Here is a 57,207-nt window from a genome sequence, read left to right on the forward strand (position 1 = left end):
AGCGCATGAGTTGCATAAATAGTGGACCAAATGACGTGTTTGTTCTGATATCGCATACTGGCCGCACCAAAAATATGATAGAACTGGCTCGCCTGGCGCGTGTAAACGCTTCCACCGTGCTGGCTATCACCTCGCCCGGATCGCCGCTGGCAGATGAAGCCACGCTGCCGCTGACGCTGGATGTACCGGAAGATACCGACATCTATCTGCCGATGGTTTCCCGCCTGGCGCAGCTCACCGTGGTTGACGTGCTGGCAACCGGTTTTACCCTGGAGCGCGGTACAGCTTTCCGCGAGAATCTCAAACGGGTAAAAGAGGCACTAAAAGCATCGCGCCTCGAAAAGCCGGCACCGGAATCACGTGCACAGCAAAATAATTAACATCACATTCACAATGTGAGTCGAATCACAGCCCCTCGATCATATAGAATGAGTGACCATTGCGTGTCACTTGTGATCGACACGATACTTTGTCAACGGAGTCCTTCATGTCCAGACGTCTCAGAAGAACCAAGATCGTTACAACCCTCGGCCCCGCCACCGATCGCGACAACAACCTCGAAAAAATCATCGCGGCGGGCGCTAACGTTGTGCGACTCAATTTCTCCCACGGCACCCCGGAAGATCATCAACTGCGCGCCGATAAAGTGCGGCAGATTGCGGCCAAACTCGGTCGCCACGTCGCCATTCTTGGCGATCTGCAAGGCCCTAAAATTCGCGTATCAACCTTCAAAGAAGGCAAAGTTTTCCTCAATGTCGGTGACCGCTTCCTGCTGGATGCCAATCTGAGCAAAGGCGAAGGCGACAAAGAGAAAGTCGGTATCGACTATAAAGGCCTGCCGGAAGATGTGGTGCCGGGCGACATCCTGCTGCTGGACGACGGCCGTGTGCAGCTGAAGGTGCTGGAAGTTCAGGGGGTGAAAGTCTTCACCGAAGTGACTGTCGGCGGCCCGCTCTCCAACAACAAAGGCATCAACAAGCTCGGCGGCGGCCTGTCGGCTGAAGCGCTGACCGAAAAAGATAAGCTGGATATCATTACCGCGGCGAAAATTGGCGTCGACTATCTGGCGGTCTCCTTCCCGCGTAACGGCGAAGACATGAACTACGCGCGCCGTCTGGCACGCGATGCCGGCTGCGACGCCAAACTGGTGGCGAAAGTGGAGCGCGCTGAAGCGGTGGCAACGCAGGAAGCGATGGACGACATCATTCTCGCCTCCGACGTGGTGATGGTGGCGCGTGGCGATCTCGGCGTGGAAATTGGCGATCCGGAGCTGGTGGGCATTCAGAAAGCATTAATTCGGCGTGCGCGTCAGCTGAACCGCACCATCATTACTGCTACCCAGATGATGGAGTCGATGATCACCAATCCGATGCCGACCCGCGCGGAAGTGATGGATGTGGCAAACGCCGTGCTGGACGGCACCGATGCGGTGATGCTGTCGGCAGAAACGGCGGCCGGTCAGTATCCGGCGGAAACCGTGTCGGCGATGGCTAAGGTGTGCCTCGGTGCGGAAAAAATTCCAAGCGTGAACGTATCCAAACACCGCCTGGACGTGCAGTTCGACAACATCGAAGAAGCGATTGCCATGTCGGCGATGTACGCCGCTAACCATTTGCAGGGCGTGTCGGCCATCATTACCATGACCGAATCTGGCCGTACCGCACTGATGACGTCGCGCATCACTTCCGGTCTGCCGATCTTCGCAATGTCACGTCATGAACGTACCCTGAACCTGACCGCGCTGTACCGTGGCGTGACGCCGGTGTTCTTTGACAGCAACAACGATGGTGTCGCCGCCGCGCACGATGCGGTTAATCTGCTGCGCGACAAAGGGTTCCTCGTCTCTGGCGACCTGGTGATTGTCACCCAGGGCGACGTGATGGCGACCACCGGCACCACCAACACCAGCCGTGTCCTGCGCGTAGACTGAGTTTTACGCACCTCCTGACAGCGGCTGTAACAACATGGACAAACGCGACTGCCTGGCAGTCGCGTTTTATTTTTCACTGACAAGGAGGCCAGATGGCCCGCTATCAACCCATCAGTCAACTCACCGGGCGCGTGCTGCTGTTTCCGCTCGCGCTGGTGTTGTTTGAGTTCGCGACTTACATCGCCCACGACATGATTCAGCCCGGCATGCTGCTGGTCACCGCCGAGTTTAACGTCGGCCCGGAATGGGTATCCACCTCACTCACTGCCTATCTGATGGGCGGCGTGGTGCTGCAGTGGCTGCTCGGTCCGCTGTCGGATAAATATGGCCGGCGTCCGGTGTTGCTGTTCGGCATTCTGTTCTTTGCCGCCGCCTGTGTTCTCACCACCTGGGTGAGCAACATCGAGCAGTTCGTTACGCTGCGTTTTATCCAGGGCATCAGCCTGTGCTTCATTGGCGCAGTGAGCTATGCCGCAGTGCAGGAGGCGTTTGACGAGGCGTTAGCTGTGCGCATGATGGCACTGATGGCTAACGTGGCGCTGCTGGCACCGCTGGCGGGTCCGCTGGCCGGTGCCGCCTGGCTCACGGTGGCCGAATGGCGCAGCATGTTCTGGCTGTTTGCGGTTTGCAGCCTGCTGGCGTTTGTGGTGCTGTGGCGCATCATGCCGGAAACCGCCGGCGATCGCAGCCACTCCATTGCGTTACCAAACCTGGCGCGCGGCTACGGACGGCTGGCACGCGATAAGCAGGTGATGTACGGCTCCTTCGCTATCGGCCTGGTGTTCATCCCGATTCTTACCTGGGTGGCGCTGTCGCCGGTGATTCTGATGCATGAAGAGGGCTTATCCCGCCTGCAGTATGCATTACTGCAATTACCGGTGTTTCTGGCGATGATTGCCGGTAACCTGACGCTGGGTAAACTGGCGGGACGCGTGGCCATCGAGCAACCGGTAAAATTTGCCGCCTGGCCGATTCTGCTAGGCCTGAGCATTGCGCTGGTGGCGAACCTGCTCAACAGCCACAGTTACCTGCTGCTCACCGCCGGCCTTAGCCTGTATGCGTTTGGTGCCGGGATGGTCAACGCCGGGCTGTACCGGTTGACGCTCTATTCCAGCAGCGAAGGCAAAGGCAGCATCGCCGCGATGCTGGGGATGATCAGCATTCTGACGCTGGCGGCAGGGATTGAAGTGGCAAAAAGCGGTTATTTCAGCGGCGGTACGCCGTGGTTCAGCGCAATCAACTTCGTCGCCGGCGTGTTGTGGTTTGGCCTGGTGACGCTGTTCCTGCGCGAGCGCAAGCGGCGCAGTTGCCTGACAAGCGTCGAATGAGTGATGATGAACCGTGCCGGGCGGCACGGTTCAGCACGCGTTAGCTATTTACGCGGGTACAAATCCTTACGCGCGTAAGGCTCAATATCCCCTTCTTTACGCGTCTTCAGCAGTTTGAGAATCCATGTGTACTGCTCCGGATGCGGGCGCACGAAGATTTCCACCTCTTCGTTCATGCGCCGCGCCAGCGTAGTGTCATCGGCATCCAGCAAATCGTCCATCGGCGGGCGCACATAAATCTCCAGCTTGTGCGTCGCGCTGTTATACACCGGGAACAGCGGCACTACGCGCGCGCGGCACACTTTCATCAGACGGCCGACCGCCGGCAATGTCGCTTTATAGGTAGCAAAGAAATCGACAAACTCGCTGTGCTCAGCACCGTGGTCCTGGTCCGGCAGATAGTAGCCGTAATAGCCCTGACGCACCGAGGCGATAAACGGTTTGATGCCGTCGTTGCGCGCGTGCATGCGGCCGCCGAAACGGCGACGGACGGTGTTCCAGATATAATCCATCAGCGGATCGCTTTGATTGTGGAACATCGCCGCCATCATCTGGCCTTCCGAGGCCAGCAGCATCGCCGGAATATCCACGCCCCAGCCGTGCGGCACGAGGAAAATCACGTTCTCATGATTCTCCTGAAGCGCCGTGATGATCTCGCGGCCGTGCCACTCAACGCGCTGGCGAACGCGTTCAGGATTACGCATCCCCAGCTCAGCCATCATCACCATCGCCTGCGGCGCGGTGGCAAACATACGATCAGCAATCTCTTCGCGCTGCGCTTCGCTGAGCTCCGGCAGGCAATAGTAGAGATTGATCAGCGCACGGCGGCGCGCACTTTTCGCCAGCTTGCCGGCAAACTTACCCAGCCCGCCCAGCACCGGATCGCGCACCTTTGCCGGCAGCATCGCCATACCGGCCAGCGCACCAATCGCCAGCCAGCTGCCCCAGTATTTCGGCTTTAAGAAAGAACGTTGAAAAACGGGAATAAATTCACTGTTATTTTTTTTTCGGGTTTCCATGCACTCGCCTCTGACAATGACGGCTCAATAATAGTGACGGCAGGTAATTTTGCAATCTTCACAGGCCAGATAGCAAAAAACCGACGAAGAATCCGTCGGTTTTTGCGCGTTTGCCCGGAATTAACGTTATTTCAGCGTCAGCTGTGGCAGATAACTCTTCACCTGCGCCAGATAGGTGCTGCGATCTTTACCAGTCAGCCCTTCCATGCGCGGCAGCTTCGCCGTCAGCGGGTTGACCGCCTGGTTGTTGATCCACACTTCATAATGCAGATGCGGTCCGGTAGAGCGGCCGGTGTTACCGGAAAGCGCGATGCGATCGCCGCGTTTCACTTTCTGTCCCGGTTTCACCAGCGCTTTGCTCAGATGCATGTAGCGGGTCATGTACTGGCGACCGTGACGGATCGCGACGTAGTTACCGGCGGCTCCGCCGTTCTTCGCGATCACCACTTCGCCATCGCCGACGGCCAGCACCGGCGTACCAATCGGCAGCGCAAAATCGACGCCTTTATGCGGCGCGATGCGGCCGGTTACCGGATTGAGACGGCGCGGATTGAAGTTTGACGAGACGCGGTACTGTTTCACCGTCGGGAAGCGCATGAAGCCCCGCGCAAGACCGGAGCCGTTGCGGTCGTAGAACTTGCCGTCTTCCGCGCGGAACGCGTAGTAATCTTTACCGCCGGTGCGCAGCCGCACGCCGAGCAGCTGGCTCTGCGCACTTTTACCGTCCAGCATCTCACGCGACATCAGTACGCTGAAATCATCACCGGCGCGCAGTTTGCGGAAATCCATCTGCCACTGCATGGCTTTAATCACGCTGCTGGTTTCGGCGCTGGTCAGGCCGGCGCGCTGGGCGCTGGCGGCGAAACTGCCGCGCACTTCGCCTTTCAGGACGCTGTTCTGCCATTCACCTTTCTGCATCTCCTGCTGCATCTTAAAGCTGCCGTTCGGCTGACGCGCATAGGTGCGGGTTTCACGCCGATCGATCTCCCAGGTGAAATCCTGCAGCGCGCCATCGGCATCCAGCGTCCAGCTCAGTTGCTGCCCCACGCGCAGATTACGCAAACTCTTGTCGCTGCTGACCAGCGCGTTGATGTCACCGAGATCGATACCGTACTGATTAAGCGCGCTGCTCAGCGTATCGCCTGAGGAAACGGTGTAGTCATGCTGATCGGGATTGACCGGTACGTCTTTGTCGATGTCATCCGACGGTATCTCGTCTTCCGGTTCCGCCGTGGTTTGATCGATCGGTTCACTGGCTTCCGGCAGCAGCGTGCGCAGCTCGTTTTTGTCCAGCGTGATGTCTTTCACGATGGGCGCAACATCGCGGGGATGATAGACGTAAGGCCGCCAGACAGCGACGGCCAGTGTAACAACGGTGAGTGACCCCAGCATAACGCGGTGGGGGCGCGGCAAATTATTAAATGCGAGGGCGACAGAGCGGGCTATCTGCTGCACTTTTACCTATTCCTCTATGCTCCATTCAGGCAGCTCGCATACTGGCTTGACAGCTGTGAGAGGAATTTCACGTAGCTGTCTTTGGTTAAGCTGATTCCCATGCCTAACGGGTCGAGGGTGCCTTTACGCACGCTGGTTCCGCGAGACACGGCATCGATGACCGCCGGCCTGAATTGTGGTTCAGCAAAAACGCAGACTGCTTTCTGCTCAACCAACTGTGTTCGTATTTGATGTAAACGCTGGGCGCCCGGCTGGATCTCAGGATTGACGGTAAAATGACCTAATGGTGATAAACCGTAATGTTTCTCAAAGTAGCTGTAAGCGTCGTGAAAAACGAAATAACCCTTGTTCCGTACCGGCGCGAGTTGTGCGCCAATCCGTTTGTCTGTGTCCGCCAATTGTGCCTCAAACTGCTGCAGGTTGGCGTCAAGTTTGGCTTTGCTTTGCGGCATAAGTTCCAATAATTTTCCGTGGATTGCAACAGCAGATTGTTTCGCAATCTCCGGCGACATCCACAGGTGCATATTAAACTCGCCGTGGTGGTGATGAGTATGAGACGGGTCTTGCTTCTCAGAATTGTCTGAGTCATGGTCGTGATCGTGACCGTGCTCATGTTCGTCCTCATCTTCACCGCCGCTAATCAATAGCGGTTTTACGCTAGGCAAGGCGGCAATTTCGAGGTTTTTACTGGCCGGTAACTCCCCGGCGGACTTCGTCAGAAAGGCTTCCATCTCCGGACCGGTCCATACCACTAAGTCAGCGTTTTTTATACGTTTTACATCGGATGGCCGTAAGGCATAATCGTGCTCTGAGGCACCGTCCGGCAGCAATACTTCAACCGGCGTAATGCCATCGGCAATGGCGGCTGCGATAAATCCGAGAGGCTTGATTGAAGCCACCACCGCAGACTGCGCGGAAAACGTGGTGGCGAGGCTTAACGTCGCCGCAGAAAGGGTAAAAGCCAGGCGCTTTTTATTGTGTAACATAATGCGTCATTCCATCGTGACCAGGTGATGGAATGTGATATTATAACATTCGAAATTCAATGCAACCCGTAAATATCATGTCGTCACTTGTTACACTCGAAAACATTTCGGTGAAGTTTGGCCAGCGCGCGGTGCTGGCAGGCATCAGCCTGTCGCTGCAGCCGGGCAAAATTCTCACCCTGCTGGGTCCCAACGGAGCCGGCAAGTCCACGCTGGTGCGCACGGTACTCGGCCTGCTCACGCCAGACAGCGGCAGCGTCCGCCGCGCGCCGGGGCTGCGTATTGGCTATGTGCCGCAAAAGCTGCACATCGATCCGACGCTGCCGATCAGCGTTGAGCGCTTTATGCGTCTCACGCGCGGCAGTCGCCGTGACGATATTCTGCCGGCGCTGAAGCGGGTGCAGGCCGGCCATCTGCTGCAGTCGCCGCTGCAAAAACTGTCTGGTGGCGAAACGCAGCGCGTGCTGCTGGCGCGCGCCCTGCTCAACCAGCCGCAGCTGCTGGTGCTGGACGAACCGACGCAGGGCGTGGATGTTAACGGCCAGGTGGCGCTCTACGATTTGATCGATCAACTGCGACGCGAGCTCAACTGCGGCGTGCTGATGGTGTCGCACGACCTGCATCTGGTGATGGCAAAGACCGACGAAGTGCTGTGCCTCAACCATCACATCTGCTGTTCCGGCACGCCGGAAGCCGTCTCGCAGCACCCGGAATTCATCGCCATGTTTGGCCCGCGCGGCGCACAGCAGCTGGCGATTTACCGTCATCACCATAATCACCGTCACGATTTACAGGGACGCATTGTTCTGCGCAAAGGAAACGGCCCGTCATGATTGAACTGTTATTACCTGGCTGGCTGGGCGGCGTATTGCTGGCCCTGGCGGCCGGTCCGCTCGGCTCTTTTGTCGTCTGGCGCCGCATGTCCTATTTCGGTGATACCCTCGCCCACGCCTCTCTGCTCGGCGTGGCGTTTGGTCTGCTGCTCAACGTGAACCCCTATTATGCGGTGATTCTGGTGACAGTGTGCCTGGCGCTCGGGCTGGTGTGGCTGGAGCGACGCCCGCATCTGGCGATCGATACGCTGTTAGGGATTATGGCGCACAGCGCGCTGTCGCTGGGTCTGGTGGTGGTCAGTCTGATGCAGGGCGTGCGCGTTGATTTGATGGCCTATCTGTTTGGCGATTTGCTGGCGATCACCCCGGACGATTTGTCGCTGATGGCGGGCGGCGTGGCAATCGTGCTGGTGGTGATGGCGTGGCAATGGCGTTCGCTGCTGTCGATGACCATCAGTCCGGAGCTGGCACAGGTAGACGGCGTAAACATTCAGCGTACCCGCCTGATGCTGATGCTGGTAACCGCGCTGACCATTGGTGTGGCGATGAAATTTGTTGGCGCGCTGATCATTACTTCACTGCTGATCATTCCGGCCGCCACGGCGCGACGCTTCTCGCGTTCGCCAGAACAGATGGCCGGCTTTGCGGTGCTCATCGGCATCATTGCCGTCACTGGTGGCCTGACTTTCTCTGCCAGCTACGACACCCCGGCCGGTCCGTCGGTGGTGCTGTGTGCTGCGGTACTGTTTATTATCAGCATGGCAAAAAAACCGGCGGCGTGACGCCGGTTACTCTTCGCGGCTGATGCCGAAATGCTTATAGGCGTGCTGCGTGGCCATCCGGCCGCGCGGCGTGCGCTGAATAAAGCCCTGCTGGATCAGGAAGGGTTCGATAACGTCCTCGATGGTTTCACGCTCCTCACCAATCGCCGCCGCCAGGTTATCCAGCCCCACCGGACCGCCCATGAACTTGTCGATGATCGCCAGCAGCAGCTTGCGGTCCATATAGTCGAAGCCCTGATTGTCCACATTGAGCATATCCAGCGCGCTGGCGGCCACTTCGCCACTCATGTTGCCGCTGGCGCGCACTTCGGCGAAGTCACGTACACGGCGCAGCAGGCGGTTGGCGATACGCGGCGTACCGCGCGCGCGGCGCGCCACTTCCAGCGCGCCCTCTTCGCTCAGCGTCAGCCCCAGGCAGGCGGCGCTGCGTCCGACGATGTGCTGCAGATCCGGCACATTGTAGAACTCCAGGCGCTGCACAATCCCAAAGCGATCGCGCAGCGGTGAGGTGAGCGAGCCTGCGCGGGTGGTAGCGCCAATCAGGGTGAACGGCGGCAAATCCAGTTTGATCGAGCGCGCTGCAGGTCCGTCACCGATCATGATATCCAGCTGATAATCTTCCATCGCTGGATACAGCACCTCTTCCACTACCGGCGACAGGCGATGAATTTCATCGATAAACAAGACGTCGTGCGGTTCAAGGTTGGTGAGCATCGCCGCCAGGTCACCGGCCTTTTCCAGCACCGGACCGGACGTGGTGCGCAGATTGACGCCCATCTCATTAGCCACGATGTTGGCCAGCGTGGTTTTACCCAGCCCGGGCGGACCAAAGATCAGCAGGTGGTCCAGCGCATCGCCGCGCAGTTTGGCGGCCTGGATGAAAATCTCCATCTGCTCGCGCACCTGCGGCTGCCCGACATATTCCGTCAGCAGTTTGGGGCGAATAGCGCGGTCGAGGCTCTCTTCCTCAGTGAAAGAACTGCCCGAGACCAGGCGGTCGGCTTCAATCATGCATTACCTCAAATAGCAGCGCGCAGGGCTTCGCGAATCAGGGTTTCACAATCCGCATCTGGTTTGCCAACCTTGCTGACCATACGGCTGGCTTCCTGCGGTTTATAACCCAGCGCTACCAGCGCCGCAACTGCTTCAGCCTCGGCGTCATTGTTATCCTGCTGTGCCGACGGTGTGGTCAGGGTAAACGCCGAGTCGCCGCCAAACAGGTCGCCGTGCATACCTTTGAAGCGATCTTTCATCTCAACCACCAGACGCTCAGCGGTTTTCTTGCCCACGCCCGGCAGCTTCACCAGCGAGGCGATCTCTTCGCGCTCCACCGCCGTGACAAACTGCTGCGCTGACATGCCGGAAAGAATCGCCAGTGCCAGTTTGGGCCCGACGCCGTTGACTTTGATCAGCTCACGGAACAGCGCCCGCTCCTGCTTACTGTTAAACCCGAACAGCAGCTGCGCATCTTCCCGCACCACAAACTGGGTGAAGATAATCGCTTCCTGGTTGATGTCCGGCAGCTCGTAAAAGCAGGTCATTGGCAGGTGCACTTCGTAACCCACACCGTGCGCCTCAATCAGCACCAGCGGCGGCTGTTTTTCCAGAATAATGCCTCGTAAACGACCAATCACCTGAGCAATTCCTTAGTGTATGTATAAGCGTCTGAATCATCGGCCTCCTGCCACACCGCGCTCAACCGCGCGCCTGCTGGAGGTAAAATGTCGGCTATGTATATCATAAAAAAGGCTGGATGCATATCCAGCCTATTGAATGGCCACGCTTTTGCTAACCGGATCGCAAACGTCCGCGCGTCAGCACCAGTTTGCTGTCGCTCATGCGCGCCGCATTCTGGCTGACGTGGCAATGGGTGATGGCGATGGCCAGCGCATCGGCGGCATCCGCCTGCGGATTGGCCGGCAGTTTGAGCAGCGTGCGCACCATGTGCTGCACCTGGCTTTTTTCCGCACTGCCGATGCCGGTTACCGTCTGCTTCACCTGACGGGCCGCATACTCAAACACCGGCAGATCAAGATTGACTGCTGCGACAATTGCCGCGCCACGCGCCTGCCCCAGCTTGAGCGCCGAATCCGCATTCTTCGCCATAAACACCTGCTCAATGGCGAAGTAATCCGGCGCGAACTGGGTGATGATTTCGCTGACGCCTGCGTAAATCAGTTTGAGGCGGGAAGGCAGATCGGTGACGTTAGTGCGGATACAGCCGCTGCCCAGATAGCTGAGCTGGCGGCCGGTCTGGCGGATGACACCGTAGCCGGTGACGCGCGAGCCGGGGTCAATCCCGAGTATTATCGCCATAGCGCGTCTCCGTATTGCAGGGGTTTGCGTAACGCCATTACAGCGTTTCCGCTACCTCATCAGAAATTTCACCGTTATGGTAAACTTCCTGCACATCATCACAATCTTCCAGCATGTCGATCAGACGCAGCAGTTTAGGTGCCGTCTCGGCATCCAGTTCCGCTTTGGTTGATGGAATCATCGACACTTCAGCACTGTCGGCTTTCAGACCAGTGGCTTCCAGTGCATCGCGCACGCTGCCCAGCTCTTCCCACGCGGTAAAGACGTCAATCGCGCCATCGTCATAGCTCACGACGTCTTCTGCACCGGCTTCCAGCGCCGCTTCCATCACGGCATCTTCGTCCTGGCCTGGCGCGAAGGAGATCACACCTTTCTTGCTGAACAGGTAAGATACCGAACCGTCGGTGCCGAGGTTACCGCCGGTTTTGCTGAAGGCGTGACGCACTTCGCCCACGGTACGGTTACGGTTATCACTCAAACACTCCACCATGACCGCAGAGCCGCCCGGACCGTAACCTTCATAGATGATGGTTTCCATGTTGCTGTCATCTTCACCGCCGACGCCGCGCGCGATAGCACGGTTCATGGTGTCACGCGTCATGTTGTTGGACAGTGCTTTGTCCATCGCTGCGCGCAGACGCGGGTTGGAGCCGGCATCGCCACCGCCCAGCTTGGCCGCTGTCACCAGCTCGCGAATGATTTTGGTGAAGATTTTACCGCGCTTGGCGTCCTGAGCCGCTTTGCGGTGCTTCGTATTCGCCCATTTACTATGTCCAGCCATCTTACATATTCTCCGATCTTTAACAGGGTGCAGGCTATCTTGCTGGCAATCTTGTTCCCCGGCAGTGCGCGCAATCCTCACGTACTCATGTACGCTCCGGTTGCTGTGCGCTGGCGGTGAACAACCTTGCTGCGCCGATGACGCCTGACTGTTCTATTTTAGCGGTGCAAATCTTTCGACTTACACCGTATGTCTGTAATTTAACGATAAAACCACCGGAAAAACGCGCGGTGGCGGGCATTCAGATAAATTCGTCGATTGCCTGACGATTACTCCACGAGCGGGTTAGTGCGGCGGCGGCGGCCGGTGTCAGCCACTGTGCGGCGAGGTGCTCGCTCAGCACTGGCTGGCGTTCGGCGGGCAGCGCCAGCCGGAACCAGTGTTCCCGGTTATGCGTGATGCCCGGCGCATAACGATGGCGATAGTGCGGAAAGATCTCAAACTCAATCTGTTTGTGGCAATCTTCCAGCACCAGCCCCTCTGCGGCGATATCAATCGCCAGCTCTTCAGCCACTTCGCGCTGCGCCGTTTGCGCCGGCGTTTCGCCCGGCTCCAGGCTGCCGGTAACCGACTGCCAGAAGCTGGGGTCATCGCGCCGCTGCAGCATTAACACCCGGCCGGTATCTTGCGCAAAAATCACCACCAGCACCGATACCGGGTGTTTATAGCCCATTATTTCGTCTCTGGAGTGACTTTCTTCGGCGCGATCTGGATACCGAGGTCAGCCAGCGCCGCCGGGTTGGCTTCGCTTGGCGCTTCAGTCATCAGACAGGCCGCCGCGGTGGTTTTCGGGAACGCAATCACATCGCGGATATTGTCGGTGCCGGTCAGCAGCATGGTCAGACGGTCAAGACCGAATGCCAGACCTGCGTGCGGCGGGGTACCGAACTTCAGCGCATCCAGCAGGAAGCCAAACTTCTCACGCTGCTCTTCTTCGCTGATGCCCAGAATGCTAAACACCGTCTGCTGCATATTGCCGCTGTGGATACGCACCGAACCGCCGCCCACTTCATAACCGTTGATCACCATATCGTAGGCGTTAGCCACCGCCTGCGTTGGATCGGCCGCCAGCTGTTCCGCCGTCAGCGCTTTTGGCGAGGTGAACGGATGGTGCATCGCCGCCAGGCCGCCCTCGTCGTCCTCTTCGAACATCGGGAAGTCGACCACCCACAGCGGGGCCCAGGCTTTATCATTGGTGATTTGCAGATCACGGCCCACTTTCAGGCGCAGTGCACCCAGCGCATCCGCCACCACTTTGGCACGGTCGGCGCCGAAGAAGATCAGGTCGCCGTCCTGCGCGTCGGTACGCTGCAGAATAGCTTCAACGATCTCCGGCGTCAGGAATTTGGCCACCGGGCTCTGCACACCGTCGAAACCGCTGGCGCGCGCATTGATCTTCATCCACGCCAGACCTTTGGCACCGTAAATGCCGACAAAGCTGCCGTATTCGTCGATTTGCTTACGCGACAGGGCGGCACCGCCCGGCACGCGCAGCGCCGCGACGCGACCTTTCGGGTCGTTTGCCGGGCCGGCGAACACCTGGAATTCAACGCTTTTCAGCAGGTCAGCAACGTCTACCAGCTCCATCGGGTTACGCAGGTCTGGCTTATCGGAGCCGTAACGATTCATCGCTTCGGCGAAGGTCATCTGCGGGAAGTCACCGAGGTCGACGCCTTTGATGTCCAGCCACAGTTCACGGATCATCTGCTCCATCACGCTGCGTACCTGCTCAGCGCTCATGAACGAGGTTTCCACGTCGATCTGGGTGAACTCCGGCTGACGGTCTGCGCGCAGGTCTTCATCACGGAAGCATTTGACGATCTGATAGTAGCGGTCAAAACCAGACATCATCAGCAGCTGTTTGAACAGCTGCGGTGACTGCGGCAGCGCGTAGAATTTACCTTTGTGCACCCGGCTCGGCACCAGGTAGTCACGCGCGCCTTCCGGCGTGGCTTTGGTCAGCATCGGGGTTTCGATGTCGAGGAAACCTTCACCGTCCATAAAGCGGCGCACGAAGCTGGTAATTCTGGCACGGGTTTTCAGACGCTGTGCCATTTCCGGACGACGCAGGTCGAGGTAGCGATAGGTCAGACGCGCTTCTTCGCTGTTGGTCTGGTTAGAGTCCAGCGGCAGCGGTTCTGCGCGGTTGATAATATTCAGCTCATGGGCAAACACTTCGATGTCACCGGTGGCCATGTCGCTGTTGCGGTTTTTCTCTTCACGCGCACGCACGGTACCGGTGATCTGGATACAGAATTCATTACGCAGTTCAGACGCCAGCTGGAAAGCCTGCTGATGATCGGCATCGAAAAACACCTGCGCGATGCCTTCGCGGTCACGCATATCGATAAAAATCAGGCTGCCGAGATCGCGACGGCGATTGACCCAGCCGCAGAGAGTAACTTGCTGACCCACATGAGACAGATTGAGCTGTCCGCAATATTCTGTACGCATAACGTATCCTTTTAACTTCGCCGCTGCTGCCAGACAGCATCAGGCCGCGTAACCTTCTGAGATGCTGCCGCAAAAAAGGCGGCTATTATAATGGAAAATGGCAGGCAGGATAAGCAGATCCCGCGCAAAGCGGACAAATCGTCAGCGTTTGCCGCGCGATCGGTTCCTGCCCGTGGCAAAACCGGGTAACGTACGGCGCATTTTCTGCGCCACAGCAGGCAGGAGCAGTTTTGACACTTCGTATTGGATTACCGCAGTGGCAGCACGCCAACTGGAGAGTATTGGGTATCGAAACCCTGGCGGATTACGCCCGGCTGTTCGGCTGCGTCGAAGGCAACACCACGCTTTACGCGCTGCCCAAACCGGAAGTGGTGCAGCGCTGGTATGACATGACTGACGACGCCTTTCGCTTCTGCTTTAAATTTCCTGACACCATCAGCCACAAAGCGGCGCTGAAGAACTGCGATGAGCTGGTGAATGAATTTCTGCGCCTGCTGGATCCGCTCAGCCAGCGCATCGGCCAGTACTGGCTGCAGCTGCCCGCCGCTTTTTCACCGGCGCAGCTGACAGATTTATGGGCGTTTCTTGATCGCCTGCCGCGCAGCTTTCACTATGGCGTGGAAGTGCGCCATGCGGCCTTTTTTGCTAAAGGCGAAGCCGAGCGCGCGCTGAATCGCGGCCTGCATCAGCGCGGGGTAAATCGGGTGATTCTCGACAGCCGTCCGGTGCACGCCTCTGCCTCGCTCAGCCCGGCCGCCGTGCATGCGCGCGCGCAAAAGCCGCGCGTGCCGACGCACGCGGTGCGCACTGCCGGACAGCCGATGGTGCGCTTTATCGGCAGCGACAGCGTGGAGGAGAGCCTGCCGCTGTTTGATGTCTGGCAGCAAAAACTAGCGGACTGGCAGCACGACAGCGACCCGCTGCTGTTTATCCACACGCCGGATATGGGCGCGGTGTTTCCGCTGCTACAGGCGCTGTGGCCGCAGCTGCAACAGCTGGAGCCGACGCTGCGCCCGCTGCCCGCCTGGCCACAGCAATCCAGCCTGTTCTAAACGCAGGGAAACGGGTGCAGCCTGCGGCAGTTTCTGCCAGAATAGCGCCCTTTCCGTTTTCTCTCCGGATAATTCATTATGTCTGACCGCGATACGCTATTCTCCGCGCCCATCGATAAACTGGGCGACTGGACCTTTGACGAGCGCGTGGCTGAAGTCTTTCCCGATATGATTCAGCGCTCGGTGCCGGGTTACTCCAACATCATTTCGATGATTGGCATGCTGGCAGAACGCTTTGTGCAGCCCAATAGCCAGGTTTACGATCTCGGCTGCTCGCTGGGCGCGGCCACGCTGGCGGTGCGCCGCAATATTAAGGCACCGGGTTGCCAGATTATTGCCGTCGATAATTCACCGGCGATGGTGGAACGCTGCCGCCGACACATCGACGCCTTCCGCGCCGCTACGCCGGTGCAGGTGCTGGAAGCGGATATCCGCGATATCCACATCGAGAACGCCTCACTGGTGGTGCTCAACTTTACCCTGCAGTTCCTTGAGCCGGACGCGCGCCTGACGCTGCTGCAGAAAATCGCTGCCGGCCTTAATCCGGGCGGTGCGCTGGTGCTGTCGGAAAAGTTCAGCTTTGAAGATGCCGACGTCGGCGAACTGCTGTTCAATATGCACCACGACTTTAAGCGCGCCAACGGCTACAGCGAGCTGGAGATCAGCCAGAAGCGCAGCATGCTGGAGAACGTAATGCTTACGGACAGCGTGGAAACGCATAAAGCCCGCCTGAAAAGCGCTGGCTTTGCCCACGCCGAGCTGTGGTTCCAGTGCTTTAACTTTGGCTCACTGGTGGCGTTGAAATGATTGATTTTGGCCGTTTTTATCAGCAAATCGCCACCGGCCCGCTCGCCAGCTGGCTGGAAGTGTTGCCGGCGCAGGTCGCCGCCTGGCAACGTGAAAACCTGCACGGACATTTTCGCAACTGGGAGAAGTCGGTCGACAATCTGCCGCTGCTGGTGCCGCAGCAGCTCGATCTGCTGCACAGCGTCAGCGCGCAGCATGACGCGTTAACCGATCGCCAGCGCGCCGGCATCGAAAAGCTGCTGCGTAACCTGATGCCGTGGCGCAAAGGACCGTTTTCGCTCTACGGCTGCGACATCGACACCGAATGGCGCTCCGACTGGAAGTGGGACCGCGTGCTGCCGCATATCTCTTCGCTGGCCGGTCGAACCGTGCTGGATGTGGGCTGCGGCAGCGGTTATCACATGTGGCGTATGATTGGTGCCGGCGCGCAGCTGGTGGTCGGTATCGATCCGATGCAGCTGTTCCTGTGCCAGTTCGAAGCGGTGCGTAAGCTGCTGGGTGATGATCGCCGTGCGCATCTGCTGCCGCTGGGCATTGAACAGCTACCGGCGCTGCAGGCGTTCGATACCGTGTTCTCCATGGGCGTGCTCTATCACCGGCGTTCGCCGCTCGACCATCTGCTGCAGCTGAAAAATCAACTGGTCAGCGACGGTGAACTGGTGCTGGAGACGCTGGTGATTGAAGGCGATGAAAACGCGGTGCTGGTGCCGGGTGAACGCTATGCGCAGATGCGCAACGTTTACTTTATTCCGTCTGCGGCGGCGCTGAAAAACTGGCTGGAGAAGTGCGGTTTTGTCGATGTGCGCATCGCCGATTACGCCATCACCTCGGTGGAAGAGCAGCGTCGCACCGACTGGATGACCAGCGAATCGCTGGCGGAGTTCCTCGATCCGCACGACAGCAGCAAAACGATTGAAGGCTATCCCGCCCCGCTGCGTGCCGTGCTGGTGGCGCGCAAACCGTAACGCTTAACGCCGCGACAGCGCCAGCTTCGCGGCGAAACCAATAAACACGCAGCCTGACAGGCGATCCATCACTTTTAACACTGCCGGACGGCGCAGATGACCAGCAAAGTACTGGCTGCCGCTAATCAATACCGCGTTCCACACTAAGCCAATCACCATGTGGGTGAGCGCCATCAGCGTGCACCACAGCGCCACCGATCCGCCGGCCGGGATAAACTGCGGCAGGAAAGTGACGTAAAAGACCCCGACTTTGGGATTGAGCAGGTTACCGGTCAGGCCACGCGCAAAGCAGGTCAGATAGCGCTCTTCCCGCTTTTGCCCCTGCTGCCCGCTGGCCACCGTGCTGCGCGGGTTAAGCAGCAGTCTGACGCCGAGATACAGCAGGTACACGGCACCGATGCCTTTCAGCAGGTTATAAGCCATTTCCGAAGCCAGCAGCAGCGCGCCTAAGCCCAGCCCGACCGCCACGCCCCACACCAGACAGCCGAGCGTAACGCCCAATGCCGTCGCCGAGGCACGCTGCCAGCCCTGCGCAGCCGCCGAACGCAGCACCAGCGCGGTATCGAAGCCGGGCGTCAGCGTAAGCAGGGTAATGGCGAAAAGGAATGAAATAATCAGTGTCATGATGGGCTCCCGGGTTGTGCACAGAACAGCATACGCGACGGCGCATCAATTGTCCGTCGCCGGACGATCCCAATACTGATATTTGTAGGCCGAACTCAGATGCCGCTCAATGGTGCCTTTGGCAAACACTTCCGTCTCATGCAAATAGCTCAGCGTGCAATTGCCCACCTCGTCCCACAACTGGCACTCATCCACCGACCGCAGAGTGCTGACCGGCGTGGTCGAGGTGCCGTGCAGCCGCAGTTCGCGCAATTGATTATCGTAGCTGTAGGTATCTTTACTGCGCGCGCTGGTGGATGCCACCACCAGCCCCTGCGGATTCCAGCGCCAGGTATTCTCGCCGTTGGTCAGTTCATCGCTGCCACGCGCGATACTTTTTTCCAGCCGGAAGTGTTTATCGTAGCGGTAAGTGGTATCGGTAAAGCCCTCTTTCCCCATGCTGGTAAATTTGTCCGAGGCGCTGATGATGTTGCCGTGTTGCCCCATCTGCCAGCTGATGGTGCCCTGTCGGCTATCCACCACTTCCTCTTTGCCCGCACGGGTCACTTTAACCAGATAAGCATAGTCAGCCACCCAGCCGCGCTGCACGCGCGCGATGTGCTGCTCCATGCTCAGCACCACGTTGCCTTCGCTTTTGTCATAGGTGATGTCAGCCACCATCAGATCGCCGCACTGGTCAAACTGCCCGAGCACGCGCTTCTGCGAGTTGACGTCTTTACCAAACTCCCCGGCCACCACCTGGCGCACCGCGCCTTTGGCGTCGCCGCCCAGCATAATCCAGTTGTTGCTGCTGGTGATGTTTTTGCTCAGCGGCGGGCAGGTGCTGCTGGCGGCCAGCGCCGCGCCGGCAACGGGGAACAGCAGAATCACAACAGCATAAGGGAGGGATTTCATCAGCGTTATCCGCGCGTTAAGCCATAGAGTAATCAAAGCATCTTTTTCACCAATGCGCTATTCATGGCGAAGCGGCAGACAAAAAGAACCCCAGCAAGGAACTGGGGTTTGGTACTTGCAAACATCACGTCAGGTTTTCGGCGTGCTGCGCGGCAAAATTGGTTCGGGTCAGGCGACCCGGTCAACGCTTATCTGCATCATGCTCTTCATGGCTTCGACGACATCGCCATCGACACAGGAGCGGCTGAATTCATCGGTTTCCGCTTCAGAACACATCGAGACACCGGCTTTACGGTAGCGCATCGGTGACGCGACGGCACGGCTGGCGGAGCTGTGGACTTCCTGCAATCCGCTGTCGAGGAACTTTTGCAGATTGCTGAGGCGCACGCCTGCCCCTGCCATAATGATTGGACCGGTGCTGTATTCATTTAGTTCCCGTAATAATGCAATTCCGGTTTCAGCGCTCTGCTGCTGACCGGAAGTCAGAACGCGGGCGATCCCTAAATCAGTCAGCACCTCCAGCGAACGCTTCGGGCTGTGGCACAAATCAAAGGCGCGATGGAAGGTCACAGCCATGCCGTCGCACAGCGCCATAATCTGCTGCATGCGTACCGTGTCGACGTGCGCATCTTCGTCCAGCATGCCAATCACCAGGCCAGGAAAACCCAGCTCGCGAATGCGCGCCACGTCCGATTTCATCACCTCAAATTCGCGTGCGGTGTAACAAAAATCGCCGCCGCGCGGCCGCACGATCGGGTGGACCGGAATGGTCAGTTCACGTTGTGCGGCTTCCAGCATACCCGCCGAAGGTGTCAGTCCGCCTTCACGCGGAGCACTGCACAGCTCCACGCGATCGGCACCGGACGCCTGCGCAGTCATTGCGCAGTCGATGCCATAGCAACAAATTTCCAGTTTCGTCATACCTTGCTCCTTTTCATGACTGCTGGCTCGGGAGGAGTGCATCAGTTAGTCTGCTCATTCAGACAGTTTACGTGGAAAGCGCACTATGGCATTCGATTTTGATCAAGGGATAGACCGTCGTCACAGCGATAGTTTGAAATGGCACAAATATGGTGATCGCGATGTGCTGCCTTTGTGGGTTGCCGACACCGATTTTCGCTCGCCGCCGTGCATCATTGAGGCCATTAAACAGCGTGCCGACCACGGTGTTTTCGGCTATGGCGCGACGCCGCACGGTTTGATTGATATCACTATTTCCCGCTTAGCGCAGCGCTATGGCTGGCAGATTGAGCCGGAATGGATTGTGTTGCTGCCGGGCGTGGTGAGCGGACTGAATTTATCGGTCCGGGCATTTACCGAGTCGTCGCAGAGCACCGTGGCACCGACGCCGATTTATCCGCCGTTTCGCGCGGCGGCGCGGCTGGCGCAGCGCGCTCAGATCAATCTGCCATTGCAGTTACAGCAGGATCGCTGGGTGATGCAGCTGGATGAGAGCCAGATGCAGGGTAACGAGCGCCTGCTCATGCTGTGCAATCCGCAGAATCCGGGCGGCACCGTCTACCGCCGTGATGAGCTGGAGGCGCAGCTGGCCTTTGCCCAACGCCACGATTTGCTGGTGTGCTCCGATGAAATCCATTGTGACCTGCTGTTAACGCCCGGCGTACAGCACATTCCGTTTGCCTCGCTGAGCGAAGACGCCGCCCAGCGCAGCATTACCCTGATTTCGCCGTCTAAAACCTTCAACATCGCCGGGCTGGGTGCGTCCATGGCCATTATCCCTCATCCCGAACTGCGGAAACGCTTTAAGCAGGTGCGTGAAGGCATCGTACCTGGCGTGGATATTCTGGCGCTGGTGGCGGCGGAAGCCGCATGGCGCGGCGGTGATGCATGGCTGGCGGACCAGCTGGCTTACCTGCGCGCCAATCGCGACTGGCTGGTGCAGCAGGTGAATGCGCTGCCGGAACTCAGCATGGTCGCGCCTGAGGCCAGCTACCTCGGCTGGATTGACGCCAGCCAGCTGGATGTCGCCAGCCCGGCGCTGTATTTCGAAAAACACGGCCTCGGTTTCTCGCCGGGCCGTGATTTCGGCGACGATCGCTTCGTGCGCTTCAACTTTGGCTGCACGCACGCCACCCTGCAGCAGGCGGTATCGCGCCTGCAGCAGGCAGTGGCAGCGCGGCGCTAAGCCTGTTCGCTGGCAACGATCTCCTCCAGCCGCCACGGGTGAAACTTGATGGTAGTTTGCCCGTCCGTCACCGCTAAGGTCGGATTGGGCAGACGTTCATTTTCGCCCTGCGGCGTGCTGGTTTTAAACGCAATGCCCGGCTGCGTCAGCGCCTCGTCTGCCAGCAACGCCATCGCACGCATGCCCAGCGTTTCCGGCTCGCCGCGCAACACAATTTCCACATGCTCCCAGCCTTCATGGCGATACAGCTTCTCACCAGGCCACGGCAGCTCGATCACATCCACCTGCCAGCCCGCTATCCGCAGCGGCTGATGCAGCTTAAACAGGCAGATCGGCCGTCCGTTGATCATCGCTTCGGAAAACTGATCGCCGATTTGCAGTAACCCGGCTTTCCAGCGTTCTGCCGTGGCGAACTGGTGACAGCGCACCGCCACGTGGTCCGCCTCATGCTGCGTGAGGTCAAGGCCGAGGCGTGCCGCAAAATGTTGCAAAGCCTGTTCAAATCGGGACAGGTCTTGTTTTAAGTCACTCAGTTCTGAAGGAAAATCCAGATTCATACGTTAAATACCTCAAACTCAGTTCAGATCTTTTAATCAATAAAAAAACAGGGCTGCCGCAGCTTTCGCTTGACAAAATGCTCGGATTCATCCGATTTCACGCCAAAAACCTTCAAAAACCGCATAAATCGCCCCTCTCTTTCGGATTAATCGCGTAATCAGGTCCACACGTTACTTTATAAAAGTGCCTTAACCAACTGTTATTATTAACAATAGTTAATACAATGAGATAACTCTTATTTACCCGTCAATCAATTGCAGTAGCTGACCCTTTCTTATAAATTTGGGTTTCACAACTACAAGGAATGGCCCTATGTCTATGCTCATTGTTGTCGCGGTCCTGATAGCCTTGATGGGATTTGCAATTTCCCGCCACTGGAAGGTGCGTGAAGACAAAAGCGTTAAAAATCCCCGTCGCCACCCGCGCCGCCGTTAACCGGCGCGCGGGTCTGCGTCCACCGGCAGCCATAACCGATTGCTGACGCATCCCAACATTTCACGTATACTTCCCCTCTTATTTTTTCCGTCCCGACACGCACGCGGGATGACGACATCGGCTCGCCCTCAGCTGGCGGGCCTTTTCAGCATATGAAGGTAACGCGGTGAATATTCAGGCTCTTCTTTCCGATAAAGTCAGTCAGGCGATGGTGGCGGCAGGCGCACCGGCCGATTGCGAACCGCAGGTTCGTCAGTCTGCAAAAGTGCAGTTCGGCGATTACCAGGCGAACGGTATCATGGCCGTGGCGAAAAAGCTCGGTCAGGTGCCGCGCCAGCTGGCTGAGCAGGTAGTTCAGCATCTGGATCTGGCTGGCATCGCCAGCAAAGTCGACATCGCCGGTCCCGGCTTTATCAACATCTTCCTCGACCGCCAGTGGCTGGCACAGCAGGCCGCGCAGGCGCTGCAGCTGCCACGCCTGGGCGTCAGCGAAGTGACACCTCAGACTATCGTGATTGACTACTCGGCGCCCAACGTGGCGAAAGAGATGCATGTCGGTCACGTGCGATCCACCATCATCGGTGATGCCGCGGTGCGCACCCAGGAGTTCCTCGGCCATCACGTCATCCGCGCTAACCACGTCGGTGACTGGGGCACACAGTTTGGCATGCTGATCGCCTATCTGGAGAAGCAGCAGAACGAGCACCATGAAGAGATCGCGCTGGCCGACCTTGAAGCCTTCTACCGCGAAGCGAAACGCACCTATGACGAAGACGAAGCCTTCGCCGAGCGCGCCCGCGGTTACGTGGTGAAACTGCAGGGTGGCGACGAATATTGCCGCGCCATGTGGAAGAAGCTGGTGGATATCACCATGAGTCAGAACCAGCAGGTGTATGACCGCCTTAACGTCACCCTGACGCGTAAGGATGTGATGGGTGAAAGCCTGTATAACGACATGCTGCCGGGCATCGTCGCCGATCTGCGCGAAAAAGGGCTGGCGGTGACCAGCGAAGGCGCCACCGTGGTTTTCCTTGATGAGTTCAAAAACAAGGAAGGTGAACCGATGGGCGTGATCATCCAGAAGAAGGATGGCGGCTATCTCTACACCACCACCGATATCGCCTGCGCCAAATATCGCTACGAAACGCTGCATGCCGATCGCGTGCTGTACTACATCGATTCCCGCCAGCATCAGCATCTGCAGCAGGCGTGGACCATCGTGCGCAAAGCGGGCTATGTGCCGGAGTCAGTGCCGCTGGAGCACCATGCGTTCGGCATGATGCTGGGCAAAGATGGCCGTCCGTTCAAGACGCGCAGCGGTGGCACCATCAAACTCTCCGATCTGCTGGATGAAGCCGTTGAGCGCGCCCATGCGCTGGTCAGCGAGAAAAATCCGGAGATGAGCGCGGCAGAGCTGAAAGAGCTGGCGGAAGTGGTCGGCATCGGCGCGGTGAAATACGCCGACCTGTCGAAAAGCCGCACCACCGATTACATCTTCGACTGGGACAACATGCTGGCGTTTGAAGGCAACACCGCGCCGTACATGCAGTACGCCTACACGCGTGTGCTCTCGGTGTTCCGTAAAGCGGGCATTGAGGCAGACAGCCTGCACGGTGATATCATCCTGACTGACGAGCGCGAAGCGCTGCTGGCGACCCGTCTGCTGCAGTTTGAAGAGACCATCACCCAGGTCGCGCGCGACGGCACGCCGCACGTGATGTGTGCTTATCTGTACGATCTGGCCGGTCTGTTCTCGGGCTTCTATGAGCACTGCCCGATTCTCTCCGCCGAAGAGGAAAACGTACGCAACAGCCGTCTGCAACTGGCTGCGCTGACGGCGAAAACCCTGAAGCAGGGGCTGGATACGCTGGGCATCAAAACCGTCGAGCGAATGTAAGCCTAAAAAAACCCGCTGCGGCGGGTTTTTTATTGGCTATTGGCTATTGGTAATTGACCATCACTTCACTGCTCACCACCCGCAGGCCGGGCGGCAACGCGCCCTGCCCCTGAAATCCGAAAGCCAGATGTAACGTTTCATCGGCTGCCACGTTGGCGAGGCCGCGCGTGCTGCCGCTGGCGCCGTCCAGCTCCACGCAGCGCTGGCTGGCGCACAGCCGCACCACCAGACCGGATGGTGCCGGGCGGCTCAGCGTGTAGCGCCAGTTCACCAGCGAAATAGTCCCTGGAGCCGCCGAGGGCGCTTTAAGCGCCGGCGACAGCAGCCAGTTGCCGCGCACGCCGAGGCTCGGGCCGCTGGCGCTGGCCTGCCATGCACCGCTGGCGGCCTGGCCCGTTAGCGGCAGCGCCAGCAGCGCCGCCAGCAGCCATGAGAGCGTCACGCCGCGCATTATTTGCCGCCTATGGTTGCAGTCATGCGGATTTGCCGGTTATCGGTCAGCTCCATATTAGACAGCACCACCAGCTGCGGCAGGTTACGGCGCAGGAAGCGCGCCAGCAGCGCCCGCAGCGGATGGTTAACCAGCAGCACCGGCGGCGCACCGGTCATCTCCTGCTGCTGCAGCGCGGCCTGCGCCTGCATCAGCAGTCGATCGGCAAGACCCGGTTCCAGACCGCCACCGCCCTGCAGCGCCTGCAATAGCAGACGTTCCAGTGTGGCATCCAGTCCAATCACCTGCACTTCGCCGTTGCCCGGGAACCACTGCTGGGTAATCGCGCGGCCCAGCGCGACGCGCACCACGCTGGTCAGTTCCTGCGGATCGTTCTGCACCGGCGCATGTTCGGCCAGCGTTTCGATAATGGTGCGCATGTCGCGGATCGAAACGCGCTCGGTCAGCAGATTTTGCAGCACTTTGTGCAGCGTGGTCAGGGTGATCACGCCCGGCACCAGATCTTCCGTCAGCTTTGGCATCTCCTGGGTGACGCGGTCCAGCAGCTGCTGCGCTTCCTGACGCCCAAACAGCTCGCTGGCGTACTGGCCGATCAGGTGATTAAGGTGGGTCGCCACCACGGTACTGGCTTCCACCACGGTGTAGCCCTGAATCTGTGCCTGTTCTTTCAGCGCGCTGTCGATCCAGATGGCCGCGAGGCCAAACGCCGGGTCAACCGTCGCTTCACCCGGCAGCGTGCCCGCCGCCGTGCCCGGGTTAATCGCCATCCAGCGTCCCGGATAAGCATCGCCGCTGCCAATCTCCACGCCCTTCATCAGGATGCGATAGCGCGCCGGCGGCAGCTCCATGTTGTCACGAATGTGCACCACCGGTGGCAGGAAGCCAACCTCCTGCGCCACCTTTTTACGGATACTGCGGATACGCCCGAGCAGCTCGCCGTTTTGCAGATGATCGACCATCGGAATCAGACGATAGCCCACTTCCATGCCGAGCGAATCTTCCAGCTGGACGTCGGTCCACGAGGCTTCGACCGTGGCCGGCGTCTCCTGCGTTTTCACCACGCTGGAGGCTTCACTTTGCTTCTTCGGCTGCATTTCGCGGCCGCGCAGCCACCAGGCCAGGCCGAGCAGCGCCGCGGTGAACAGCAGGAACACAAAGTTCGGCATGCCGGGCACCAGGCCCAGCAGGCCAATCACGCCGGCGCTCAGCATCAGCACGCGCGGATTGTTAAACAGCTGGCCCACCATCTGTTCGCCGACATCCTGATCGGTGCTGACGCGGGTAACGATGACACCGGCAGCGGTAGAGATCACCAGCGCCGGGATCTGCGCTACCAGGCCGTCACCGATGGTCAGCAGCGTATAGGTTTCCCCGGCGTGGCCGAGATCCATACCGTGCTGCACCACGCCCACCAGCAGGCCGCCGATCACGTTGATCACCATGATCAGGATGCCGGCGATGGCGTCGCCGCGCACAAACTTACTGGCACCGTCCATAGAGCCGTAGAAGTCCGCTTCCTGGGTCACTTCGGTGCGCCGGCGTTTGGCTTCGTCTTCACCAATCAGGCCGGCGTTCAAATCGGCATCGATCGCCATCTGCTTGCCGGGCATACCATCCAGCACGAAACGCGCGCCCACTTCGGCGATACGTCCGGCACCTTTGGTGATGACCATGAAGTTGATGATTACGAGGATGATGAACACCACGATACCAATGGCGAAATTACCGCCCACGAGGAAGTGACCAAAGGCTTCAACCACACGCCCGGCGGCATCAGCACCCGTATGCCCTTCCAGCAGGATGATACGCGTTGAGGCGACGTTCAGCGCCAGACGCAGCAGCGTTGAGAACAGCAAAATGGTCGGGAAGGCAGCGAATTCCAGCGTGCGCTGGGTGAACATCGCCACCAGCAGCACCATGATGGACAGCGCAATGTTGAAGGTAAACAGCAGGTCAAGGATGAACGCCGGCAGCGGCAATACCATCATCGACAGGATCAGCATGATCAGCACCGGACCAGCCAGCACCTGCCATTGCGTGTCTTTAAAATTGCCCGGTAAACGCAGCTTTTCGGCCAGATTAGCCATGGTTGGTGTTCTCTCCTGCAAAGTCCATCTCTGCCGGGACCGGCAGATGTTTTGGTTTGTTTGGAATCAGGCCGCCTTCACGCTTCCAGCGTCGCAGCTGCCAGACCCACGCCAGCACTTCTGCCACGGCGGCATAGAGCGCGCCGGGAATAAACTGGCCAATTTCCGTATGACGATAGAGCGCACGCGCCAGCGGCGGCGCTTCCAGAATCGGTACGCGGTGCTCTTTAGCGATTTCACGAATGCGCAGGGCAATGTCACCGGCGCCTTTGGCAATCACTTTCGGCGCACTCATCTTGCCTTCCTGATACTGCAGCGCCACCGAGTAGTGCGTCGGGTTAGTCACGATGACGTCCGCCTTCGGTACGTCGGCCATCATGCGGCGGCGGGCGGCGGCACGCATCGCCTGGCGGATACGCCCTTTAACGTGCGGGTCGCCCTCGTTCTGCTTGTGTTCATCGCGAATTTCCTGGCGCGTCATGCGCAGCTTTTTGAAGTAGCTGTAGAGCTGCCAGAACACATCAAAGCCAACCATCGGGATCAGACCCAGCATCACCAGCGCGCAGCTGATGGCGGTCATCGACAGGCCATGCTGCAGCGCATTCACTGGCGATTCGCTCATCAGGCGCAGCATCTCCTGCCAGTGACTCCACAGATACCAGCCAGCCACCAGCGCCACCAGCACCGCTTTGAGGATCGCCTTCACCAGTTCCGCCCACGTCTGACCGGAGAACATGCGCGCAATGCCCGGTAACGGGTTGAGCTTTTTGAAATCGAATTTGATGGATTTTCCGCTGATGTTGATTCCGCCCAGAATCATCGGCGCGGCGATGGCAACGATCACCAGCCCGGCCATCAGCGGCAGCAGCGCGATCACCGCCTGCATCACCAGGTTGCCGATGTGCGAGACGATAATTTTATCGTCGTTGACCATGCCGTGGTCAAAGCGGAAGCCGGTGGCCACCATGCTGGCCAGCCGTTGCGCCATATTGTGGCCGCCCAGCCAGATGATCAGCAGCCCGGCCAGCAGCATCAGTACCGAAGTCAGCTCGCGCGAACGCGGAATCTGCCCCTCCTGCCGTGCTTTCTCAAGTCGGTGGGGGGTGGGCGATTCTGTTTTGTCCTCGTTGCTCTCTTCAGCCACGACATACCTCAGCTGGCAGGAATTCTGAGCATAGGATGCCAAAACCCTTCGGGTCTAAAGCGCGGATTAAGCGAGAAAAAGATGGGTTTATTTAGCCATAAGTGAAATCAGGCCCTGCGCTAACCTGGTGCGGGCCAATCACCAGCGCACGGTTCCGCGACCTTTGCTGCTCATTACGGATTAAGTGGCGCAGCGAAGCAAAAGCCGTGCCGGACTGGCTGAGTTAATGACACGGCTGCGCCCGGAAATTCCGAAAATCATAAAATTGTTTCGCCGCGCAATCTTTTTTCATCTAAAAAAATAGATAAATCTTATTTACCAATTCCCCTAAGCACCATCAGGGGGCAAATGTCGCGCCGCACGCCAGCCGCGCTTGCTTACGCAAATAAATTAATGCAGCTTATCTATCGTCCCAGCCAGAACGATCGCGGCGTGCCGTTAAGGCGTTTTTTCGCCCGGTAGCACGGGATTTGCCGCGGTGCAATGGTTTGAATTCTCAAAAGTCTTAGGTAGACTTAAGTCAGCACTATCTTTCTGTAATTTGACTGTTTTTTAGTGGCCTTCTCACTGCATAATCTGCCCGCCCGCTGAGTGCGTGCCGGATACAACTCTGCAGCGATACTGATGAAAATTTGAGGATCATGGTGAATAAGAGTCTCTTGCTAACGCTGCTGGCGGCTTTAACGCTGGCGGGATGTAAAGCGCCTCCACCGCCCGTGACGGATGACACCCTGGTCACCAGCGAAGTGAACGGCGTAAAACTGGTTCATCGTCATGCAGTGGCAGCACCCGGTGAATTCACCCCGGTGAATGAGAGCTTTCGCGCGCTATATGCCGCCTCTGTGATGACCCTGCCGGATTACGGCGGCAAAGTGGTGCGTTATCTGGATAACGCCCAAACCTTTGAGGTGCTGGGTCGCGTCGAGCACAACTGGCTGGCGATTGCAGAAGAACCCAGCGGTCAGCTGATTGGCTACGTGCCCCCCAAAGCTGGCGTGGAGAGCAGCCGCTATGACGCCACGCTGCGCAGCGACCGGCCGCGTCCCCGTCGTACTAAACAGGTCTGCGTGGCCGTGGGCGGCGCCAGTAAAGCATGCCGCACCAATGATACCGCGACCTGGATCTTAGACTGATGATGCAATCCGGCGCATATTGCCCGCAGCACACCGCTGCTTTGCGGGCTAACCGTTCCGTTATTGCCAGGATAATCGAGATTTAATGACTCAGGACTCCCTTGCCCGCGATGGCATTGTCGCGGGCAACGATAACCTTTTGCTGAATGCCGCAGCCCCGATTCTGAATGCCGTCGTGCGTATACGGCAGGCGGCGACGCACGACGATCCCGCTGGCCTGCGTCAGCTATTGATTGAAGAGATCCGCCAGTTCGAGCAACGCTGCAAGCAGGCGGGTTTGCCGTTTGAGATGATCATCGGCGCACGCTACTGCCTGTGTAGCGTGCTGGACGAAGCGGCGGCGCAAACCCCATGGGGCACGCGCGGCGTCTGGTCCGGCAATGGCATGCTGGTGACCTTTCATAACGAAAGCTGGGGCGGCGAAAAAGTGTTCCAGCTGCTGTCGCGCGTGTCGCGAAGCCCGCAGCAGCATTTATGGCTGCTGGAAGTGATTCACTACTGCCTGCTGCTGGGCTATGAAGGGCGCTATCGCGGCAGCGACAGCGGACGCGCACAGTGTGAAGGCATCCGTAAACGGCTGGCGCAGCTGATTACGGAAACCCGCCCGGCGACACCACCGCGCGCGCCGCTGGTGGAAGTGCATCCGCTGGTCAGCACCCTGACGCGGCCGATGGTGCCACTGTGGGCCTGCGTCACGCTGGCTACGCTGATTGCCTGTCTGATCTACAGCGGGCTCAACTGGCGGCTGGGCAATGCGGCCGAACCGCTGCTGCGCGCCATCTATCAAACCCCGCTGCCGCAAATCATGCCGGGCCGCCGCCCCACCTCACCGCAGGCGCTGCTCGATCTGCATCAGCGTCTTAACGACGTGATTGCCGCAGGCCAGCTGGAAGTGAGCGATGGTGCCTTTGGCAGCAAAGTGATCATTCCTGCGGACAAGCTGTTTGCGCCGGACGGTACCGTAGTGAACCAGGTTGGCCGCGCGCTGCTGGCGCACGTTGCCAGCGCGATGAAGACGGTAAAAGGCACGGTGCTGGTATCGGTATATACCGATAATCGTCCGGTGGATGGCCGTTTCGCCTCCAGCTATGAATTCTCCTTCGCCCGCGCCCGTGCCGTTACGCAACTGCTGAATACGCAGTTGGCGGACGGTCACAGCGTTAAAGCCGAAGGCCGCGGCGACAGCAATCCGCTCTTACCCAATGACAGCAATGAAAACCGCGCCCGCAATCGCCGGGTGGAGATCACCCTGTTTGCGGCACCGGAAACCCTCGGCAATCATCAGGGAGGCCAGTGATGCGCGCATCACTCCAACATCTGTTAACCCATCGCCTGCTGTGGGGCCTGATTGGCGTCACGGCGCTGAGCTGCGTGCTGTGGATGCTCGGCCCGTTGTGGAGCTGGGGTGACACCCGTCCACTGGAGCCGGTATTCCCGCGCCAGCTGGCGGTCGGCCTGCTCTATTTCTGCTGGGTACTGTTCCAGTTTATTCCCGCCATCTGGCGCGGCTGGTTTAACAGCAAGCTGCTCAATCGCCTGCAGGAAATGAGTCACGAAGAAGCGTCCGATCGCCAGGCGACCGAGACGCTGCTGACCCAGCGCTTCAGCGAAGCGGCGCTGCGGCTGAAACGCACCCAGTTTGGTCGCCGGCATCAGAAAAGCTGGCTGGCGCGTTTTCAGAGTCACTATCTGTATCAGCTGCCGTGGTACGTGATGATAGGCGCGCCCGGTGCCGGTAAAACCACCGCGCTGCTGAACGCCGGTCTGGAGTTTCCGTTAACCGACAGCCTCGGCAAAGAGGCGGTACGCGGCGTCGGCGGCACGCGTCACTGCGACTGGTGGTTCACCGACAGCGCAGTCTTAATCGACACTGCGGGTCGTTACGCACTGCAGGAGAGCCAGCGCGCGCGCGACGGCGCCGAGTGGCATAACTTCATTAAATTGCTAAAGCGCTACCGCACGCGCCAGCCGATCAACGGCGTGATCATGACCATCAGCGTGGCCGACCTGCTGACCGATTCCGCCGAGGCACGTCACGCCCAGGCCAGCGCGCTGCGCAGCCGCATGGTCGAGCTGCATCAGCAAACCGGCATTCATTTCCCGGTGTATGTAATGGTCACCAAAACCGACCTGCTGAAAGGGTTTATGAGCTTTTACGGCAACCTGAGTAAGCCGCAGCGCGATGCCATCTGGGGCTTCACCTTCCCGTGGGAACCGGGCAAGCCGCACAAAGATGACTGGCACCGCAGCTTTAGCGAGCGCTTTCAGCAGCTGGAGCAGCGTCTGCAGCAGCAGCTGGCCGACGTGATGGCCGGCGAGCGCGATCTCACCCAGCGCGCCGACAGCTTCCTGTTCCCGCAGGAGTTCAGTTCGCTGCGTCCGTTACTCAACGAATATCTCGACGTGGTATTTTCCCGCCATCAGGATGAGATTGCCTGGTCGGCGCGCGGCCTGTTCTTTACCAGCGGCACCCAGGAAGGCCTGCCGTTTGACCGCATCATGGGCGAACTCAACCGTAAGCTACAGCTGCCACATACCGGCGAGTCGAGCCTTGCCGCGTGGGACAGCGTTAACCGCAGCAATCCGATTCCGGGTACCAAAGGCCAGAGCTTCTTTATTCGCGACCTGTTAAGCGACCTGGTGTTCCGCGAAAGCGGCCTTGCCGGCAGCAACCGTCACTGGGAGTATCGTAACCGGCTGCTACACTGGATCGGTTACGGCGCGCTCACCGGCGCGCTGGTGCTGCTCTCCGGTTTGTGGCTCACCAGCTACGTACAGAATCAGCGTTATCTCGATCAGGTCGCGGCGCGTATCGGGCCGATTACCGCGCAGAGTCAGCAGGTTATTCATCAGCCAGCCGATAATATTTTTGATCTGCTACCCTTCTTAAATAACCTGGTGAAACTGCCGCTGTCGGCGCATTTTTCTCTCGACAATCCACCGCTTACCATGCGCGCTGGACTGTATCGCGGTAACCAGGTGAGTGATGCCGCATGGGTGCTTTATCAAAATGCGCTTAAGTCTTTACTGCTGCCGCGCGTGGCCCAGCAAATTACCAACCTGCTGCGTGACGATCCCGGCACCGACAATGACTACAGCCGCAATGCGCTGCGCGCTTATCAGATGTTGTATCAGCCGCGTAACTACGACGGCGAATTTCTGCGCGGCTGGCTGATGCAAAATCTGCAGCGCACGCTGCCGGACAATGTCAGCGCGCGCGATCTGCAGCAGCTTGACTGGCACCTTAGCCAGCTGCTCGATCAGCAGATTCAGTCGTCACCTTATGCGCGCGACAATGCGCTGATGATGCGTAAGCTTGCGGAAAATCTGAAAAATGCCGGTCAGAATGGCCGTATGCTGGCGGTTGCGCCACACACCGTATCGCAGCGATTGACCGGACACAGTGAGTAATGGTGAGGTAACCATGGCGAGTTACACCGCGCCGGGCTGGTATGGCAAATTACCGGTCACCGGTGATTTTCTGCGCCAGCGGCTCAGTGAAGCCACGGTGACGCCGTGGAGCCACTGGTTTCAACAAGGCTTAATCCACTGGCATCAGCAGGAAGAGGCTAGCACGCAACAGTTTTTACGCGCGCCGGTATGGAATTTTGTCCTGCCGCTATCGCCGCTGCGCCAGCAGGTGCAGCTGGGTTGTCTGCTGCCCTCGTGCGATCGCGTCGGCCGTGCGTGGCCGCTGCTGGCGCTGCACAGCATTCCGCTCAGCGCGTGGCATGCTTCACAGCTGGCGATCTCCGGCGACTGGTATCAGGAACTCGGCGCGCTGCTGTGGCAGGCGGTGCGCGATCGCCACAGCCCGGACGCGCTGGAGACGCAGATTCAGCAGCTGGCTCCGCTGCTGCTGCCGGATAAGCAGCGCAGCGACATCATGGATGTGATTGGTTTTGACGATTTGCCCTGCACCCTGAGCTGGCGTGAAGTGGCCGACCGTTTTGATCCCCAACAGCACATTAGCTACTGGTGGAGTAATCGCAGTGACGGCTTTGCCCACGCCACGCATAAACACAGTGGCCCGCTCACCGCGCAACTTTTTTCGTTATTGTTTAACCCGGCGGCGGGTGCCCAGCCGGGACGTAATGGCCTCTATCCACCGATGTTTGAATAGGCCAGTGCGCTTGCCTTGTTAACGGGATGACTCATGCAATTTACCATTGTGCAGTGCAATACGGATGTGCCCGCCAAAACCGTCGCGTTTAGCCCGCCCGGCGGGACCATCGGCCGCAGCCAGGATAACGACCTGGTGCTGCCCGACGAATCGCGCGCCATCTCGCGCCTGCAGGCGCTGGTGCACCTGTCGCCAGACGGCGAGTGCCGCCTGACCAACCAGGGCAGCGTCACTTCAGTGGTGCTGAACGGCGTGGCGCTACAGCGCGGCTCGCAGGTGCGGCTGCGCCACGGCGATACGCTGCAGATTGGCGAATATGGCCTGGAAGTGCGTGACCCGGCGTGTCAGAACGTACCGCAGGATGATCCGCTGGCGTTTTTTGCTGACAGCGCCGCCGATCCGCTGGGTATGCAGCAGGACGAAAACGTGCCGGAACCGGAAGTCCTGCCACAGAGTGACAGTCCGCGTCACGAACGCCGCCCGGACGCGCGCCTGGCGATCGATCCGCAAAGCGATGCGCCCGTGATGCCAGCCGTGCTGCCGGGCGCCGATCAGGACAAACTGATCGCCGCGCTGCTGGAAGGTATGGGCCTGAATAATGGTCACCAGACGCCGATCACCGAAGAGCAGATGCGCGTCACCGGCCGTATGCTCAGCCTGTTTTCGCAGGGTACGGTTGCCCTGCTCTCTTCGCGCTCCATCCTCAAGCGCGGCGTGAAAGCCGACATGACGATGATCCTTAACGAAGCCAATAACCCGTTTAAAATTCTGCCTTCCGGCAAAACCGTGCTGATGCAGATGTACCAGAGCCAGATGCCTGGCTTTATGCCACCGGAAGCAGCGGTGCGCGATGCGCTGGTGGATTTACAGGCGCATCAGCTGGGGATGATTGCCGGCATTCGCGCCATCATTGCCGCGATGCTGCAGTCGTTTAATCCGCAGCGTCTGGAAGAGGAAGCGCGCAAAGACGGCGTGCTGCCTAAGATGCCGTTCAGCGGCGGACGCAAAGCGGCGCTGTGGGACTATTTTCTCCGTCACTATCAGCGCACCGCGGGCGAGATTGACGATGACTTCCACACCCTGTTTGGTGAAGCCTTTCTGCATGCCTACGACATGGAAGTGAATCAGTACAAAGATTCCCAGACGCGGACCGAAGACGCATGAAGATGAAGTTTGCCAGCCGCTGCCAGCAGGGTATGCGTGACGAAAACCAGGATCGCACCGGTGCCGAAGTCGATGAACAGAAAGCCTGTTTTCTGGTATGCGACGGCGTGGCCGGTCTGCCCGGCGGCGATTATGCGGCCCAGCTGGTGCGCGATACCCTGCTGACGCAGCTGCAGCAAAGCGACACGTTCACGCCGGAGAGTACGCGTGCGGCGATAGAAAAGTGTCAGCAAACGCTGGTCAGCGCCCAGGGGAACAATCCGAATTTTTCGCGCATGAGCACCACCCTTGCCGCCCTGTTTATTGACCGCACAACGCAGCGCGCATGGTGGGCGCACGCCGGTGATAGCCGGGTTTATCACTTCCGCCACGGGGTGCTGCATCAGGTGACGCGTGACCACAGTCTGGCGCAGCAGCTGCGCGAAGCCGGCTATGAAAATACCGGCATTAACAGTAATTTACTTTATAATGCGCTGGGTATTGAGCCGGCCCGACCGGCCACCTTCAGCGAGGTGATTGAGCTGACCGATGGTGACGCATTTCTGGTCTGTACCGACGGTTTCTGGCTCAACCTCACCACCGACGAAATGGAACAGGCACTGCGCATGGTAAACGCCTGCGAAGAGTGGCTGGCATTGATGGAACAGGCCGTAAACCGCAGTGTTAAAAGCGACAATCTCAGCGCTCTGGCAATCTGGATTGGCGAACCGCAGGACGCGACGCTGCTTTATTCCCAGGCTGATGCGGCACGTTTTCTGCCGTCACGTTATTGATTGCAAGGATCATTATGAAACTGTGGTTGCCGGGCGTTGCCGCCCTGTTACTGGCCCTGAATGCGCAGGCGGAAGATTACCGGGTGGTCTACTCGCCCAGCCTGTCGCTGGAAGTCTATATCGATAACGTTGCCAGTAATGCGCCCGACGACTGGTGTAAAGAGACGCTGCCGCTGCGCATCGTGTCCGGCAAAAGCAGCGACACCAGCATTCTTACCAGCTTCCTGCCGCGCGTCGGCACGCTGCTGGCGAACCAGTGCGGCCTGCTGGATGAGATCCCCTGGCAGATGACCAGCAAAGAGGGCAGCGTGCTGGCTAACGGCAGCGCGGCAAAACTACAGAACTGGCGGCCGATCATCCTTAACGACGCGACCGCCAGCGCCAGCGCCAATACCGCGGCGCCGCTGGATTTATCGCGTCCGGCCGACAGCACGCCGCTGCAGCACTTCGCCCTGCCCGGCGGCTGCCATTTCCGTACCTGGTGGGATGAAAACGGCGGTTCGCTGTTTATCCCTGAGAACCCGCAGCAGCATTGCTCAACCGAGGGCTGGCTGGAAGGTCCGGCGGCAATGACGCTGCTGAGTGACGGCAAAACGCGCAGCCAGACGGTAACCTTCCTGCAGGGTTATCCCATCGCCGATCTTACGCTGACCCGCACGCCGCTGGAGGTGGTAGCGGTGAACAAACAGCGCATGATTGTCACGCGGCCCGATGCCAGTGATAGCTGGCTGGTGCTGCCGTTTGATGCTCAGCAGCACGTCTGGCGTTTCAGCGGCACGCTGCTGATTAAAATGGATAAAAACACCGGCACGGATAGCGAAGCGGTGAAATCGCGGGTTGATAGCTTACGCGGCATCTGGTCGCCGCAGTTTATGCCACAGCAAAAAGTGACTGTGTTACTGATTGACACCCTGCACGCCGATCTGGCCGATCCGGCAATTGGTGCCTGGCGTAACATTAATTAATTAGCGGTTGTTGCCCGCCGTCACCGGCGTGACGGGGCGCTACAGGACGTGTTCAGAGAGCTCACTATGTCGGCAAACGAAAATCATACCCCCAATGCCCTGCCTGCGGGCTACCGGTTTAACGAGTTTGAAATCAAGGAAGTGATCGGCGGCGGCGGCTTTGGCATTGTCTATCGCGCCTGGGATCATCAGCTGGAACGCACCATCGCCATCAAAGAGTACATGCCGGTGTCACTGGCGGTACGCGGTGCGGATCTGGCGCTGGAACTGCGCGGCGAGCGCTTCCAGAAACTGTTTAATGCCGGACGCAACAGCTTTATTCAGGAGGCACGGCTGCTGGCGCGCTTCAATCATCCCGGTCTGCTGCACGTCCTGCGCTTCTGGGAAGAGAACGGCACGGCTTACATGGGCACGCTCTACTACAGCGGCATGACGCTGAAAGAGTGGCAGCTCACCAGCCCGGACAGCATTGACGAAGCGTGGATTCGCCGTCTGTTACCGCCGCTGTTTGGTGCCATCAACACCATTCACACCGCCGGTTACCTGCATCGTGATATTTCGCTCGATAACATTCAGATTCAGGAAAACCAGCTGCCGGTGCTGCTCGACTTTGGCTCGGCGCGCAAAGAGATTGGCAACCTGTCAGATGAAACCGAGATCATGCTCAAGCCGGGCTTCGCGCCGATTGAGCAGTACAGCGAAGAGGGAGAAGTCGAACAGGGACCGTGGACCGATATCTACGCGCTGGGCGCGGTGCTGCATACGCTGATCACCGGCCACGCGCCGCCGGTCAGCGTGGTGCGCTGCATTGAAGATAACTACCAGCCGCTGATGGAGCGCAAGCCTGAGGGGTATTCGCTGCCGCTGCTGCACGCGATCGACTGCGCGCTGGCGATGAAGCCGGAAGACCGTCCGCAGAGTATTGATGCTTTTGCCCGGCTGATCGATCTGCCGGTGAGCGATGTCGAAGCGCTGGTGACGACCTTCCCGGTGACCGCGGAGAGCCAGCCCGTGCCGGAGCCGGTAGCGGCCGTGCCGGAACCGCAGGTAATGGCGGTTAATCATGCCGCCGCCGCGATTGAACCGGTGACGCCGCGCAATGTGCGCCGTTTGTCGCCTGCCCTGCTCGCCGCCGCTGCCGTGGCGTTGCTTGCCGTGGTGGTCGTAGTGTGGAAAGCCAATCGCCCGAGCGACGCACCGCCGGTGGCGGCCAGCAGCGCCCCGGCGGCGACGCCCTCAGCGGGTAGCGCGCCCGCCAGCAGCGCGCCAACCATGGCGACGGTTTATCTGCAGTTGCAGGCAGGGGAAAATATCGTGCTGAACGGTGAAGCGAAGGATGTGAAACCCGCCAGCAGCGGTTTCGCCTCGCTGAATCTGGCGGCAGGCAGCTATCGTATTGAAGTGCATCACGGCAGCCAGGTGCGCAGCCAGATGCTGACGATTAACCAGCCGGGCACCTGGCTGATTAATCCGGGTAATTGAGGTTAGCCGCGCGCGGCGCTCTGCTGCAGCGCGCGCACTTCGGCCGCAAGGCGCGTTAACGCCTCTTCCTGCATGCCACGTTTGCCCAGCTCCTGTTCCAGCGAGAACAGATACTGCGCGTTGCTGCCAAGCGGACCGCTGGCCTGAGCGATCAGCGGAGCAATGGTGCTGCGGCAGGAGTCGGCTTCATACAGCGGATGACGCGGATCCATGATAAACACCAGTGCCGTAACCGTGCGGCCATCCTCCAGAGTCAGTTCACACCAGGTGGGCAGATAGCAGCCGGTGATCATTTCCCGTTTCCACAGCAGCTCAAGCTCTTCATGCAGGCGCGCTTCCGGCAGGCGAAACGCCAGACCACTGGTAGAACCGCCCTCTTTCAGCGCCAGCATCCGTCCTGGTGCGGCAACGGTGCCGCGTCCGGCGGTCAGCCGCAGGCAAAAAGCACGATGCCAGCCCTCAAGCCGTCCGGTCGCCACCTCTTCCGCTTCAAAAACCGGGTTCCACATCAGGGAACCGTAGCCGAAGATCCACACCGGGCTTTGATCGGGACGACAGGCAAGCGTGGCGCAGAGCGACGCCGCGCGCTTCTCACAGCTCCACAGCAGCGCTTCGTCAATATCACCAAATGAAGTTTTGCAATCCGCTTTTAGTAAGAATTCCCGGGTTAACACTGCGATCTCCTCTACTGCGCTGACCTTCCTGTCGTTATGGCTCCCTGAATCTGCGATTTTACAGGCGGCGCCCGCGGCGTCGACTTAAGACAAGACAGTAATGCATTTGCCATAAACGTTTCAAGATTGACCCCGATCACAAAGGGGAAATTATCTGTAAATAGCATCGGCTGCCTGGCAGGATTCTTGAACGAAGCGCGGAGAAGTGTGAAGCGGGCCGCAGTGGCCCGCGCGGGAGCTAGTGTTTAGGATGCCACTTGTCGTCCTCTCCTTTGGCGTACTCTTTTTTGACCGCCGCCCAGGCGACTTTGTGTGCCACCTGCTCGCGCGATTCATCACCGCGACGATCGTCTTCATCTTTATACTGATCCCAGGCGCTGTTAAACGCCTTTTGGTAGATGGTTTGCGCATGGCCCGGCAGCACGTGGCGCACGCTGTCCGGCAGTTCCCGGTTCGATGAATAAGGCATAGTTCCTCCTGTTTCAGGTTCCCTGTATAAGTCTGGAAGAGAACGGCAAAAACGCAAACCTGCTATTTCATACTTCTGCCAGCAAAAAAGGCGGGTAGTTAGGATAAGGCCAGATGATTCAGTTCTGTTCTTCCTCCTTCCACGCAGGATAGATGAGAAACACGCACTATTAACCTGCTGATGAAAAGGGCTAATTTGCTGATTAACGCGAATTTCGCTTCATTCAGATAAAAATGACAAAAAGTAAAAACGCGTAAAAAATCTGCGTCAGCAGTGGTGAAAAGTTACACTGCGCTTCGTCAGATGAGTCACTATATTTATCAGGCAGCAATTGTCTGTTTTTGTTCTTTTTGCCGAAGAGGATGGCGCATGGCTGGACATGAGAAGACCCGACACAGCGAGTATTCGCTGATTTTCCCGATTCTGGCGCTGGCGGTGCTGAGCTTTTTTGGCGGCCAGACAGCGCTTCTGCCGGTAATCGGCATCAATCTGCTGGCGCTGGTGGCGATTTTAAGCAGCGCCTTCAGCGTAGTACGTCACGCCGACGTTCTGGCGCACCGGTTAGGTGAACCTTACGGCTCGCTGATCCTCAGCCTGTCAGTGGTGATTCTGGAAGTGAGCCTGATTTCGGCGCTGATGGCGACCGGCGATGCAGCGCCCGCGCTGATGCGCGATACGCTCTACTCCATCATCATGATCGTTACCGCCGGACTGGTGGGCTGTGCCCTGCTGCTTGGCGGGCGTAAATTTGCCACCCAGTACGTTAACCTGGCCGGCGTGAAGCAGTACATGATCGCCATTTTCCCGCTGGCGATTCTGGTGCTGGTGTTTCCTAATGCCCTGCCCGGCGGCAATTTCACCACCACGCAGGCGCTGATCATTGCGGCGATCTCTGCGGCGATGTACGGCGTGTTCCTGCTGATTCAGACCAAAACCCACCAGAGCCTGTTTGTTTACGAGCATGAAGACGAGAGCGATGATGGCGACCCGCATCACGGCAAACCTTCCGCGCACAGCTCGCTGTGGCACACCGCGTGGCTGATTGTGCATCTGATTGCGGTGATCAGCGTGACCAAGATGAACGCCAACTCGCTGGAAATGCTGCTTACTGAAATGAACGCGCCGGAGCAGTTTACCGGTTTCCTCGTCGCGCTGCTGATTCTGTCGCCGGAAGGTCTGGGCGCAATCAAGGCGGTGCTGATGAATCAGGTGCAGCGCGCGATGAACCTGTTTTTCGGTTCGGTGCTGGCCACTATTTCATTGACGGTGCCGACGGTGACCATTATCGCCACCCTGACCGGTCAGCAATTGATTTTCGGCCTTGAGCCGCCGCATATGGTGGTGATGAGCGCGGTGCTGATTCTCTGCCACATCTCGTTCTCCACTGGCCGCACCAACGTGCTCAACGGCGCAGCGCATCTGGCCCTGTTTGCCGGTTATCTGCTGACGATTATGCTGTGATGTTAAATGAAGTGGTCGCCATGAATGGCGACCCTACAGCGCAGGGTGCGCATCAGGTGAATCGGTCGCCATGAGCGGCGACCGTACAATGTAGGGTGCGCATTTATGCGCACCTGGATAAAGATATCTTTACGGCTTAATAACAGCCGTTAGCACATCTGGCCCTGCCAGCTATTTGCTAAAAATTAAGCCTTAAATCGAATAGTTTATTGCTAATATTCTGTTTACCCGAAGAAGTTAAAATGTTCACTGCATTTACTCTGGCTGCCAGTCATTGTTTATGATTGCCTGTAAACAATCCATACGTCAATTGACTTACATTATTTTCAGCCCCGACACCGTATCAAAATACTGCTTGTGCATTAAAACCTTACCGCTTAGCGATGGACGCTATCAGCTTTAATGTCAACCATGAGAGAAAAGCAGATAATAAAATAGTTGCGATAATCAACGCATCAATGGTCGATAAAAAAACATGAAAAGGGTTCACTAATTTACCTGACAGCATATACGATGATTCGGAAAGGAACCTGAACATGATCTCAGGAATAACAATTGCGTAGCCTAATGTTAAGACAATTAGTAATAGTATCCGTTTCATTTCCATGCATGCTCCTTGCAACAAGATGTGATGAGTATATAATCGTTTATTAAGGATTTTTACAGTAAGGGATGATTAACCATGTCGTATCTGAAATTGAAGCTTCAGGCTGATCGTACCATTGCACTCAATTTTGAAAAAGCACTGGTGCAACTGCGTGAAGAAACGCGAACCGTCAGTACTACGGTTGCCTCGGGAATTGAAAGAGCTAGCTGGTATGGTTCCTGCGTTTTTGATGATTACAAAGATGTATGTAAACGACTGAGAAGTGAAGATGTTCGTATGTTTTCAGCTCTGCCACAGGTTTTTTCACGACATGATGTCATCCTTGATATGGTTGAAATCTACTTTAGAAAAAACTTGCGCGTCTCAGTGAACATAATGTTCAAAATCTGGTGCGCCAACTTGCTGAAAAGGCGGCTAATTATACAAGCGGTAAAGCTTCAAAACTCACCATTTCATTTCTTATCGCGCGCATAGTTACCGAATCTAAAGTTTTTAAGAGCTCGCTGGTTGATGTGATTGACCGGACATCGCTTTATAGTGTCACAGTTTTAAAATTTTATGGGAAAATACAAATCGCTGCAACAGCAGCTCAGCATTTGAAATTTGCGGATCCGGAGTATTATTTCGATCTGTATCAACAGAAATTAGAAATGCTTTATTATCTCATAGAACCTGAAATGTCTAAAATTATTTACTTAAACAAATCCGGCTCAACAAATGATGAGCAAATATTGGCATTAGTAGAACGGTTACTGACAAAATGAAACGAATCTTTTCCTGGTTCTATGCATGGTTAAGTCAGTCTTTTTTTTCACTAATACCGGTGATTGCGGCAGTAGCAGGTGGAATACTTTTGACAGCGCTTTTCCCTCATTATGGGCTGTTATTGACTCTACTCTGGGTCATTGCCATGGGTGCTATCTACGTGAAATATTTTAGATGGTTTTGACGGTCAATTTCAGTTGATACTTTATGTAATCCCTTCGTTGTTAAGCGCCTGCGACAGAATTTACCATTCTATTACAAAGGCACCCGCGGGTGCCTTTGCTGTTGCTATGACAAATCAGTTACTGGTATCCAGCTCCGGGAAGCTTTTGACCAGATCGTCAATCGCTTTCATCTGCGCCAGGAACGGTTCCAGCTTATCGAGCGGCAGCGCGGACGGGCCGTCGCATTTGGCGCTGTTCGGTTCCGGGTGCGCTTCGATGAACAGACCGGCGATGCCTACCGCCATGCCCGCACGCGCCAGTTCGGCAACCTGCGCACGACGACCACCGGAAGCCGCGCCAAACGGATCGCGCGTCTGCAGCGCATGGGTAACGTCAAAAATCACCGGGCTGTTGTTAGTGACTTTCTTCATCACGTTGAAACCGAGCATATCAACCACCAGGTTGTCATACCCGAAGTTGCTGCCGCGATCGCACAGAATCACCTTGTCGTTGCCGCCTTCGGCAAACTTATCGACAATATTGCCCATCTGGCCCGGGCTGACGAACTGCGGCTTCTTCACGTTGATCACGGCACCGGTTTTCGCCATCGCTTCCACCAGATCGGTCTGACGCGCCAGGAAGGCCGGCAGCTGAATCACATCCACCACGTCGGCAACCGGCTGCGCCTGCCAGCTTTCGTGCACGTCAGTGATAATTTTCACGCTGAACGCCTGCTTCAGCGCCTGGAAAATTTTCATGCCTTCGTCGAGGCCAGGGCCACGGTAAGACTTGATTGAAGAGCGGTTGGCTTTGTCAAAAGAGGCTTTGAACACATACGGAATGCCGAGCTTGTCGGTTACCTTCACGTAATGTTCGCAGATGCGCATGGCGAGATCCTGGGATTCCAGCACGTTCATGCCGCCGAAGAGAACAAATGGCAGATCGTTTGCGACCTTGATATCGCCGATACTCACTACTTTCTGTGTCATGCCCTTTCCTTAAATGTCGGGGGACGCTTAGTGCAGCGTCACCTGTTTCTGTTCAATTGCGTGGATCTGCACTTTAATCATCTCGCTGACCGGGTCTTCAGGACACTGTTCAACGAAATAGGTCAAATCGGTCAGTGCGATATGCTCGCACTCCAGCTGGGCGTAAATCAAACCGCGGTCGCGAATCTCATAGGGATCGTCCGGGTCGATTTGCAGCAGCACCTGGCTGACGTTGAGCGCCAGCTCCATCTGCTTCTCATCCATCAGCGCCGCTTTCAGCGTGTCGAGCATTTTGCGCATCACGCTGACGGTTTTCGCTTCATCGAGGTCGTCAGAATAGAGCTTTGCCGTCGGGCTGATGTTGCCTTTCAGCCACACTTCCAGCGTATGGGTGTCGAGCGTCTCACCATTAAACGGATTGATCAGCCACATTTCACCGTCGAGCCAGTCGGCACGCAGGATCAGCTGCGTCGGGAAAATCACCGGCATCAGCGGCAGCTCTAGCTCATCCGCAATGTGCAGCAGAATCACGCCGAGCGATACCGCCGTCCCCTGCCGGCTCTTCAGCACTTTATCGATCCACAGCGCGTCTGACAGATTGTAGACGCCACTGGCACCGCCAAAGCCCCACTGCTGGTAAAACAGATCGAGCAGCTTCTCCAGCTGCAGATCCGCATCCTGTTCGCTACTGACATAGCGCCGCGCCTCTTCAACCAGGTCAGCCAGCTGCTGCTGGACGGAAGGCGCGGAAAAATCATTGCGTATGGCGCAGGTCGCGCCGATCACCGCTTCACTTAACGGTGTTTCACTGTAATCAAGTTGCACTGGCGAGGTCATACTATCCCCAATAACGGCATTTTGGTCATCGCCAGTTTAATCACCAGCAACAATGCGACCACGGCGACTAAACAGGCGACCCAGCGGGTCGCCATGCTGCGCGGGCGACGACTCAATGCCACGGAACCTAAGGCGATGTAGATGATAACCGCTAACAGCTTCTCCGTCAGCCAGCTTCCTTGTGGGGTAAACGGATAAAAGTGGGTAATCAGCACCAGCAGTGCACCGCTGAGCAGCAGGAATGTATCGTTGACGTGCGGCGCAATGCGCACCCAGCGGCGCTGCAGCAGGGCAGATCCGGTGGTCAGCCAGTAAAAACGCAGCAGAAACAGTGTGATGGTGATCGCGACTGTCAGCAGATGGAAATTTTTAATCAGCGGATACCAGCTGGCCATAGTGCTTCCTTAAGTAAGTTGTCCAAGCGTGACGCGCGGATTGCCGCCGTAATCCTCAACGGTAGTAACCGCCTGAAAGCCATTACGGGTTAACAGCGCGCGTACAGCCTCGCTCTGCTGCCAGCCGTGTTCCAGCAGCAGCCAACCCTGCGGCTGCAACCAGTGCGGCGCGCGTTCAATGATTAATCGTAAATCGGCCAGCCCGGCCTCCTCCGCCACTAGCGCGCTGAGCGGCTCAAAACGCACGTCGCCCTGCTGCAGATGTTCATCGGCGGCATCAATGTAAGGCGGATTGCTGACAATCAGATCGAAACGTTGGGCGGGCAGATCGTCGAACCAGTGGCTGAGCACAAATCCGGCGTTGGTGAGGTGCAGGCGCTGGGCGTTGTCCTGCGCCAGCGCAACCGCGGCGGCGATGCGGTCGCAGCCGGTAATCTGACAATCGGGCCGCTCGCTGGCCAGCGCCAGCGCAATGGCGCCGGTGCCGGTACCGAGATCGAGCACCGCGGAGGGCGTTGCGGGCAGCCGCAGCAGCGCCTGCTCCACCAGCACTTCGGTATCCGGACGCGGAATCAGCGTGGCATCACTGACGCGCAGCGGCAGCGACCAGAACTCGCGTTCGCCCACCAGATGCGCAATCGGCTCACCGCGCACGCGGCGTGCCAGTAACGTCTCCAGCTGTGCCCGTTGCGCATCATCGAGCGGGCTGTCATCAAACGCTATCAACCAGCTGCGCGACTTGCCGGTGACAAAACCCAGCAGAATCTCCGCGTCGCGCTTCGGGCTATCGCCTCCGCACAACGCAGCCTGCGCCTGCTGCAGCCAGCGCCGGACGTTCATCACTCCTGCCCGGCCAGTGCGGCCAGCTGGTCAGCCTGATACTCCTGCACAATCGGCTCGATCAGCGTATCCAGCTTGCCTTCCATGGTTTCGTCGAGGCGGTAGAGCGTCAGGTTGATGCGGTGATCGGTGACGCGCCCCTGCGGGAAGTTATAGGTACGGATTCGGTCGGAACGGTCGCCGCTGCCCAGCAGGTTACGCCGCGTTGAGGCTTCCGCCGCCTGGCGCTTCGCCATTTCCGCCGCGTGAATGCGTGCGCCCAGCACCGCCAGCGCTTTGGCTTTGTTTTTGTGCTGCGAGCGCTCATCCTGGCACTCCACCACGATGCCGGTTGGCAGGTGGGTGATACGGATCGCCGAATCGGTGGTGTTAACGTGCTGACCGCCCGCGCCGGAAGAGCGGAAAGTGTCGATTTTCAGATCGCCCGGATTGATGTCCGGCAGCTCGGCTTCCGGCAGCTCCGGCATCACCGCCACGGTACAGGCGGAAGTGTGAATGCGCCCCTGCGATTCGGTTTCCGGCACGCGCTGCACGCGATGACCGCCGGATTCAAACTTCATGCGACCGTAAGCCCCGTCACCAGTGATACGCGCAATGACTTCTTTGTAGCCGCCATGCTCGCCATCATTGGCGCTCATGATCTCCACCTGCCAGCGGCGCGCTTCGGCATAGCGGCTGTACATGCGGAACAGATCGCCGGCGAAAATCGCCGCTTCGTCGCCGCCGGTGCCGGCGCGCACTTCGATAAAGCACGGACGTTCATCGTCGGGATCTTTCGGCAGCAGCAGCACCTGAAGCTGCTGTTCCAGCACCTCGCGCTTTTCGCGCGATAGTTTCAACTCTTCCTGCGCCATGTCGCGCATTTCCGCATCGTCGAGCAGCATTTCAGCCGTTTCGACATCTTCCTGCACCTGCTGCCATTCGCGGAAACAACGGGTGACGTCGCTCAGCTGGGCATATTCACGTGATAACGCGCGGAAACGGTCCTGATCGCCAATTACGCCGGCATCACCCAGTAACGCTTCAACTTCTTCATGGCGTTCCTGCAGCGCTTCCAGCTTGGCAACAATCGAGCTCTTCATCTAATAGAGGGTATCCCAGTGATAGGTCGTGACAGACCAGATTACTCTAAACCGAGGCTGTCACGTAAGATCTGCAGGCGTTCGCTGTCGCCGTCGCGCGCGGCCTGCTGCAGTGATTTGGTTGGTGCATGAATTAAACGGTTGGTGAGCTTGTGTGCCAGCTCCTGCAAGACTTTTTCGGCATCAGCACCCTGACGCAACGCCGCCAGCGCGCGCTCCTGCAGCTCAGCACGCACGTCGTCGGCCTGCGCGCGGTATTCGCGGATGGTCTCACCGGCGCTTTGCGCGCGCAGCCAGGCCATGAATTCACCGCTCTCCTGCACCACAATGCTTTCCGCCTGCACCGCCGCCGCTTTGCGCTGCGCCATGTTCTGCTCGATGATCGCCTGCAGATCATCCACGCTGTACAGGTAGGCGTTAGCCAGCTTGCCCACTTCCGGCTCGACATCGCGCGGCACGGCGATATCGACCAGCAGCATAGGCTGGTTGCGGCGCGCCTTCAGCGCCCGTTCCACCATGCCTTTACCAATAATCGGCAGCGGACTGGCGGTGGAGGAGATAATGATATCGGCATCGGCCAGGCGGGTTTCGATATCGGCAAGGCCGATCACTTCGGCGCCGACTTCGTCCGCCAGCAGCTGCGCGCGTTCGCGCGTGCGGTTGGCGATCATCAGTTTGCGCACGCTGTGTTCGCGCAGGTGACGCGCCACCAGTTCGATGGTTTCACCGGCACCGACCAGCAGCACGTTAACGCTGCTGAGTGATTCGAAAATCTGACGGGCTAAGGAGCAGGCAGCAAAGGCAACCGAGACGGCGCTGGCGCCGATTTCGGTTTCGGTGCGCACACGCTTGGCCACCGAGAAGGTTTTCTGGAACATGCGTTCCAGCTCGCTGCTCAGCGCATGGTCGCGCGAGGAGTCAGCATGGGCTTTTTTGACCTGACCGAGAATCTGTGGCTCGCCCAGCACCAGCGAGTCGAGCCCGCTGGCCACGCGCATCAGGTGGCTGACTGCCGCGTTGTCCTGATGCCAGTACAGGCTGTTGCGCACGTCCTCTTCACGTAAGTCGTGATACTCGCACAACCAGCGCACCAGCTGCTCCTGCAGATCGGTCTGCTGCTCTACGCTGAGGTAGAGTTCCGTCCGGTTACAGGTAGAAAGCACCACCCCGCTCTGCACCATCGGCTGAGACAGCAAGCTGTTCAGCGCCTGGTCCAGCGTGTCTGGCGTGAACGAAACACGTTCGCGCAGCGCAACAGGTGCGGTTTTGTGGTTGATTCCGAGAGCAAGCAGCGTCATGGTGATTCGGGTTGGGAAGTCCCAATAATTGTCAGGTTTTGTGCTGCGCATTCTACAAGATGCAACAGATCAAGAAAAGCCATACAAAGCCTATGACTGTAATAAGATTAAACTGATCGTGCGCAATTATCCTGACATCGCCATTGACGGCACAGAGACGGATGGTTAGCGTTACCGGTTACGACGTAAAAACGTGTCTGAGGAGACGACCACGTGATGCATTTGCCCCCGCGCCAGTTGTTGCGCCTTTTGCCCCTTGCCAGCGTGTTGCTGGCTGCCTGTAGCATCAACAAACCCCAGCAAGGTCCCGGTCCCAGCACGACATCACCGCAGTGGCAGCAACACCAGCAGGCGGTAGCGAAAATCACCCAGTACCAGACGCGCGGCGCTTTTGCCTATCTGTCAGATAAGCAGAAGGTTTATGCCCGCTTCAACTGGCAGCAAACTGCTGCAGACCGTTACCGTCTGCTGCTGACTAACCCGCTCGGCAGCACGGAACTGCAGCTCGACGCGCAGGGTTCGGTGGTGCAGATTGTCGATAACAAAGGCAAACGCTACGTCAGCAACGACGCGGAGAAGATGATTTCCCAGCTCACCGGCATGGATATTCCGCTGGCGAACCTGCGTCAGTGGATGATGGGTCTGCCAGGCGACGCCAGCGACTATCAGCTGAACAACAACTATCAGCTGCAAAGCCTGACCTACAGCCGCAACGGCCAGCAGTGGAAGGTGAATATCAGCGATTACGACAGCAAGGTGAACCCGCCGCTGCCGGCCAACCTCGAACTGACCGAAGGCGGTCAGCGCATCAAACTGCGCATGGATAGCTGGACCACACAATGATCACCACCTGGCCCGCGCCGGCAAAGCTTAACCTGTTTCTCTACATTACCGGCCGTCGTGCAGACGGCTACCACAATTTGCAGACGCTGTTTCAGTTTCTCGACGTTGGCGACACCCTGGAGATTACCCCGGATAACAGCGGCAGTATCACCCTGCTGACGCCGCTTGATGGCGTGGCCGATGAAGACAACCTGATCGTGCGGGCGGCGCTGGCGCTGCGTGCTGCGGCGGCGGACAAAGGCACGCTGCCGCAGCAGGCTGGTGCCCGGATCGCGCTGGAGAAGCGCCTGCCGATGGGCGGTGGTCTGGGCGGTGGTTCGTCTGATGCGGCGACGGTGCTGGTGGCGCTGAACCATTTGTGGCGCACCCAGCTCAGCGTGGATGAGCTGGCTACGCTTGGCGTGCGTCTCGGTGCCGATGTGCCGGTATTCGTGCGCGGCCACGCGGCGTTTGCCGAAGGGGTCGGCGAGCAATTGCAGCCCGCAAATCCTGCGGAAAAATGGTACCTGGTGGCGCATCCTGGTGTCAGCATCGCTACCCCGGATCTGTTTCGCGATCCTGAACTGACGCGCGATTCACCAATACGCACATTAGATGAACTGTTGCAGCGTCCTTTTCACAATGATTGTGAAGCGGTAGCAAGAAAACGTTTTCGTGAGGTTGATGCGCTGCTTTCCTGGCTGCTAGAATACGCGCCGTCGCGCCTGACAGGGACCGGCGCTTGCGTGTTTGCTGAATTTGACACCGAGTCCGCTGCTCGTCAGGTGCTGGAGCTTGCCCCGAAATGGATGTGCGGATTTGTGGCGCGTGGGCTTAATCTCTCGCCGTTACAGCGCACCCTTTCCGGGCTCTAAGCGTAAACGTGACAGTGTCACCCTGTTCCAGACACTGCACGTGACGCATTAACACACCCGTATGAACAGGCTCAAATGTATTCGCCGGTTATTTTTGAGCGGTTCATTCTCTGGACGCCAAGCCTGAGGTTCTTCTCGTGCCTGATATGAAGCTATTTGCTGGTAACGCCACCCCGGAACTAGCACAACGTATTGCCAACCGCCTTTACACCAGCCTCGGAGACGCCGCTGTCGGCCGTTTCAGCGATGGCGAAGTAAGTGTACAGATTAATGAAAATGTACGCGGTGGTGATATTTTCATCATCCAGTCCACCTGTGCCCCCACCAATGATAACTTGATGGAGCTGGTTGTGATGGTCGACGCACTGCGTCGGGCTTCTGCTGGTCGTATTACTGCTGTAATCCCTTACTTTGGCTATGCCCGTCAGGACCGCCGCGTGCGTTCTGCCCGCGTGCCAATTACCGCCAAAGTTGTGGCTGATTTCCTCTCCAGCGTCGGCGTGGACCGTGTACTGACGGTTGACCTGCACGCTGAACAGATCCAGGGCTTCTTTGATGTCCCGGTGGATAACGTGTTCGGTAGCCCGATTCTGCTGGAAGATATGCTGCAGATTGGTCTGGAAAACCCGATTGTGGTTTCGCCGGACATCGGTGGCGTAGTGCGCGCTCGCGCTATCGCCAAACTGCTCAACGACACCGACATGGCCATCATCGACAAACGTCGCCCGCGTGCGAACGTGTCGCAGGTGATGCACATCATCGGTGACGTTGCCGGTCGTGACTGCGTACTGGTCGACGATATGATCGACACCGGCGGTACGCTGTGCAAAGCGGCTGAAGCACTGAAAGAGCGCGGCGCGAAACGCGTGTTCGCTTACGCCACCCACCCAATCTTCTCTGGCAACGCGGTGGAAAATCTGCGCAAATCAGTGATTGATCAGGTGATTGTTTGCGACACTATTCCGCTGTCGGAAGAGATGAAGTCACTGCCAAACGTGCGTACGCTGACGCTGTCTGGCATGCTGGCCGAAGCCATTCGTCGTATCAGCAACGAAGAATCGATTTCGGCGATGTTCGAACATTAATTGTTCGCGAAAAACCGGGCGCCCTGCCCGGTTTTTTATTGCCTGTGCGCGGAGTAACATCCCGATAAAGCCGCTTCCGCCGCCACTATTTGCGCGATAAATGGCCTCAAAATCCGCCAATCTCCCCGCCTTCCACTCTTTTTATCAGACAAGCGCATCCGGGCTTTAGCGGTCCAGTGATTAGTGATATTTTTCACCACACTTTTGCTGAGAACTCCGACCACCATGCTACTCGACATTTATACGTTGTTTATTTGCGAGCTCTACGTGCTGGGGTTTCTGAGCATTATTTTGATTTTTGCCTGGGTCGGGGCGCAGTACGACCGGGTGCTGGGTTTTACCACCCTGACGCTAATACTGACGCTTGCCGCCGTGCTGCTCAGTAGCCTGCGCAGCGCCGGTTTGCACTTTTTGCCGGTGGCAGTCGGGAATGTCATCATGCTGCTGGCTTACGGCACCCTGCTCAACGCCTTTCGTACTTTTTGCCGCCTTCCGCTTGGTTTTTGCTGGATCACTGGTGCGCTACTGTGGGCCCTGCTTTGTGCCTTTCCTCAGTTCTATCACGGCCAGCCGAAACGCGTGCTGGTCATGTGCCTGCTGTGCATCATCTTTACCGCCGCGCTGATTCGTCTGCTGTGGCAGGCGCGCGCCACGCTGACCGTCACTTTCTGGCCCGCGCAGATACTGCTGTGGATCCACTTAATGTTCCACCTGGCGCGCATTTTCCTTGACGATGCGGTAGCCACCCCCGTACCGGGTGCCATTGGCGGTTCCGGCTTTTCGGTGTATGTGATCCTGGAGTCGATCCTCTTCGTCATCGGCCTGACCTTCACCATTCTGGCGATGGTCAATGAGCGTACGCAGATCGCCCATAAGCTGGCGTCGCTGCACGATCCGCTCACCGGCGTCTGGAACCGGCGCGCATTGTTTGAAGCCGCGGAAAAACTGCTGCTGCGCCACGCACGTTTGCCGCAGCCCTATATTTACAGTGCTGTGCTATTCGACCTCGATCATTTCAAAAGCATTAACGATCGCTATGGCCATCAGCAGGGTGATCGGGTACTGGTGGATTTTTGTCAGGTGGTAAAAGCGTTAATGCCGGTTGAAGGTCAGTTTGCCCGGCTGGGCGGTGAGGAGTTTGCCGCGTTGCTTCCTGGCGACAGTGAGCAGGCGCAGCGCATATGTGAGCGTATCCGGCTGGCGACACAGCTGTCGCTACCCAACGACATCGGTTATACGGTGAGCATTGGCTTTGCCACTGCCAGCCAGCGACATCAGGCGTTTCCCGCCCTGCTGGCGCTGGCTGATGAAGCTTTGTATCGCGCTAAAGCCGCCGGACGTAACCGCGTCGAAGCTTATCAGACGCCGCAGGCGGCAATGGCTGAAGCCGGTTAGTGCGTTGAGTGGTGATCGCGACGGCAGCGTTTGTCACCGTAGTGACGCAGCCAGTAGTAGCGGTCTTCCACCCTCTCCCGTCCGCTGACGCGTGCGCCGACCAGCCACAGTAGCGCACCCACGAAAATACTGAACATCGCTCCATGCGCGAGGAACTGCGGCAGGTTGACCGACGGCAGCTGGTTAATGATGGAATAACCCACCCCGAGCACCATGGTTAACAAGCCGAGACACATCAAACCATTACCGACGGTGCGGCAGTGTTGACGTTTCATGATTCACCTCCATCCTTTTCAGCAACGCAGAAAACAGCACGTTTGGTTAACTGGCCATAAGTTTAGGCAATGGCTGGCGGTTAAGATGCGTACAGGATCACACATCTTTCACAATGTCTGACAAAACTTTACCGCCAGCGCCTTGATTTCGATAGAAATTGATTAGTCACCTCAGGTCATTAATCTGTCATTGCGCCCTTTGTCATCCCTGCCGGCAGGCAGTAAACTATCGCCCTTTCGCAGCGAGACAGGATAAACATCGTGAGCAGCATTAAACTGATTGTGGGGCTGGCCAATCCCGGCGCTGAATACGCGGCAACGCGCCATAACGCTGGCGCCTGGTACGTGGATTTACTTTGCTCGCGCCATAATCAGTCCCTCAAAGAGGAGCCGAAATTTTTCGGCTACACCGCGCGCCTGTCGCTGGCCGGCGAGGATGTGCGCCTGCTGGTGCCCACCACCTTTATGAACCTGAGCGGCAAAGCGGTGGCGGCGATGGCAACGTTCTATCGCATTACGCCGGAAGAGATTCTGGTGGCACACGATGAAATGGACCTGCCGCCAGGCGTGGCGAAATTCAAACAGGGCGGCGGCCATGGCGGTCATAACGGCCTGAAAGACATCATCAGCAAGCTCGGTAATAACAACAATTTTCATCGCCTGCGCGTCGGTATCGGCCATCCGGGCGATCGTAACAAGGTCACCGGATTTGTACTCGGCAAGGCACCGGCCAGCGAGCAGAAGCTGATTGACGAGGCGGTCGACGAAGCGGTGCGCTGCACCGAGCTGTGGCTAAAAGAAGACAAGATTAAGGCGATGAACCGCCTGCACGCCTTCAAAGCCAGCTAAGCCAATTCCCGCGCCGCCGCAGGGAATTCTGTGTATAATGCGCGAAAATTTTTGAATCAGTCGGCGCTGTCTGCCAGCGCTGCACACTCAGTGAGAAAGGTAAGATCATGGGATTTAAATGCGGTATTGTGGGCCTGCCGAACGTCGGTAAATCCACCCTGTTCAACGCGCTGACCAAAGCGGGTATCGAAGCAGCCAACTTTCCGTTCTGCACCATCGAACCCAACACCGGCGTGGTGCCGATGCCTGACCTGCGCCTCGATCAGCTGAGCGAGATTGTTAAGCCACAGCGCGTGGTGCCAACCACCATGGAGTTCGTGGACATCGCTGGTCTGGTAAAAGGCGCGTCGAAAGGTGAAGGCCTGGGCAACCAGTTCCTGACCAACATCCGTGAAACAGAAGCTATCGGCCACGTGGTACGCTGCTTTGAAAACGACAACATCATCCACGTCTCCGGTAAAGTAAACCCGGCGGAAGATATTGATGTCATCAACACCGAGCTGGCGCTGTCGGATCTCGACACTTGCGAACGTGCCATTCAGCGCTGCCAGAAGAAAGCCAAAGGCGGCGACAAAGATGCTAAAGCCGAACTGGCAGCGCTGGAGAAGTGCCTGCCGCATCTGGAAAACGCCGGTATGCTGCGCTCGCTGGCGCTGGACGCCGATGAGAAAGCGGCGATCCGCTATCTCAGCTTCCTGACGCTGAAGCCGACCATGTACATCGCCAACGTCAATGAAGACGGTTTCGAGAACAACCCGTATCTCGACCAGGTGCGCGCGATTGCTGAAGCCGAAGGCTCAGTGGTGGTGCCGGTCTGTGCGGCAGTGGAATCGGATATCGCCGAGCTGGAAGATGAAGAGCGCGACGAATTCATGGCTGAACTGGGCCTGGAAGAGCCGGGCCTCAACCGCGTGATCCGCGCCGGTTACGCCCTGCTCAACCTGCAGACTTACTTCACCGCAGGCGTGAAAGAAGTGCGTGCCTGGACCATCCCGGTTGGCGCCACCGCACCGCAGGCAGCCGGTAAAATCCACACCGACTTCGAGAAAGGCTTTATCCGCGCTCAGACCATCGCGTTCGAAGATTTCATCACATACAAAGGTGAACAGGGCGCGAAAGAAGCCGGCAAAATGCGTTCAGAAGGTAAAGAGTACATCGTGAAAGATGGCGATGTGATGAACTTCCTGTTTAACGTTTAAATAAAATGTGCCGTCTCATGAGGTTTCACCGAGCCTCATAGAGAGCGGAATAACTATAAAATCCACGCAATTGCGTGGATTTTTTATTACATGCTTTTTACGGGCGGGGATAAATTGCCAGCGCCAGTCACATCGCACTCTTTACGGCGGCTGGTCAAAATCTCGGCTGCAGCGCTACTTATAGCTCCCCTTACCGAACCACATTACCTGTTTGATCGAAACGGGCAACCGGGCTGATGCTATTGAGGTACAGCCTGGCTGCAACCAACGGTACTCCCTGGATATACAGCAATTTAACTTATCCTGATGAACGAAAGGTTTCGAGGCAGGATTGGCTGATAAACCTGATGGACCTAAATATACTTACGCTTCGTTTGTCATTATTACAGAGCGCACTCATGAGCCGATACCATGTTGCTGGCAGTGAAGGTAAGTTTGAAAAAGACTCAGGCGAGCAGGTCATGGCCAATAAGCTGGGGCTCACCGATTCCACTGAGATGAACGAGGCAGAACTTGTTTTGTTAGAACAACTCTACCAGTCAGTTTTTGAAGAAAACTTTCCCGAAGGGAAACTTAACGTCGCGCTACTAAAAAGCTGGCATCGCCGCTGGCTGGGTAACATCTACGAATGGGCTGGACAAGAGAGAACGGTCAATATTAGCAAGGGTGGTTTTATGTTTGCGCCTTCAGCACAATTGCCAAAACTGCTGAACGAATACAACAAGTATCTTGCGCATTACACGCCCTGTAACGTCATGGAAGAAGAAGAACTCATCATTGCTATCGCCGTTACCCATGTCGAGCTGATACTTATACATCCCTTCAGAGAAGGAAACGGACGTTTGTCGCGGCTGTTAGCGGATGTCATGGCGGTTCAGGGAGGATACAAACCGCTGGATTATCAAAGCTGGGAGCAGAATAAAACCCAGTATATTTCGGCTATTCATGCTGGTATGTCAATGGACTACGCGCCAATGAAATACTGGGTCAGTCGGGCACTGAGAAGGCACTAAGCCAGGCGAAGATGCGCGAATTTTTTGCGCGCGGCTTCAAGTGAGGCCTCGACGCTAGCTGAGGACTGGCCGGTTTCAACAGCCGTTGACGTTGCTACTGAACGAATGATATCGGAGCGAGAAGGTTTAGCATAACCTGAGTGCGCTTTTTTTCTGTTGTTGGTCATTAAGCCCTCTCTACATCAGTGCAGTTGCGTAAGACACCATAGCCTCAAGAGTATATCAAAGCTTTGAACCAACATCACGTTCCCTTCTGGCTCGGCAAGCTGATGTCCCATCAGGCTTCAAACAATCTCATGAGCCCGGTAAATAAACCCCACGCAAGGCGATGAATCGCGCCGCTCCGGCTATTGTGCGAATTGCGGTTTCATTGACTGAATGGCAGCAACGCGGCCGCGCGAATGATTACTGAAGCAGCTACGCCAGGCTAATTATCCGATCCGTTAGTGGCATACAGCGGCCATGACTCAAACAGGTAGCCGTCGAAATCAATATCATCCACATCGGAGAACTCCAGCAGCAGCTGCTTGACGTTTTCCAGGTGCTGCCACATCGCCTGTTTCGCGGCGCGCGCGTCTTTCTTGATTAAGGCGGCGAGGATCTTTTTATGATCGTCGAGCCACTTTTTGCGGTAGTTGGTGTTGATCAGATGCCGGTGCAGCTGGCTCCACATCACATTGTCTTCCCGCCACTGCCAGGATTGTTTGAACAGCTCCACCAGCATGCTGTTGTGCGTGGCTTCGGCAATCGCCAGATGAAAATTACGATCGCCGTTTTCACTGTCGTTCACCGCGCCTGACGCCAGTTCGCGCTCTTCCAGCGCCAGCGCCTGGCGCATTTTGATAATGTCTTCACGCGTCGCCTGTAACGCAGCGAATTCGGCGATATTACTCTCCAGCAGCTGGCGGGCCTGCAGCATCTCAAACGGCCCGGCCGCATTGCAGGCGGTTTGCGCAGCGGCACGCGGTGCCGGCGTGTCGTTGATCACGTAAATGCCTGCGCCACGCCGCACTTCAATTAACCCTTCCAGCTCCAGCATAATCAGCGCCTCACGCACCAGCGTGCGCGTAACGTTCAGCAGCATCGCCAGTTCACGCTCTGGCGGCAATCGCTCGCCAATCGCGTACTGTTTCTGCGTAATCATGTTGCGAAGCATCTCGCCCACTTCCTGATAGGGTCGCTGTGCTGAAGCTTGTGGTTTCATAACGCTCTTTTCTGCTGGTTCAGACATTAGGCCGCCAAATTTTCTACCCTGCACTATAACACAGGGCGTGATTTTCACCGTGGGTTAAGGCTGAAGTAGCGTCGGGCGTTATGGAAGCAGATATCCTGCAACATCGCGCCCAGCGCAGCTTCATCGTGCGGCACAATGCCGTCACGCACCCACTCGCCAAACAGATTGCACAGAATGCGGCGGAAGTATTCGTGCCGCGTATAAGAGAGAAAACTGCGCGAATCGGTCAGCATGCCAACGAACTGACTGAGCAGCCCCATCTGCGCCAGCTGCTCCAGTTGCCGCAGCATGCCGTCACGCTGATCGTTGAACCACCAGCCAGAGCCGAACTGCATCTTGCCCGCCATCCCCGCGCCCTGAAAGTTACCCGCCATGGTAGCCAGCACTTCGTTGTCACGCGGATTGAGGCAGTAAAGAATGGTTTTTGGCAGCTGGTCATTGGTGTCCATCGCGTCCAGCAGGCGCGCCAGCGGCCAGGCAACAGGATGATCGCCGATGGAGTCGAAACCGCTGTCCGGGCCGAGCTGACGGAACATGCGCGTGCTGTTATTGCGGATTGCACCGATATGTAACTGCATCGCCCAGCCACGACGGGCATATTCCGCGCCCAGCCACACCAGCACAGCGGTACTGAACTGCGCAATCTCCAGCTCGCTCAGCGCCGCCCCGCTGCGGCGTCTGGCGAGAATGCCATCCAGCACGCTGTCGGCTGGCACCGCAGCATAGCGTAGCGTTTCAATCCCGTGGTCGGCAGCGCGGCAGCCATGGGCGGAAAAGTGGTCCAGACGGCGCAGTAACGCCACACGCAGCGCATCAAAGCTGTCGATACTGACATCCGCGGCGGCTTCCAGCCGGGTCAGGTAATCGCTGAATCCTTCCAGCTCAATCTTGAACACCCGGTCCGGACGCCAGCTCGGTGCCACCTCAATATCAAAGCTGCTGTCTTCAGCTATCTGACGATGGTACTGCAGGGAGTCGATCGGATCGTCGGTGGTGCCCACCATGCGTACGTTCATCTGGCGCATGATGCCGCGCGCGGAAAATTCAGGCGTGGCCAGCTTCTCCGCACACTCATGCCAGATGCGCGGTGCGGTTTCCGGTCCAAACAGCGTGTCAGTGATACCGAACGGCCGGCGCAGCTCCAGATGCGTCCAGTGATAGAGCGGATTGCCAAGCGTTTTCGGCACGGTCTGCGCCCAGGCGAGGTATTTATCGTAATCGCTGGTGGTGTTACCGGTGATCAGTGATTCCTCTACGCCCGCCGCGCGCAGTGCGCGCCATTTGTAGTGATCGCCCTCCAGCCAGATTTGCCCGAGGTTGGCAAACTGCCGGTCTTCTGCAATCTCCTGCGGATTGAGGTGGCAGTGGTAATCATAGATCGGCATCTGCGCCGCCACGTCGTGATACAGGCGACGCGCCACCTCGCTGTGCAACAGAAAATCGTCATCCATAAAACTCATCATTTGGCCTCCGGATTGAGGGATGCAACCGCGGCTCTGGCACCCTGCTGGCACAGGCGGTCATAGGTGTGTTGCAGGGCGGCAACAAAGGCCGGATTGGCGGGTAAGTCGTCCGCGAAGATCTCGTTAATGCCCAGCAGCGCCTGCACGCGGGCGGGACCTGAAGGGAACTGCTGATTAATCCGCTCAAACTTAGCGACCAGCGGATCAGCCACCGGGTAGCGCTCGCCCTTTTCGTCTTCGCCGAGGATATAACGCATCCAGCCCGCGATGCCGAGCAGCAGATGCCGGCAGTCACTGCCGTGGTGCAGATGATAGCGCAGCGAATCCAGCATGCGCTGTGGCAATTTCTGACTGCCATCGCTGGCAATTTGCGCCGTGCGATGGCGCAGCGACGGATTACTGAAGCGCTCAAGCAGTTGATGCGCATACGCGTTGAGATCGCTGCCTGCCGGCATCGTCAGCGTGGCACGCTGTTCAGTCAGCATCAGCGACAGCGCGGCCTGACGGTAAGCGGGCAGCTGCATGGTCTCAGCGATAGTTTCACAACCGCCGAGGTAGCCAAGATATGCCAGAAACGAGTGTGTGCCATTCAGCAGACGCAGTTTCATCAACTCGTAGGGGGCGACATCCGGAACAAATTGCGCACCAACGCGCTGCCAGTCGGGACGTCCCGCCACGAAGTTATCTTCGATCACCCACTGACGAAACGGCTCACAGGCGACACCGCAGGGATCGGCGATGCCCAGCAGCCCGGTAATCTCGCGCTGCGTCTCTTCCGTCACGGCCGGCACGATGCGGTCAACCATGGTGCAGGGAAACGTGACCTGTTGCT

The 57,207-nt window shown here is 57.8% G+C and carries 56 protein-coding genes (2 of these 56 running past the window's edge); 28 read left to right on the forward strand and 28 right to left on the reverse strand.

Annotated elements, in window-relative coordinates:
* The 3 genes from KOL70_RS06320 to KOL70_RS06330 form a co-directional block, all read left to right on the forward strand.
* Positions 1–380: the 3' portion of a MurR/RpiR family transcriptional regulator gene (locus KOL70_RS06320; RefSeq protein ID WP_215480386.1), read on the forward strand. The gene continues 490 nt to the left of window position 1, outside the view; the window shows 380 of its 870 coding nt (coding positions 491–870); its start codon lies beyond the left edge, outside the window; its stop codon occupies positions 378–380.
* A gap of 107 nt (positions 381–487) precedes the next feature.
* Positions 488–1,930, forward strand: a complete 1,443-nt coding sequence (gene pyk / locus KOL70_RS06325; RefSeq protein ID WP_021509977.1) for a pyruvate kinase — start codon at positions 488–490, stop codon at positions 1,928–1,930.
* 92 nt (positions 1,931–2,022) lie between these two features.
* A complete protein-coding gene (locus tag KOL70_RS06330) occupies positions 2,023–3,258 on the forward strand; it encodes an MFS transporter (protein ID WP_215480387.1) in 1,236 nt (411 codons plus the stop codon).
* A 44-nt stretch (positions 3,259–3,302) separates the two neighbouring features.
* Here the strand turns inward: KOL70_RS06330 and lpxM are convergent, their stop codons facing one another.
* From lpxM to znuA, 3 genes are all read right to left on the reverse strand, one after another.
* Positions 3,303–4,277 carry a lauroyl-Kdo(2)-lipid IV(A) myristoyltransferase gene (gene lpxM, locus KOL70_RS06335; RefSeq protein WP_058771224.1) on the reverse strand — a complete coding sequence of 325 codons (975 nt, stop codon included), beginning with the start codon at positions 4,275–4,277 and terminating at the stop codon, positions 3,303–3,305.
* Positions 4,278–4,403: 126 nt separating this feature from the next.
* Positions 4,404–5,732, reverse strand: a complete 1,329-nt coding sequence (gene mepM, locus KOL70_RS06340) for a murein DD-endopeptidase MepM (protein WP_031280193.1) — start codon at positions 5,730–5,732, stop codon at positions 4,404–4,406.
* Positions 5,733–5,746: 14 nt separating this feature from the next.
* The gene (gene znuA / locus KOL70_RS06345; RefSeq protein ID WP_215480388.1) at positions 5,747–6,718 is read right to left on the reverse strand and encodes a zinc ABC transporter substrate-binding protein ZnuA; all 972 of its coding nucleotides are present in this window, start codon (positions 6,716–6,718) and stop codon (positions 5,747–5,749) included.
* 77 nt (positions 6,719–6,795) lie between these two features.
* On the opposite strand from znuA, the gene znuC reads away from it, so the two are divergent.
* Both znuC and znuB read left to right on the forward strand, forming a co-directional pair.
* Positions 6,796–7,551, forward strand: a complete 756-nt coding sequence (znuC, locus tag KOL70_RS06350; protein WP_058774752.1) for a zinc ABC transporter ATP-binding protein ZnuC — start codon at positions 6,796–6,798, stop codon at positions 7,549–7,551.
* Positions 7,548–8,333, forward strand: coding sequence for a zinc ABC transporter permease subunit ZnuB (gene znuB, locus KOL70_RS06355; RefSeq protein ID WP_021509971.1), 786 nt, complete (start codon positions 7,548–7,550; stop codon positions 8,331–8,333). The genes znuC and znuB overlap by 4 nt, the downstream gene beginning before the upstream one ends.
* A gap of 6 nt (positions 8,334–8,339) precedes the next feature.
* On the opposite strand, the gene ruvB is transcribed toward znuB, so the two are convergent.
* The 6 genes from ruvB to aspS all read right to left on the reverse strand — a co-directional run bounded on the left by ruvB (position 8,340) and on the right by aspS (position 13,884).
* On the reverse strand, positions 8,340–9,344 hold the full coding sequence (gene ruvB / locus KOL70_RS06360; protein ID WP_021509970.1) for a Holliday junction branch migration DNA helicase RuvB: 1,005 nt from the start codon (positions 9,342–9,344) through the stop codon (positions 8,340–8,342).
* 8 nt (positions 9,345–9,352) lie between these two features.
* The gene (gene ruvA / locus KOL70_RS06365) at positions 9,353–9,967 is read right to left on the reverse strand and encodes a Holliday junction branch migration protein RuvA (RefSeq protein WP_021509969.1); all 615 of its coding nucleotides are present in this window, start codon (positions 9,965–9,967) and stop codon (positions 9,353–9,355) included.
* A gap of 154 nt (positions 9,968–10,121) precedes the next feature.
* A complete protein-coding gene (gene ruvC / locus KOL70_RS06370) occupies positions 10,122–10,649 on the reverse strand; it encodes a crossover junction endodeoxyribonuclease RuvC (protein ID WP_021509968.1) in 528 nt (175 codons plus the stop codon).
* Between the two features lie 37 nt (positions 10,650–10,686).
* Positions 10,687–11,430 (reverse strand): YebC/PmpR family DNA-binding transcriptional regulator, encoded by a 744-nt coding sequence (locus KOL70_RS06375; RefSeq protein WP_021509967.1) that lies wholly within the window; start codon positions 11,428–11,430, stop codon positions 10,687–10,689.
* Positions 11,431–11,671: 241 nt separating this feature from the next.
* Entirely contained in the window at positions 11,672–12,103 is a 432-nt protein-coding gene (nudB, locus tag KOL70_RS06380; protein ID WP_059009760.1) for a dihydroneopterin triphosphate diphosphatase, read from the reverse strand.
* Positions 12,103–13,884, reverse strand: a complete 1,782-nt coding sequence (gene aspS, locus KOL70_RS06385) for an aspartate--tRNA ligase (protein ID WP_215480389.1) — start codon at positions 13,882–13,884, stop codon at positions 12,103–12,105. Before aspS ends, nudB begins: the two co-directional genes overlap by 1 nt.
* Positions 13,885–14,114: 230 nt before the next feature.
* Here aspS and KOL70_RS06390 point away from each other — a divergent pair, with 230 nt between their 5' ends.
* From KOL70_RS06390 to cmoB, 3 genes are all read left to right on the forward strand, one after another.
* Positions 14,115–14,936 carry a DUF72 domain-containing protein gene (locus KOL70_RS06390; RefSeq protein ID WP_104188964.1) on the forward strand — a complete coding sequence of 274 codons (822 nt, stop codon included), beginning with the start codon at positions 14,115–14,117 and terminating at the stop codon, positions 14,934–14,936.
* Positions 14,937–15,014: 78 nt separating this feature from the next.
* Positions 15,015–15,743: a carboxy-S-adenosyl-L-methionine synthase CmoA gene (gene cmoA / locus KOL70_RS06395; protein ID WP_125310394.1), complete on the forward strand. Its 729-nt coding sequence runs from the start codon at positions 15,015–15,017 to the stop codon at positions 15,741–15,743.
* Positions 15,740–16,708: a tRNA 5-methoxyuridine(34)/uridine 5-oxyacetic acid(34) synthase CmoB gene (cmoB, locus tag KOL70_RS06400; protein ID WP_021509962.1), complete on the forward strand. Its 969-nt coding sequence runs from the start codon at positions 15,740–15,742 to the stop codon at positions 16,706–16,708. Before cmoA ends, cmoB begins: the two co-directional genes overlap by 4 nt.
* Before the next feature lie 3 nt (positions 16,709–16,711).
* Here the strand turns inward: cmoB and KOL70_RS06405 are convergent, their stop codons facing one another.
* From KOL70_RS06405 to cutC, 3 genes are all read right to left on the reverse strand, one after another.
* Positions 16,712–17,332: a LysE family translocator gene (locus KOL70_RS06405; protein WP_215480390.1), complete on the reverse strand. Its 621-nt coding sequence runs from the start codon at positions 17,330–17,332 to the stop codon at positions 16,712–16,714.
* A 45-nt stretch (positions 17,333–17,377) separates the two neighbouring features.
* Positions 17,378–18,226, reverse strand: a complete 849-nt coding sequence (locus KOL70_RS06410; RefSeq protein WP_058774577.1) for a hypothetical protein — start codon at positions 18,224–18,226, stop codon at positions 17,378–17,380.
* Between the two features lie 168 nt (positions 18,227–18,394).
* On the reverse strand, positions 18,395–19,147 hold the full coding sequence (gene cutC / locus KOL70_RS06415) for a copper homeostasis protein CutC (protein ID WP_215480391.1): 753 nt from the start codon (positions 19,145–19,147) through the stop codon (positions 18,395–18,397).
* An 85-nt stretch (positions 19,148–19,232) separates the two neighbouring features.
* Here cutC and KOL70_RS06420 point away from each other — a divergent pair, with 85 nt between their 5' ends.
* Positions 19,233–20,372 carry a MalY/PatB family protein gene (locus KOL70_RS06420; protein ID WP_215480392.1) on the forward strand — a complete coding sequence of 380 codons (1,140 nt, stop codon included), beginning with the start codon at positions 19,233–19,235 and terminating at the stop codon, positions 20,370–20,372.
* Here the strand turns inward: KOL70_RS06420 and KOL70_RS06425 are convergent.
* The gene (locus tag KOL70_RS06425; protein WP_058774574.1) at positions 20,369–20,929 is read right to left on the reverse strand and encodes a VOC family protein; all 561 of its coding nucleotides are present in this window, start codon (positions 20,927–20,929) and stop codon (positions 20,369–20,371) included. The two genes, KOL70_RS06420 and KOL70_RS06425, sit on opposite strands and share 4 nt — an antisense overlap.
* 313 nt (positions 20,930–21,242) lie before the next feature.
* Between KOL70_RS06425 and KOL70_RS23745 the strand changes: the two genes are divergently transcribed.
* Both KOL70_RS23745 and argS read left to right on the forward strand, forming a co-directional pair.
* Complete coding sequence (locus KOL70_RS23745) at positions 21,243–21,365, forward strand: hypothetical protein (RefSeq protein WP_007889544.1); 123 nt, start codon at positions 21,243–21,245, stop codon at positions 21,363–21,365.
* A 166-nt stretch (positions 21,366–21,531) separates the two neighbouring features.
* A complete protein-coding gene (gene argS, locus KOL70_RS06430; RefSeq protein ID WP_058757502.1) occupies positions 21,532–23,262 on the forward strand; it encodes an arginine--tRNA ligase in 1,731 nt (576 codons plus the stop codon).
* 43 nt (positions 23,263–23,305) lie between these two features.
* On the opposite strand, the gene KOL70_RS06435 is transcribed toward argS, so the two are convergent.
* From KOL70_RS06435 to flhB, 3 genes are read right to left on the reverse strand one after another with little or no spacing between them, the layout of a single operon-like run.
* Positions 23,306–23,713, reverse strand: coding sequence for a flagellar protein FlhE (locus KOL70_RS06435; protein ID WP_215480393.1), 408 nt, complete (start codon positions 23,711–23,713; stop codon positions 23,306–23,308).
* Positions 23,713–25,800, reverse strand: a complete 2,088-nt coding sequence (gene flhA, locus KOL70_RS06440) for a flagellar biosynthesis protein FlhA (protein WP_021509954.1) — start codon at positions 25,798–25,800, stop codon at positions 23,713–23,715. Before flhA ends, KOL70_RS06435 begins: the two co-directional genes overlap by 1 nt.
* Positions 25,793–26,944, reverse strand: coding sequence for a flagellar biosynthesis protein FlhB (gene flhB / locus KOL70_RS06445; protein ID WP_021509953.1), 1,152 nt, complete (start codon positions 26,942–26,944; stop codon positions 25,793–25,795). The genes flhA and flhB overlap by 8 nt, the downstream gene beginning before the upstream one ends.
* Before the next feature lie 641 nt (positions 26,945–27,585).
* Here flhB and KOL70_RS06450 point away from each other — a divergent pair.
* From KOL70_RS06450 to KOL70_RS06485, 8 genes are all read left to right on the forward strand, one after another.
* On the forward strand, positions 27,586–28,077 hold the full coding sequence (locus KOL70_RS06450; RefSeq protein WP_021509952.1) for a hypothetical protein: 492 nt from the start codon (positions 27,586–27,588) through the stop codon (positions 28,075–28,077).
* Positions 28,078–28,162: 85 nt separating this feature from the next.
* Positions 28,163–29,374: a type IVB secretion system protein IcmH/DotU gene (gene icmH / locus KOL70_RS06455; RefSeq protein WP_215480394.1), complete on the forward strand. Its 1,212-nt coding sequence runs from the start codon at positions 28,163–28,165 to the stop codon at positions 29,372–29,374.
* On the forward strand, positions 29,374–31,488 hold the full coding sequence (gene tssM / locus KOL70_RS06460) for a type VI secretion system membrane subunit TssM (RefSeq protein WP_021509950.1): 2,115 nt from the start codon (positions 29,374–29,376) through the stop codon (positions 31,486–31,488). Before icmH ends, tssM begins: the two co-directional genes overlap by 1 nt.
* 13 nt (positions 31,489–31,501) lie before the next feature.
* The gene (gene tagF, locus KOL70_RS06465; RefSeq protein ID WP_215480395.1) at positions 31,502–32,200 is read left to right on the forward strand and encodes a type VI secretion system-associated protein TagF; all 699 of its coding nucleotides are present in this window, start codon (positions 31,502–31,504) and stop codon (positions 32,198–32,200) included.
* A 33-nt stretch (positions 32,201–32,233) separates the two neighbouring features.
* On the forward strand, positions 32,234–33,364 hold the full coding sequence (gene tagH, locus KOL70_RS06470; RefSeq protein ID WP_215480396.1) for a type VI secretion system-associated FHA domain protein TagH: 1,131 nt from the start codon (positions 32,234–32,236) through the stop codon (positions 33,362–33,364).
* A complete protein-coding gene (locus tag KOL70_RS06475; RefSeq protein WP_058771213.1) occupies positions 33,361–34,137 on the forward strand; it encodes a PP2C family serine/threonine-protein phosphatase in 777 nt (258 codons plus the stop codon). Before tagH ends, KOL70_RS06475 begins: the two co-directional genes overlap by 4 nt.
* 14 nt (positions 34,138–34,151) lie before the next feature.
* The gene (locus tag KOL70_RS06480; RefSeq protein ID WP_058757494.1) at positions 34,152–35,102 is read left to right on the forward strand and encodes a hypothetical protein; all 951 of its coding nucleotides are present in this window, start codon (positions 34,152–34,154) and stop codon (positions 35,100–35,102) included.
* Positions 35,103–35,168: 66 nt separating this feature from the next.
* Positions 35,169–36,584 (forward strand): serine/threonine-protein kinase, encoded by a 1,416-nt coding sequence (locus KOL70_RS06485; RefSeq protein ID WP_215480397.1) that lies wholly within the window; start codon positions 35,169–35,171, stop codon positions 36,582–36,584.
* A gap of 2 nt (positions 36,585–36,586) precedes the next feature.
* Here the strand turns inward: KOL70_RS06485 and KOL70_RS06490 are convergent, their stop codons facing one another.
* Both KOL70_RS06490 and chaB read right to left on the reverse strand, forming a co-directional pair.
* Entirely contained in the window at positions 36,587–37,258 is a 672-nt protein-coding gene (locus KOL70_RS06490) for a gamma-glutamylcyclotransferase (RefSeq protein ID WP_021508695.1), read from the reverse strand.
* A gap of 238 nt (positions 37,259–37,496) precedes the next feature.
* Entirely contained in the window at positions 37,497–37,727 is a 231-nt protein-coding gene (gene chaB, locus KOL70_RS06495; protein ID WP_021313035.1) for a putative cation transport regulator ChaB, read from the reverse strand.
* 369 nt (positions 37,728–38,096) lie between these two features.
* Here chaB and chaA point away from each other — a divergent pair, with 369 nt between their 5' ends.
* Together chaA and KOL70_RS23565 are read left to right on the forward strand one after the other, a co-directional pair.
* The gene (gene chaA, locus KOL70_RS06500) at positions 38,097–39,188 is read left to right on the forward strand and encodes a sodium-potassium/proton antiporter ChaA (protein ID WP_058757491.1); all 1,092 of its coding nucleotides are present in this window, start codon (positions 38,097–38,099) and stop codon (positions 39,186–39,188) included.
* A gap of 996 nt (positions 39,189–40,184) precedes the next feature.
* Positions 40,185–40,559, forward strand: a complete 375-nt coding sequence (locus KOL70_RS23565) for a hypothetical protein (protein WP_233209847.1) — start codon at positions 40,185–40,187, stop codon at positions 40,557–40,559.
* A gap of 299 nt (positions 40,560–40,858) precedes the next feature.
* Here KOL70_RS23565 and kdsA read toward each other — a convergent pair whose 3' ends face one another.
* From kdsA to hemA, 6 genes are read right to left on the reverse strand one after another with little or no spacing between them, the layout of a single operon-like run.
* The gene (gene kdsA, locus KOL70_RS06510; RefSeq protein WP_215480398.1) at positions 40,859–41,713 is read right to left on the reverse strand and encodes a 3-deoxy-8-phosphooctulonate synthase; all 855 of its coding nucleotides are present in this window, start codon (positions 41,711–41,713) and stop codon (positions 40,859–40,861) included.
* A gap of 27 nt (positions 41,714–41,740) precedes the next feature.
* Entirely contained in the window at positions 41,741–42,550 is an 810-nt protein-coding gene (sirB1, locus tag KOL70_RS06515; RefSeq protein WP_021509943.1) for an invasion regulator SirB1, read from the reverse strand.
* Positions 42,547–42,945: a SirB2 family protein gene (locus KOL70_RS06520; RefSeq protein ID WP_021509942.1), complete on the reverse strand. Its 399-nt coding sequence runs from the start codon at positions 42,943–42,945 to the stop codon at positions 42,547–42,549. The genes sirB1 and KOL70_RS06520 overlap by 4 nt, the downstream gene beginning before the upstream one ends.
* Before the next feature lie 9 nt (positions 42,946–42,954).
* Positions 42,955–43,785, reverse strand: coding sequence for a peptide chain release factor N(5)-glutamine methyltransferase (gene prmC / locus KOL70_RS06525; protein WP_215480399.1), 831 nt, complete (start codon positions 43,783–43,785; stop codon positions 42,955–42,957).
* Positions 43,785–44,867: a peptide chain release factor 1 gene (prfA, locus tag KOL70_RS06530; RefSeq protein ID WP_021509940.1), complete on the reverse strand. Its 1,083-nt coding sequence runs from the start codon at positions 44,865–44,867 to the stop codon at positions 43,785–43,787. Before prfA ends, prmC begins: the two co-directional genes overlap by 1 nt.
* Positions 44,868–44,908: 41 nt before the next feature.
* Entirely contained in the window at positions 44,909–46,165 is a 1,257-nt protein-coding gene (gene hemA / locus KOL70_RS06535) for a glutamyl-tRNA reductase (protein ID WP_104188948.1), read from the reverse strand.
* Positions 46,166–46,381: 216 nt separating this feature from the next.
* Here hemA and lolB point away from each other — a divergent pair, with 216 nt between their 5' ends.
* The 4 genes from lolB (at position 46,382) to KOL70_RS06555 (ending at position 50,342) form a co-directional block, all read left to right on the forward strand.
* On the forward strand, positions 46,382–47,008 hold the full coding sequence (gene lolB / locus KOL70_RS06540; protein ID WP_021509937.1) for a lipoprotein insertase outer membrane protein LolB: 627 nt from the start codon (positions 46,382–46,384) through the stop codon (positions 47,006–47,008).
* Positions 47,005–47,862: a 4-(cytidine 5'-diphospho)-2-C-methyl-D-erythritol kinase gene (gene ispE, locus KOL70_RS06545; RefSeq protein WP_021509936.1), complete on the forward strand. Its 858-nt coding sequence runs from the start codon at positions 47,005–47,007 to the stop codon at positions 47,860–47,862. Before lolB ends, ispE begins: the two co-directional genes overlap by 4 nt.
* A gap of 137 nt (positions 47,863–47,999) precedes the next feature.
* A complete protein-coding gene (gene prs / locus KOL70_RS06550; protein WP_006118899.1) occupies positions 48,000–48,947 on the forward strand; it encodes a ribose-phosphate diphosphokinase in 948 nt (315 codons plus the stop codon).
* 225 nt (positions 48,948–49,172) lie between these two features.
* Positions 49,173–50,342 carry a GGDEF domain-containing protein gene (locus KOL70_RS06555; protein ID WP_215480400.1) on the forward strand — a complete coding sequence of 390 codons (1,170 nt, stop codon included), beginning with the start codon at positions 49,173–49,175 and terminating at the stop codon, positions 50,340–50,342.
* On the opposite strand, the gene ychH is transcribed toward KOL70_RS06555, so the two are convergent.
* Entirely contained in the window at positions 50,339–50,617 is a 279-nt protein-coding gene (ychH, locus tag KOL70_RS06560; RefSeq protein ID WP_021509933.1) for a stress-induced protein YchH, read from the reverse strand. The genes KOL70_RS06555 and ychH overlap by 4 nt on opposite strands.
* Before the next feature lie 261 nt (positions 50,618–50,878).
* Here ychH and pth point away from each other — a divergent pair, with 261 nt between their 5' ends.
* From pth to KOL70_RS06575, 3 genes are all read left to right on the forward strand, one after another.
* On the forward strand, positions 50,879–51,466 hold the full coding sequence (gene pth, locus KOL70_RS06565; RefSeq protein ID WP_021509932.1) for an aminoacyl-tRNA hydrolase: 588 nt from the start codon (positions 50,879–50,881) through the stop codon (positions 51,464–51,466).
* A 107-nt stretch (positions 51,467–51,573) separates the two neighbouring features.
* The gene (gene ychF, locus KOL70_RS06570) at positions 51,574–52,665 is read left to right on the forward strand and encodes a redox-regulated ATPase YchF (RefSeq protein WP_021509931.1); all 1,092 of its coding nucleotides are present in this window, start codon (positions 51,574–51,576) and stop codon (positions 52,663–52,665) included.
* Between the two features lie 398 nt (positions 52,666–53,063).
* Positions 53,064–53,678 carry a Fic family protein gene (locus KOL70_RS06575; protein ID WP_058757532.1) on the forward strand — a complete coding sequence of 205 codons (615 nt, stop codon included), beginning with the start codon at positions 53,064–53,066 and terminating at the stop codon, positions 53,676–53,678.
* A 427-nt stretch (positions 53,679–54,105) separates the two neighbouring features.
* Here the strand turns inward: KOL70_RS06575 and uxuR are convergent, their stop codons facing one another.
* The 3 genes from uxuR to KOL70_RS06590 all read right to left on the reverse strand — a co-directional run.
* Entirely contained in the window at positions 54,106–54,882 is a 777-nt protein-coding gene (uxuR, locus tag KOL70_RS06580; RefSeq protein ID WP_031280188.1) for a Uxu operon transcriptional regulator, read from the reverse strand.
* A gap of 74 nt (positions 54,883–54,956) precedes the next feature.
* Positions 54,957–56,375 carry a glucuronate isomerase gene (gene uxaC / locus KOL70_RS06585; protein WP_215480401.1) on the reverse strand — a complete coding sequence of 473 codons (1,419 nt, stop codon included), beginning with the start codon at positions 56,373–56,375 and terminating at the stop codon, positions 54,957–54,959.
* Positions 56,372–57,207, reverse strand: partial view of a fructuronate reductase gene (locus KOL70_RS06590; RefSeq protein WP_215480402.1) — the 3' portion only. It continues 646 nt past the right edge of the window; 836 of the gene's 1,482 nt are visible here — the last part of the coding sequence; the start codon falls outside the window, past its right edge; its stop codon occupies positions 56,372–56,374. Before KOL70_RS06590 ends, uxaC begins: the two co-directional genes overlap by 4 nt.

The organism is Pantoea sp. B270, assembly GCF_018726825.1.
GTDB lineage: Bacteria > Pseudomonadota > Gammaproteobacteria > Enterobacterales > Enterobacteriaceae > Pantoea > Pantoea dispersa.

Coding starts and splice junctions, on each gene's coding strand:
- KOL70_RS06425 (WP_058774574.1), bottom strand. CDS start 20,929: ATGAATCTGGATTTTCCTTCAGAACTGAGTGACTTAAAACAAGACCTG.
- chaB (WP_021313035.1), bottom strand. CDS start 37,727: ATGCCTTATTCATCGAACCGGGAACTGCCGGACAGCGTGCGCCACGTG.
- KOL70_RS06450 (WP_021509952.1), top strand. CDS start 27,586: ATGGTGAATAAGAGTCTCTTGCTAACGCTGCTGGCGGCTTTAACGCTG.
- lolB (WP_021509937.1), top strand. CDS start 46,382: ATGCATTTGCCCCCGCGCCAGTTGTTGCGCCTTTTGCCCCTTGCCAGC.
- aspS (WP_215480389.1), bottom strand. CDS start 13,884: ATGCGTACAGAATATTGCGGACAGCTCAATCTGTCTCATGTGGGTCAG.
- prfA (WP_021509940.1), bottom strand. CDS start 44,867: ATGAAGAGCTCGATTGTTGCCAAGCTGGAAGCGCTGCAGGAACGCCAT.
- ruvC (WP_021509968.1), bottom strand. CDS start 10,649: ATGGCGATAATACTCGGGATTGACCCCGGCTCGCGCGTCACCGGCTAC.
- uxuR (WP_031280188.1), bottom strand. CDS start 54,882: ATGAAACCACAAGCTTCAGCACAGCGACCCTATCAGGAAGTGGGCGAG.
- KOL70_RS06420 (WP_215480392.1), top strand. CDS start 19,233: ATGGCATTCGATTTTGATCAAGGGATAGACCGTCGTCACAGCGATAGT.
- lpxM (WP_058771224.1), bottom strand. CDS start 4,277: ATGGAAACCCGAAAAAAAAATAACAGTGAATTTATTCCCGTTTTTCAA.
- KOL70_RS06410 (WP_058774577.1), bottom strand. CDS start 18,226: ATGAAATCCCTCCCTTATGCTGTTGTGATTCTGCTGTTCCCCGTTGCC.
- KOL70_RS06475 (WP_058771213.1), top strand. CDS start 33,361: ATGAAGATGAAGTTTGCCAGCCGCTGCCAGCAGGGTATGCGTGACGAA.
- KOL70_RS23745 (WP_007889544.1), top strand. CDS start 21,243: ATGTCTATGCTCATTGTTGTCGCGGTCCTGATAGCCTTGATGGGATTT.
- chaA (WP_058757491.1), top strand. CDS start 38,097: ATGGCTGGACATGAGAAGACCCGACACAGCGAGTATTCGCTGATTTTC.
- KOL70_RS06520 (WP_021509942.1), bottom strand. CDS start 42,945: ATGGCCAGCTGGTATCCGCTGATTAAAAATTTCCATCTGCTGACAGTC.
- cutC (WP_215480391.1), bottom strand. CDS start 19,147: ATGACGAAACTGGAAATTTGTTGCTATGGCATCGACTGCGCAATGACT.
- cmoB (WP_021509962.1), top strand. CDS start 15,740: ATGATTGATTTTGGCCGTTTTTATCAGCAAATCGCCACCGGCCCGCTC.
- znuB (WP_021509971.1), top strand. CDS start 7,548: ATGATTGAACTGTTATTACCTGGCTGGCTGGGCGGCGTATTGCTGGCC.
- KOL70_RS06555 (WP_215480400.1), top strand. CDS start 49,173: ATGCTACTCGACATTTATACGTTGTTTATTTGCGAGCTCTACGTGCTG.
- tssM (WP_021509950.1), top strand. CDS start 29,374: ATGCGCGCATCACTCCAACATCTGTTAACCCATCGCCTGCTGTGGGGC.
- KOL70_RS06405 (WP_215480390.1), bottom strand. CDS start 17,332: ATGACACTGATTATTTCATTCCTTTTCGCCATTACCCTGCTTACGCTG.
- KOL70_RS06435 (WP_215480393.1), bottom strand. CDS start 23,713: ATGCGCGGCGTGACGCTCTCATGGCTGCTGGCGGCGCTGCTGGCGCTG.
- kdsA (WP_215480398.1), bottom strand. CDS start 41,713: ATGACACAGAAAGTAGTGAGTATCGGCGATATCAAGGTCGCAAACGAT.
- cmoA (WP_125310394.1), top strand. CDS start 15,015: ATGTCTGACCGCGATACGCTATTCTCCGCGCCCATCGATAAACTGGGC.
- KOL70_RS06575 (WP_058757532.1), top strand. CDS start 53,064: ATGAGCCGATACCATGTTGCTGGCAGTGAAGGTAAGTTTGAAAAAGAC.
- nudB (WP_059009760.1), bottom strand. CDS start 12,103: ATGGGCTATAAACACCCGGTATCGGTGCTGGTGGTGATTTTTGCGCAA.
- KOL70_RS06375 (WP_021509967.1), bottom strand. CDS start 11,430: ATGGCTGGACATAGTAAATGGGCGAATACGAAGCACCGCAAAGCGGCT.
- tagH (WP_215480396.1), top strand. CDS start 32,234: ATGCAATTTACCATTGTGCAGTGCAATACGGATGTGCCCGCCAAAACC.
- sirB1 (WP_021509943.1), bottom strand. CDS start 42,550: ATGACCTCGCCAGTGCAACTTGATTACAGTGAAACACCGTTAAGTGAA.
- znuC (WP_058774752.1), top strand. CDS start 6,796: ATGTCGTCACTTGTTACACTCGAAAACATTTCGGTGAAGTTTGGCCAG.
- ychF (WP_021509931.1), top strand. CDS start 51,574: ATGGGATTTAAATGCGGTATTGTGGGCCTGCCGAACGTCGGTAAATCC.
- ispE (WP_021509936.1), top strand. CDS start 47,005: ATGATCACCACCTGGCCCGCGCCGGCAAAGCTTAACCTGTTTCTCTAC.
- KOL70_RS06330 (WP_215480387.1), top strand. CDS start 2,023: ATGGCCCGCTATCAACCCATCAGTCAACTCACCGGGCGCGTGCTGCTG.
- tagF (WP_215480395.1), top strand. CDS start 31,502: ATGGCGAGTTACACCGCGCCGGGCTGGTATGGCAAATTACCGGTCACC.
- ychH (WP_021509933.1), bottom strand. CDS start 50,617: ATGAAACGTCAACACTGCCGCACCGTCGGTAATGGTTTGATGTGTCTC.
- icmH (WP_215480394.1), top strand. CDS start 28,163: ATGACTCAGGACTCCCTTGCCCGCGATGGCATTGTCGCGGGCAACGAT.
- flhA (WP_021509954.1), bottom strand. CDS start 25,800: ATGGCTAATCTGGCCGAAAAGCTGCGTTTACCGGGCAATTTTAAAGAC.
- ruvB (WP_021509970.1), bottom strand. CDS start 9,344: ATGATTGAAGCCGACCGCCTGGTCTCGGGCAGTTCTTTCACTGAGGAA.
- uxaC (WP_215480401.1), bottom strand. CDS start 56,375: ATGATGAGTTTTATGGATGACGATTTTCTGTTGCACAGCGAGGTGGCG.
- hemA (WP_104188948.1), bottom strand. CDS start 46,165: ATGACGCTGCTTGCTCTCGGAATCAACCACAAAACCGCACCTGTTGCG.
- znuA (WP_215480388.1), bottom strand. CDS start 6,718: ATGTTACACAATAAAAAGCGCCTGGCTTTTACCCTTTCTGCGGCGACG.
- pyk (WP_021509977.1), top strand. CDS start 488: ATGTCCAGACGTCTCAGAAGAACCAAGATCGTTACAACCCTCGGCCCC.
- prmC (WP_215480399.1), bottom strand. CDS start 43,785: ATGAACGTCCGGCGCTGGCTGCAGCAGGCGCAGGCTGCGTTGTGCGGA.
- KOL70_RS06485 (WP_215480397.1), top strand. CDS start 35,169: ATGTCGGCAAACGAAAATCATACCCCCAATGCCCTGCCTGCGGGCTAC.
- KOL70_RS06480 (WP_058757494.1), top strand. CDS start 34,152: ATGAAACTGTGGTTGCCGGGCGTTGCCGCCCTGTTACTGGCCCTGAAT.